We start from the raw sequence: 56,314 nt of genomic DNA on the forward strand, positions 1-56,314 counted from the left end.
ACAGTTACCGGAAGATTAATTATAAATATCAGATTTCATTGAATTTTTATGATCGTATCTCTTGAACCGGGCCGCCGGTGGCGGTATCCCTGTGTTTACCGGCCAGGATGGCCAGGTCCTCAGAACAGGTTCATGTGTGGTGCGTAGGGGTGCACATGGGGTGAAGGAGGGTCCTGGCGGGGGTGCCGGGGCCCTCCTGATTATGGGTCAGGGTTCGATGCCGCCCAGTTCGCAGATCATGCGCCATTCTTCTTCAGTCACCGGCTGCACCGACAGACGCATCGATTTGACCAGGGCCATCTCTTGCAACCGGGGATCGTCCTTCACTTCGGCCAGGGTTACTGGGCGCTTCAGCGGACGGACCGCGCGAATATCGACGCAATCCCAGCGCGGATCATCGGTGGTGCTGTCGGGATGGCTTTCCGCGCAGACCTCGACGATGCCGACGATCTCTTTTCCGATGTTGGAATGGTAAAAGAACCCCTGATCGCCGATCTTCATCGCACGCATGTTGTTGCGCGCCTGATAGTTGCGCACGCCATGCCATTCCTCGCCCACGTCGCCCTTGGCGACCTGCATGTCCCAGGACCAGACGTCCGGTTCAGATTTGAACAGCCACTTCGCCATCAGCCAATCACCTTTTTCCATTCGGTGACGGTCACGGTTTCAAACAACCCCGCTGCGGCATAGGGGTCATTGGCGGCCCAGTCCCGCGCAGCCTGCAGGCTATCGGCCTCAACGATGACCAGTGAACCGCACATCTGGCCCTCTTCCAGGAAGGGGCCGGCCATGCGGACAATGCCGGTCTGTTCGATATGGGCCAGATGCGCGGCGCGGGTATCCAGGCGGGTCTGCAGGTGACCCGGCTTATCGCGGCAAATGATGGCGTAAAGCATGTTCATTCCTCTTTCAGGGGACGGGACAGCAAGGCCTGCGTGGCCTTTTCAACGGTGATACGGTGATCGACCAACGCCGCGACCATGGCGGCGATGGGCATGTCCACGCCCAGATCGGCGGCAAGCGCGGTCACCGCCTTTGATGTCGCGGCACCTTCAACGGTGGTTGCGGTGTCAAACGCCTCGCCCGCGCCCAGCGCATGGCCATAGCGGAAGTTGCGCGACTGCATCGATGTGCAGGTCAGCACCAGATCGCCCAAGCCGGAAAGACCGGCCAGCGTTTCGGCGCGCGCGCCCAGCGCGGTGGCCAGGCGGTTCATTTCGGCAAAGCCGCGGGTCATCAGCGCGGCGCGCGCGGAATCGCCCAGACCGGCGCCGATCACGACGCCCGCGGCAATCGCCACGACATTCTTCAGCGCCCCGCCCAGTTCCGCCCCAATGGTATCGGCGCTGCGATACAGCCGCAGCGACGGTGTGGCTAGTTGCGCCTGCAGATCGGCAGCATCGTCGCGGCAGGCCAGCGTCAGCGCCGTTGGCAGGCCGCGCGCGATATCGGCGGCAAAGCTTGGCCCGGTCAGGATGGCTGCGCGCGCATCGGGACAGGCGTGGCGGATCAGCGCGGTGGGACCCTGGCCGGTCACCAGGTCGATGCCCTTGGAACAGGCCACGATCGTCTTGCCTTGCAACAGGGGCGCATGGCTGCCCAGAAAGCCCGCCATCCGCTGCATCGGCATTGCCAGCAAGATCACCTCGGCCGTGCTGGCCTGCGTGATTTCCGCTGTGACAGAGACGTTTTCGGGCAGATGCACACCGGGCAGACGCGCGGTGTTTTCCCGGCGTCGCGCAATGGCGGCGGCCTGTGCCGCATCGCGCGCCCAAAGCGTAACCGGCCCGTTCTGCGCCAGCGCCACCGCCAGCGCCGTGCCGAAGGCGCCCGATCCCAGGATTGCGATGGTCATGCCTTTGCCCCCTTCTTGCCTGACCCCAACAGCGCCGGCGCGCTTTGGTCCAGTGGCCAGCGCGGTCGGGCGGACAGGTCCATCCCGTCGCTATGGCCCAGACGGAACCGCTCGATCCCCGCCCAGGCGATCATGGCTGCATTGTCGGTGCACAGGGCCAGCGGCGGCGCGATGAACCGTGCCCCGGCCCGCGCCGCGACCGTTTCCAGCGCGGCCCGGATCGCCTGGTTGGCCGCAACCCCCCCGGCCACGGCAAAGGCCGGATGGGCGGGGGCCAGCGCCAGATACTCGGCCAGCGCGCGGCGCGATTTCTCGGCCAGCACATCGCGCACGGCGGCCTGAAAGCCTGCGCAAAGGTCGGATCGGGTGGTGCGGGGAAGGCCGCCATGATCGGCAATCGCGGCATCGCGGGCCCGCAGCAGCGCGGTTTTCAGCCCCGAAAACGACATGTCGCATCCCGCCCGGTCCAGCAGGGGGCGCGGAAAGGCAAAACGCGCGGCATCGCCCAGGGCGGCCTCGGCCTCGACAGCCGGGCCGCCGGGTTGTGACAGGCCCAGCAGCTTGGCGGTCTTGTCAAAGGCTTCGCCGGGGGCATCGTCGATGGTGCCGCCAAGCCGGGTGAATTCCTCGGGGCCGTGGGCGATCAGGAACTGGCAATGCCCGCCCGACACCAGCAGCATCAGATAGGGAAATGCCAGATCATCGGTCAGGCGCGGCGTCAGCGCATGGCCCGCCAGATGGTTCACCCCCACCAGCGGCAATCCGGCCCCGGCGGCGATGCCCTTGGCGCACATCACGCCCGCCATCACCCCGCCGATCAGCCCCGGCCCCGCGGTCACCGCGATGCCATCCAGATCGGCAAATCCGACGCCTGCACGGTTCATCGCCTCTTCGACGCAAAGATCCAGCTTTTCGGCATGGGCGCGCGCGGCGATTTCGGGGACGACGCCGCCAAAGGCGGCATGCAGCGCCGTTTGCCCGGCGACGACCGAGGCAAGGATAGACGTTCCCGCCGGGCCCGCGCGAACGACCGCGGCGGCGGTATCGTCGCAACTTGATTCGATGCCAAGAAAGGTCAGGGTTTTGGTCATGCCGGTCCGGTTGCGTAGGGTGCCCAACGCAGGTAACACCGGGGCATGGATCGCACAATCCCGGGGGTGCCCATGCCTGATACACGCCCCAGCCTTCTTCTGACCCGGCCAGAGCCTGCGTCCAGGCGATTCGCGGCGGCCTTCCGGGCACGGTTCGGGGCGGATTGGCCGATCACGATCTCACCCCTGATCGCGATTGCGGCGCTGGCCCCGCCCGTTCCGGCGGCGGATGCGGTGATCTTCACCTCGGAAAACGCGGTTGCGCCTTTTGTCGCACTGTCACCGGTGGCGGGCCGGCTGGCCTGGTGTGTGGGCGACCGAACCGCGCAGGCCGCCCGCGCCGCCGGGTTTCGCACACGGGCGGGCCCGGGCGATGCGGCCCGGCTGGTGCCGATGATCGTTGCCGGCCATGAAGGGGGACGGCTGATCCATGCGCGCGGGCGCCACGTTGCCGCCGACATCGCTTCAGAGCTTTCCAGCGCCGGACTGAACGCCGTGGACGCCATTGTTTATGAACAACGTGATCTGGCACTTGATGCGGATGCGCGGGCGCTGCTGGCCGGGCCGTCGCCGGTTCTGGTGCCCCTTTTCTCGCCCCGCAGTGCGGCGCTGTTTGCGCAGCAGGCGCAGGATACACGCGCGCCCCTGTTGTTGGCCCCGATCAGCGCGGCAGCTGCACGGTCCTGTTCGGGGCTGAACGCCCGGGTTGAAATTGCGCGGGAACCCGCCGCCGGGGCGGTGCTGGATGCGCTTGGGCGGCTGATTGCCTCGGTCGATGCGGGTTGAGCGTATCGGCCGCGCTCATTAGACTGAAGCGCGGGTCCTGACCCGCACCTGGAAGGAGGAACATCGTGGCCACGCAGAAAACCCCGACGCCGGAAGCGGAGGAGGCCCCTTCCAAGACCGAAACCCTTTCCGCGCCATCCCCGGTACCCGCCGACGCGCCAGAGCCCGTACCAGAGACAGGGGCCGTCGCCGCCGATGCGGGGGCGGGCGTTGCGCAACAGGTACCAACCGCCCCGGCGCCGCGGCGGCGCGGTGGCTTCCTGCCGCTGGTGCTTGGCGGTGTGGTGGCTGCGGGGATCGGGGCTGCTGGCACGATCTACCTGTTGCCGCGCATCCCGCCCGAATGGCTGCCGGTCCAGCCGCAGGCGGGCGCCGATGCCGCTGCGTTGCGGGCGGCGCTGGCGGATCAGGCCACACGCCTTGACGTGCTGGGCGCGGATCTGGCGGCCTTGAAGGCCGCGGAACCGCCTGCCCCTGATTTGTCAGCGATGGAAAGCGCGCTTGCCGGGCTTGAAACGCGGCTGGCCGCGCTTGAAACGCGCCCCGTGGCCCAGGCGGATCCGGCTGCGCTGGATGATCTGCGCCGCGACCTGGATGCGGTGCGTACCCGCCTGTCCGAGATTGCGGGCGCCGGAACGCTGGCACAGGATCAGATCGCCGCCGCGGCCCAGGCGGCCGCCGACCGGATAACCCAGGCCGAGGCCGAGGCGCAGCGCCTGCGCGCCGAGGCTGATGCGGCGGCCCGGCGCGCAATGGCGCAGGCGGGGCTTGCCCGGCTGGTTGCGGCGCTGGACAGCGGCTTGCCGCAGGGTCCGGCGCTGGCCGATCTGCAGGCGGCGGGCGTTACCGTCCCGCCCGAGGTTCTGGCCGACGTGCCAAGCCTTCCCGCGCTGCGCGAAGCCTTTCCCGTTGCGGCGCGCGCGGCCCTGTCCGCCTCACGCCGGGCGCTTGCCGATGGCAATGCGCTGGATCGCATCGGCGCCTTCCTGATGGCGCAGACCGGCGCCCGGTCCCTGGCGCCGAAAGAGGGGAACGATCCCGATGCCGTGCTGTCGCGTGCCGAGGCGGCCGTGGCGGCCGGCGATCTTGCGGCTGCGCTGGGTGAACTTTCGGCCCTGCCCGCCGAAGGTCAGGCCGAAATGGCCGTCTGGATCGAAATGGCACAACGCAGCATGGCCGCCAAGGACGCGCTGGGCGCCCTGTCGCAGACCCTGAACTGAGGAGACAGAGATGATCTGGTCTTTCATCAAGATCGCCCTGTTCCTGACGCTGGTTGCGGGGATCACGCTGGGCGCGGCCCATCTGGCCGAAACCGGCGAAGGCATCCGCCTGGCGGTCGCGGGGATGGAATTCACCCTGGGCCCGCTGCAGTCGATCGTCGCGGCCGTGGTGGCTTTTGTCGCGGTCTGGCTGGTGATCCGGCTGGTGGGGTTTCTGGTGGCGCTGCTGCGCTTCGTCACGGGGGATGAAACCGCGATCAGTCGTTATTTCGACCGCAACCGCGAGCGTAAGGGCTATGAGGCGCTGGCCGAAGGGATGTTGGCCGTCGCTTCGGGCGAAGGGCGGCTGGCGCTGTCCAAGGCGGCGCGGGCGGAACGGTTCCTGGCACGGCCGGAACTGACCAACCTGCTGACGGCGCAGGCCGCCGAGGCCGCGGGCGATCACAAGAAGGCGATAGATGTCTACAAACGCCTTCTGGGTGATGACCGCACCCGGTTTGTGGGGGTGCGCGGGCTTATGCGCCAGAAGCTGGCCGAGGGTGATACCGACACCGCGATGAAGCTGGCGCAAAAGGCATTCGCGCTGAAACCGCGCCATGAAGAGGTGCAGGATGTCCTGCTGAAGCTGCAGGCGCAAAAGGGCGATTGGTCCGGCGCGCGCGGTGTGCTGTCGGCCAAGCTGCGGCAGGGTCTTTTGCCGCGTGACGTGCACCGGCGCCGCGATGCCGTTCTGGCCCTGCAAGAGGCCAAAGGCGTGCTGGATCAGGGTGCCAGCGTCGAGGCGCGCGAAGCGGCGATCGCGGCCAACAAATCCTCGCCGGATCTTATTCCCGCTGCGGTGATGGCCGCCCGCGCCTATATCGACAAGGGCAATGCCAAACACGCCGCGCGCGTTTTGCAAAAGGCATGGGAGGCACAGCCCCACCCCGATCTGGCCTCGGCCTATGCCGAAATCGCGCCGCAAGAGGCCGCGGCAGATCGGCTGAAACGTTTTGCCCCCTTGCTTGCCCTGCGGCCCGATCATGAAGAAACACGCCTGCTGCGGGCTGAACTGCACATCGCCGCCGAAGATTTCCCGGCTGCCCGGCGTGCCCTTGGCGATCTGGTCGAGGTACATCCGACACAGCGCGCCCTGGCGATCATGGCGGCGGTGGAACGGGGCGAGGGCGCCGATGACGCTGTGGTGCGTGGCTGGCTTGCGCGCGCGCTGACGGCGAATCGCGGCCCGCAATGGTGCTGTGACAAGTGCCACAACATTCAGGCCCAATGGGCCCCGGTCTGCGACAATTGCGGTGGGTTTGACACGCTGTCCTGGCGTGAGCCGCCGCATGCCGCCGGCAGCACCCTGCCGCATGGCGCCGAGATGCTGCCCCTGATCGTCGGCGATCCGACCCCGCCAGCGACGGCATCCGCCCCAGCTGTGCCCGATGACCAGATCCCTGATGCCGAACTGGCCCGGGATCCAACGGCAACCCCCGATGCGGTTCTGGCCGCCCGTGGGGTCGAACGCGAAAATTAGGGCTACACATCCCCGTGCGGGCATGCTAATCGCCCGCCACCGGGCCGGTGTAGCTCAGCTGGTAGAGCACGTCATTCGTAATGATGGGGTCGGGGGTTCGAGTCCCTTCACCGGCACCACCCCCCTTTCGGGGTTGGTGGACAGGTTTGAAAGTCACTGGGATTTTCTGTTCAGTGATCGTTGAGGGTCAGGTTTTGTCCCACAGGCCGCTTCCAGGTCATTTCGATGCATAGACGGCGATGCCGGATCGCCACGCTGCTGATCGGGTGCCAGACCTAACCCTGTGGGTTGCGGGGCGCGTCTGTCTTGGGCGCAGTGGGTGGCAGGGCCAGCACATCAACCGCCGAGGCGGCCAGGACCTTTTCGGTGACACTGCCCAGGACCATTCGCGCCAGCCCGCTTTTGCCACGGTTTGCGATGACGATCAGGTCGGCGTTCAACGCCTCGGCTGCCCTGTGGATTTCGTGCACGGTTGTCGTTTCGCCGTAGCGGACCACGGGTTCCGCCTGCATGAAGGCAAGATCGGCCATGAAGCGTGACAGATTGCGCCGCGCCGCGCCCTGCTGATCCGCCAGATGGCTGTCGCGGTCATCCTTTGGCATCGCCCCCGACATCGCCAGCCGCAGGGCGGGGGCGTCAAAGACATGCAGTATGGACCGGCGCGCATCCTGCCCCAGCGCCAGTGCGGCAAAGCGATGCAGCGCGCGTTTTGCGTCATTCGAAAGATCGGTGGTCAGCAGGATGTGCCGCCAGGGGGCGACCGGCGGGCCATTGACCATCAGCACCGGGCAATCCACCGACCGGATCACCCGCTCGGCCGTCGTGCCCAGAAAGGCATCCTTCAGGATATGGCGCCGGTGTGGCCCGATCACCAGCAGATCAGGCCTGCGGTTGTCCGCCGCCTGCACAATCCCGGAAAAGGGATCGGCCAGGACGATTTCCATTTCGCAGGAAATGCCATCGGCTGAGCGCAGCGACTGCGTCAGTTCGCGCATCAGCGTGCGCGCATCCACTGCCTCATGATCCACAATCCGGCGGGGGCGATCGTCATCGACCACATGCACAAGGTCCAGAACCGCCCCATGCGCACGCGCCAGCAGCACGGCGCGGCGCAGCGCCCTGTCCGACCGTTCGGAAAAATCCGTTGCCAACATGATGCGCTGCATGGTTTTCCTCCTGCTGGCCCCGTCAATGTGATCTGATCCGGCCATGACGTCTGATGGGTTGACCGAGGTCAAACATGATGAAGAATTCATAACGATACGACATCAAAATACCATCCATGTGGGTAATCGATGGCGAACAAACAATATCAGGCCGTGACGAGTGCAGCCGTGCGCCTGAAGGGCGCCGCCGCGACATTGCATCAAGCGGGGTGATCTGCGCGCTATGGACATCGGCAAGGCCTGGCTTGGCCGGGGAAGATCGCACCGAAATCCCTGCCGAGGGTCGTGAGCCCGCCTGACCACCCCATCCGACCGATCCCGAAGGAGAGCCAGATGATAGATGCCCATGCCCGCCCCGCCGCCGAATGCCTGGCCGGCCTGGACGCCCGCCCCGATGGCCTGACCGGGGCCGAGGCGGATCGGCGTCTGTCCCGGCATGGCCCGAACCGCCTGCCCGAGGCCCATGCGCGCGGCCCTGTGCTGCGCTTTGTGGCGCAGTTCAACAACGTGCTGATCTATGTGCTGCTGGGCGCGGCGCTGGTCACGGGCGCCTTGCAGCACTGGATCGACACCGGGGTCATTCTGGCGGTGGTTCTGGCCAATGCGGTGATCGGCTTTATCCAGGAGGGCAAGGCCGAAACCGCGATGGCGGCGATCCGCAACATGCTGGCCCCACGCGCGACCGTTCTGCGCGACGGGCGGCGCCAGAGCGTCGAGGGCGCGGTGATCGTGCCTGGCGACATCGTCTTGCTGGAGGCGGGCGACAAGGTGCCCGCCGATCTGCGCGTTCTGGACGCACGCGGGCTGGCCGCACAAGAGGCGATCCTGACGGGCGAATCCGTCCCGGTGGAAAAGGGCGTGACGCCGGTCAGCCCGGATGCCCCGCTTGGCGATCGCCGGTCGATGCTTTGGTCCGGGACATTGGTTACCAAGGGAACGGCGCGGGGGCTGGTCGTTGCCACCGGCCGCGCCACCGAGATCGGGCGCATCGGCGGGCTTCTGGCAGGGGTTGAACAGCTGACCACCCCGCTGATCGCACAGATGGATCATTTCGCGCGCTGGTTGTCGTTCCTGATCCTGCTGGCCGGGGTGCTGCTGCTTGCCTGGGGCTATTTTGTCGGCCATCAGGATTTCTCGGATCTGTTCATGACGGTGGTGGCCATCGCGGTTTCGGCCATCCCCGAAGGATTGCCCGCGGTGATGACCATCACCCTGGCCATCGGCGTGCAGGCCATGGCCAGCCGCCATGCCATCGTGCGCCGCCTGCCCGCGATCGAGGCGATCGGCTCGGTCTCGGTCATCTGCACCGACAAGACCGGCACCCTGACCCGCAATGAAATGGTCGTCGTGGCCGCTGACACGCCGCAGGGCCGTTTCACCATCGCCGGCGAGGGCTATGCCCCGCAGGGCAAGGTCACGCCGGCAGGCGATCTGACGCGTCTGGCGCGCGCCGCGGCGCGGTGCAACGATGCGGCGCTGGTCGATCGCGGTGGCACCTGGACCGTCGAGGGCGATCCGATGGAAGGCGCGCTGCTGGCCTTTGCGGGCAAGATCGCGATCCCCCGCGATGGCCTGCGCCTGGATGCCATTCCCTTCGACAGTCGCCACCGTTTCATGGCCGTGCTGACCGAAACGGCGGATGGCCGCTGGACCCATGTCAAGGGCGCGCCCGAACGCGTGCTGCGCATGTGCCGCGATCTTGATCCTGACCACTGGCATGACCGGGCCGAGGCGATGGCGCGACGCGGTCTGCGGGTGCTTGCGCTGGCCGAACGGGCCGAGGCGGGCGTGGAAATCACCGAAGACACGCTTGACGGCAGCCTGACCTTTCTGGGCCTTGTCGGGCTGATCGACCCACCCCGCCCCGAGGCGATTGCCGCCGTGGCCGAATGTCGTGCGGCGGGCATCCGGGTAAAGATGATCACCGGCGATCACGCGGGCACCGCCGCCGCCATCGCCGCGCAGATCGGGCTGAAAAACACCCGCGCCGTTCTGACCGGCGCAGATCTGGACAAGCTGGATGACGCGCAACTTGCGCTTGAGGTGACCTCGGTCGACATTTTTGCCCGCACAAGCCCCGAAGACAAACTGCGTCTTGTGACCGCGATGCAGGCCAATGGCCTGTCGGTTGCGATGACCGGCGATGGCGTGAATGATGCGCCCGCGCTGAAACGCGCCGATGCGGGCATCGCCATGGGGCTGAAAGGGTCCGAAGCGGCCAAGGAGGCGGCCGATCTGGTGCTGGCGGATGACAATTTCGCCTCGATCGCGGCGGCGGTGCGCGAAGGCCGGACGGTCTATGACAACCTCAAGAAGGTGATCAGCTGGACCCTGCCCACCAATGCAGGCGAAAGCTTTGTCATCATCGTCGCACTGATGGCGGGGATGGCGCTGCCGATGTCGGCGGTGCAGATCCTGTGGGTCAATCTGATTACCGGCATCACCCTTGGCATCGCCCTGGCCTTTGAGCCGACCGAGACCGGCACCATGCGCCGCCCGCCGCGCCCGCGCGACGCACCGATTCTGTCGGGCGGTCTGGTCTGGCATGTGGTTCTGGTGGCGCTGTTGTTCCTTGCGGCGGTGTTCGCCATCTTCAGCTATGCCATCGACAGGGGGTATCCGCTTGCTCTGGCGCAGACGATGGCGATGAACACCCTGGTCGTGCTGGAAATTTTCCATCTGTTCTTCATCCGCAACATTCACGGCACCTCACTGACATGGGCGGCGGCGCGCGGGACGAAGGTGGTCTGGACGGTGGTGACCGCCGTTACGGCCGCGCAATTCGCGGTGACCTATCTGCCGCCCTTGCAGGCGATTTTGGGCACACGGCCCGTTCCATTCACCGATGGCGTGCTGATCGTTGCAATCGGGGTCGCCTTCTTTGCGATCATCGAGATAGAAAAGCAGATCCGGCTTGGCCTGAGACGGCGTTGATCGCCATTGCCGGGCCACGCGCGTGGGTCCTTCTGCCGGCCACCTGACCGCAGGATCGGGTGGGGGCCGTTTGGCCCCGGAAAATCAGTGCGCCTTGAACCAGTGGACAATCCCGGCCGGGTCGGGCGGTAAGGCCTGGGCGAGACCGCCGGAAAATTCCTGGAAGGCGGGCAGGTTCAGCGCATTCACCCCGACCAGGACCGGAATCCCGCGATCCAGCGCCTCGGCGATCAGGGCGGAAAGGCCGCGGCCTTCCGTTTCGCGTTTCCCGAACTTGTTGACGATCAGCAGATCGGCCCCGTCCAGCCGCTGTTCGACCTGTTGCACGGTCTGTTCCAGCGCACCTGAATCAAGCCGGCATCCGCGGGCAAGATCGCCCCGGTCCTCGCTGATGCGGATCACCGGACCATCGGGCAGGATACGCAGGTCCATGTCGCATTTTGCCCGCCCCGGCCGGGTGGTGTTGGTCTGAACGGTGCCGCACAGGCGCAGGCCCTCGGCGGCAAGCAATTCGGTGGCCTGGGCAATCAACGCATCCGTGCGCCCGCGGCCCTGAAGGGTGACATAGCCAAGTTTCATCGCGCGGTCCCCGACCCTGTTGCGGCATAGCGGCCCGATTTCCCGCCTTCTTTCAAGGCAAGATGAACCCCTTCGATGCGCATTCCCTTTTCCGCGGCCTTGAGCATGTCATAGATCGTCAGGGCGGCAACCGTGGCGGCGGTCAGGGCCTCCATCTCAACGCCGGTATTGCCGTGGGTGCGCACCGTCGCGCGGATACGCACGCCGGGCAAGGCGGTGTCGGGTGCGAAATCCACCGAAGCCTGTGTCAACGGCAGGGGGTGGCACAACGGGATCAGATCGGCGGTGCGCTTGGCGGCCATGATCCCCGCCAGCCGCGCGACGCCCAGCACATCGCCCTTGGCGGCGGTGCCCGCCAGCACCAGCACCAGCGTTTCCGGGGTCATGACAACGGATGCTTCGGCGATGGCAAGGCGGTCGGTGGGCGATTTGTCCGCCACATCGACCATATGCGCGTGCCCTTCGGCATTGAAATGGGTCAGGGTCATCCTAGCCCCCCGTCATCGGTGGAAAAAAGGCCACCTCGCGCACGCCGTCCAGCGGCGCCGTGGGGTCGGCCAGAACCTGATCAAGCGCCACACGGACCGCCGAGGGGTCGGCGAAGGCGGCGGCGTGGCGATCGCTGCGCTGCGCCAGTTCCGTGATCAGTTCGGCTGCGGTTGTCGCAGCTGTTTCAATCCGTTCGCGCGGTTCCGCGATGCGTTCGCGCAGCCAGGCGAAATACAGGACATCCAGGCTTTGCATCTTCAGCCTCCGGTGTGGTTCATCGTGCGGCGCATCGCGCCTGCGACGGTCTGGCGGGAATAGTCGAAATCATGGCCCGCCGGTTTCAGGCCGATGCCGGCGCGGATCGCTGTCTTCAGCACCGCCGGATCGTCGCTTTCGCGCAGAACGCCGCGCAGATCGCTGGCGCCTTCCTGGCCTAGGCAGGTGAACAGTTCGCCCGTGCAGCTAAGCCGCACCCGGTTGCAGCTTTCGCAAAAACTGTGGCTGAGCGGCGTGATGAAGCCGATCTTCTGGCCGGTTTCTTCCAGCCGGACATAGCGCGCGGGGCCGCCGGTGGTTTCGGCCAGATCGGTCAGGTGAAAGCGCGTGGCCAGCCGGGCGCGCAGGTCCGACAATGGCCAGAACTGATCCAGCCGTTCCTCGACTGCGGATTGGCCCATGGGCATCACCTCGATGAAGGTCAGATCGTGGCCTTCGGCGCCGCACCAATCCACCAACGGGAACAGCTCATTCTCGGTAAAGCCCTTCAGGGCGACGGTGTTGATCTTGACGCGCAGCCCCGCATCGCGGGCGGCCTTGATGCCATCCAGCACCGGGGCCAGCTGGCCGCGCCGGGTCAAAGAGGCGAATTTTTCAGGGTTCAGCGTATCCAGCGACACATTCACCCGCCGCACGCCGCAGGCCGCCAGTTCGGCGGCATGGCGCGCCAGCTGGCTGCCATTGGTGGTCAGCGTCAGTTCGCGCAGCGCGCCGCTGTCCAGGTGCCGCGACAGGCGACGAAAGAATTGCATGACATCGCGGCGCACCAGCGGTTCACCGCCGGTGACGCGCAACTTGGTCACGCCCAGGTCGATGAAGGCGGAACAGAGCCGGTCCATCTCTTCCAGGCTAAGCAAATCGCGCCGGGGCAGGAACTGCATCTTTTCCGACATGCAATAGGTGCAGCGGAAATCGCAGCGATCCGTGACCGAGACACGCAGATAGCCGACCTTGCGGCAAAAACGGTCCATCAGCGGGCCACAGGCGGGCCGATGGGGCCCGGTTGCAAAACTGCCTTGGTTCTGGATCATCTTGCATCTTTCTGTGCTGGCGCGCGGGCCCGAAGGGACGGGGCCCGCGCGCAAGGATGGCAGCCGGGGAAAAGGCCGGCTGCCATTCGGGGGCAGGGATCAGTTCACCGCGTCCGATGCGTTCTTCATCAGGAAGTCGGTGACCAGCGCCATTTCCGCATCATCCAGCCCCGCGCGCGGGAACATGGACGGCAGGATGCCTTTCCACTGCATCTGCGTGAAGCCGCCCGGATCGCGCGGGCCATGGCAGACGGTGCAGCGTTCGTAGAAGATCTTCTCGCCCGGCTCCATGCTGGCGTAAAGCGAGGCCACCAGGTCATAGATCCGGTCAAGTCCCAGCTTTTCGTCATCAACGGCAGCGACGGCCACATCTTCCAGGATCGGCGGCTTGTCATAGGCCATGTTCGGGCCTTCGGGGTCTTCGCATTTGCGCATGCTGACAAGGCAGGTGTTGGCCGTGGTCGCCTGGCTAAGCCCCGAGGACCGCTGCGTCGAGGTCAGGAAGTTCACCAGACCCGAGTTGCAGCGCCCCTTGCTGTCCAGTTGCGGCCAGCCCCCTTCATAGATCGAGACGACGCCGGGCATGATGTCATCGGACACCACCGCGCCTGCGATCACGGTGCCGCGATCATTGTACAACTCGACCAGATCGCCATCGGCAATCCCGCGCGCTTCGGCATCCTGACGGTTGACCCGCACCGGCTCGCGGCCCTGCACCATGTACAGATCGCGCAGCCGTTCCGAATTGCCCATCTGGCTGTGCAGGCGGAACCACGGGTGGGGGCTGACCACATGCAGCTGGCCTTCCCTGGCATTGCCCAGATATTCGTGCGGCTCAAGCCAGACCGGCATGCCGGGCATGTCCTCCAGCCCCATTTCGGCGATGGTGTCGCAGAACATCTCGATCTTGCCCGAACGGGTGTGCAGCGGCTTGGCTTCCGGGTCGGCGTAGAAATCGCCGTGGCGCACCCACTGCCGGGCCTCTTGCGGGGCTTTCTGCCAGGCGTAGCCTTTTTCCCAGAACTCCTCGAAGGGCGTATCCTGCGCCGCGGCCGTGCGGCCATAGGCGAATTTCAGGATGTCCATGTATTCGGGGAACTGGTCCCATTCGTGATAGGCCGAGGCCACGCCCAGCAGATCGGCCAGCGCGCCGAATATCTCGAAATCGTCGCGGCTTTCGCCGACCGGGTCGATCACCTTCTTCATCGCATAGATGCGGTCGTTCGAATAGGTGCCGCCAACCGAGATGTCATCGCGTTCCAGCGACGAGGTCGCGGGCAGCACGATATCGGCCCAACGCGTGGCTGCCGTCCACCAGACATCCTGGCTGACGATGGTTTCGACCCTTTGCAACGCGCGGATCAGCCGGTTCGTATCCTGCTGGTGCGACATGAAGTTGTTGCCGGAATTGTAGATCATCTTGACGTCAGGATAGACGCCCTTGTTGCCGTTATAGGTGAATTCCATGCCGGGGTTTTCCAGCATTTCGGTGATGCGCGAGGCCGGGCAGATGCCCTTGACCAGGTTCTTGCCCTGGCTAAGGCCCGCCGGTGTCGCCTTGCCCGATTGCGGCATGCCGCCGTTGCCGTAATGCCAGCTGAAGCCCACGCCTTCGCCCGGCTTGCCGATCTTGCCGGTCAGCGCGGCAAAGTTGACGATGGCCCAGTGGGTCAGTTCGCCGTGATGCGCGCGCTGCAGCGACCAGGCGCCCGCGATTTCGGTTTTCGAGGTGGCCAGCAGCTCGGCCAGTGCGCGGATCCTGTCGGCCGGGATGCCGGTGATGCCCGCTGCCCATTCCGGCGTTTTCGGCGTGCCGTCGGTGTCGCCCTTGACATAGGCGATCCACTTGTCGGACCCGACGGTGTATTTTTCCATGTAGGCGCGGTCTTCCAGACCCTTTTCCAGCACATGGAAGGCCATCGCGTTGAACAGGGCGACGTCGGTGTTGGGGATGATCTGCACCCATTCCGAACCAAAGAATTCATCCGAGGCTGTTTTCTGTGGGTTGATCGAGATGAACTTGCAGCCGTTGTCGCGGATCTGTTCCCAGGGCTGGTACATGCCGTGGTCGGCCACCGTATATTCCACGCGGTTGTTCTTGATCGGGTCGCAGCCGACCAGAACGAAGACCTCGGTGTTGTCACGGATGACTTCCCAGGCGGTCTGGGCGGAATAGACCTCCATATCGCCGATGACATGGGGCAGGCTGATCTGGCTGGCGCCGGCGGACCAGTCGCCCTGGGTGTTGGTGCAGCCGCCGATCAGGTTGAACAGGCGGCCCTGCAGCACGTTGGGGCGCATCAGGCCGGCGTGGCTCCAACCACCGTAGGACGACGAAAAGATCGCCGGGTTGCCATGGTCGGCCACGGTGTCCACGATCGCCTTCGCGGTCAGCTTCAGCGCGGTGTCCCAATCGACGCGGACATATTCTTCCTTGCCGCGCAGTTCGGGCCTGGTGTCGCCCGATTCCCAGCCTTCCAGATAGGATTTGCGGACCATCGGATAGTTGATCCGGGTCTTGTCATAGGTGCGGTCCAGCACGCCGAAACTAAGCATCTCGGTCGGGCGCTGATCCAGTTCCATCATCGGCGACAGGCCGACCAGCTTGCCATCGCGCACGACGGCCTCGAACGGGCCGTAGTGGGTGGCGTGGAAGATGCGGCCTGTATGCGAATTGGGGTCGATCGCGGCCAGCGCGGTGCTGCCCAGCAGGCTTCCGACGCCAAAGGCGGCGACGCCGCCCTGCAAAAAGGCGCGGCGGGTTGGGTTGGTAAACGACATCGTGGCCTCCGTAAGCTGCGCGTTCGAGGCGGTTTACCAATTTGGGCGGGGGCGCCCGTTGATGTCGCGCAATTTACATTGTGTGAAAATGTAAAGATTTGTAAACATCACCCATGCGCCATCACATTCTTATCGTCGAAGATGACAGGGTCAGCCGGATGCGGCTGGCGGCGCATCTGCGCGCGCTGGGCTATCGCGTGTCCGAGGCGGCCGATGCTGTGACGATGGAACATCTGATCGAGGCCGATCCACCCGAACTGTTGCTGGTGGACATCAATCTGGACGGCAAGGATGGTCTGACGATCACCCGTGAACAGCGCGCGCGATCCAAGGTCGGGATCATCCTGCTGACCTCGCGCAGTGACCAGGTTGACAAGATCGTGGGGCTGGAAATGGGCGCGGACGATTATGTGACCAAGCCCTATGATCCGCGTGAACTGGCAGCCCGGGTCAAGAACCTGCTGGCGCGGATCGCCGATCTGGGTGGCCCGCCCGAAGGCCCGGGCCCCACAGATGCCGTCGGTCCCTGGCGGCTGGACCGGATCCGGCGGCGGCTGGTGTCGCCCGTCGGAACCGAGCCGCTCAGCCCGCAGGAATTTCAGGTTCTGGTGGCGCTGGCCGATCATCCCGGGCTGACGCTGGGGCGCATGCGTATGGCCGAACTGATCGGGCGCGGCGATTTGCGCCCCAATGACCGGATGATCGATGTGATCGTCGGCCGGCTCCGCAAGAAGATCGAGCAGGATCCCGCCAATCCCGACTGGATTCTGACGATCCACGGCGAAGGTTATCGGCTGGTCCCTTCGGACAGCTGAAGCCCAAGCGCGCGGGCCGCAGCGCGCAACCGCGCCCCGGCGGTGTGGACGGTATCGGCGATATCCGCGGGCAGATCGTCGGGCGCGGCCTCGATCGCGGCCAGGATGGCGCACAGCGGTTCCATCCCGAAATTCGCGGCCGCCCCCTTCAGCTTGTGCGCCGCGCGCGCGCGGCCGGTGCCGGTTTCGGCCTGCAGCCGGGTCAGGGCCGCAGGCAGGTCATCAAGGAAGGTCTGAACGATCTCGGTCATCGTGGCTTCGCCCAGTGTCTCCAGATCGCTGCGCAGGGCGGCAAGGGTTGGATTATCCTGCGCATTGGGGGGGGCTTCGGGCACGGGTGGCGGGGCTGGGGTTGCCCCGACGGGCGTGATCGTGTGCAGCAGTGCCATCAAGGCGCGGGGCGATACCGGCTTGGCCAGGATCGCCTGCATCCCCAGCCGCGCGCGTTCGGCCGGGGTATCCGCGATCAGATGCGCGGTCAGTGCCGCCAGCGCGGGCGGATCGGGCAGGCGCGCCAGCCCTGCCGCAACCTTGGTGCCCGGCATGTCGGGCAGGTCCAGGTCGATCAGCGCCAGATCGAACCGCGCCGCTTTGGCCAGCCGCAGGCCGGTGCCGCCATCCTCAGCCTCGGTTACGGTGCAGCCCAGTTTTTCCAGCAAGCCGCGCGCCACCATCCGGTTGACCGGATGGTCCTCGATCACCAGCACGGAAAGGTCGAACTGGTCGCCGGGCACCCCGGTCGGTTCGGCCGCCATGATCTGGCCCGGATCGCCGATCCCAAGCGGCACCGTCAGCGTGAAACGTGACCCAAGCCCCGGCTCGCTTTCCACATGTAACCCGCCGCCCATCGCCTCGGTCAGCTGGCGCGAGATGGCAAGGCCCAGGCCCATCCCCTCGGTGCCCGCCCGCCGTGCCGCATCCGACCGGTTATAGACATCGAAGGCCCGCGCCAGGGTGTCCCGATCCAGCCCCATGCCGGTATCGCTTACGGTAAAGCCCAGTATTACGGTGTCCGGCCCGGGGCCGGGCGCGTGATCCACCACAAGCGAAACGTTGCCCCGGGCCGTGTATTTCACCGCGTTCGAAATCAGGTTGGTCAGCACCTGCCGGATCTTGACAACATCGCCCAGCAACACCGGCGGCGCGTCTTGCGGCAGATCAATCACGGTTTCCAGCCCTTTGGCCTGGCCCAGGCTTTGCAGTTGCTGGCCCAGCTGGCCGATCAGGGTGCGCAGGTTGAAATGCACCGCATTGCGGCGCGCGGCGGGGTCCTGGGCGGCGGTAAAGGTCAGGATGTCATTGGTGATTTCCAGCAGATCACGGGCCGAGGCCAGCGCGACCGCTATCCGCCGCTGCCCGCTGCCCGGGGCGGCTTCCTGGTGCAGCAGCTGCAGCATGCCGATCATCCCGTTCAGGGGGGTGCGTATTTCATGGCTCATGCGGGCCAGGAACTGGGTCTGTTTGCGGTTCGCCTCTTCCGCCTCGATGCGCGCGGCATCCGAGGCCTGCATCTCGCGCAGCACATCGGTCGTGCGGGTCAGGACCGCCTCTTCCAGATGGTCGCGCAGGCGGGCGGCCTCGGCGGCGCGGCGGCGCAGGATGTTGATCGCCTTTTCCACCCGGCCGATTTCGTCATGGCCGCTGATCGGGACGCGCGTTGCAAAATCGCCCTCGGCCACGGCGACGATCCGTTCCGCCACCGTGCCAAGCCGTTTCACCAGTCGTTTGCGGGCATAGATCCACAGCAGGCTTGCCACCACCAACGCCGCCGAGATGAAAACCACCAGCGCCGCCGTCAGACGTGCAATGAAAAGATCTGCCCGGGCAATATCGGCCAGGCTTTCGGACTGGGCCGCATCGCGCAGTGACCCGGCCGCTTTTGCAAGCGTCGCGACATGGGCGCGCAGGCGGTCTTCATCCGCGGCAAGGGCGGCGCGCAGTTGTTCAAGCCGAAGCCGCTGATCCAGCGCCCCGCCGGGCTGTGCGGTTTCGCCGAACCGGCCCAGCAGATCGATGACCTCGCGTCGCGCCGACAGGCCCGGCAGGTATTGCGCCCGGCGCAAGGCCAGATCGTGGGCATTCGCGATGAAGGTGCGGCGCTGATCGATCTCTGCGGCGGTGACGGGGTCTGCCGCCCGCAAGGCCTGTAACCGCAGGGCATCAACCATGCGCACCAGTTCGGCCAGCCGGTCGAAGGCGAAGAAATACCTGTCCGCCAGGGCATCGATGCGCGGGTCGGGCCGGGTCTGCGGCGCCTCATACAGGGCCGACAGCCCAGCCGTCATCCGCAGTCGCGCCAGATCGACCTGGGCCGAGATGATGTCTTCCAGCCGCGCGCCGGCCCCGTCGATCCGCTGTTGCCCGGCGATCAGTTCGCGGTGCAGCGCGGTGGCGTCGGCGGCGGTCGCAACCACCCGCGCCAGAATATCCGCCGGTGCCTCGTCCGCCACGGGTGCGCCCTGTGCCCCGGCCAGGCGGACAAGCCCGGCCTCGATTTCCGCGATCAGCGCGGCCAGCGTCGTGGCGATCCGGGCGGTTTCCGTATCGGTTTCGGCGCGCGCCAGCCCGTCGATCAGGGGCACCATCAATCCGGATTGCGTGCCGATCTGCGCGGCCAATTCCCTTGCCGGAAGGTTTCGGTCTATGATCTCGTCATGGGTGCGGATCAGATACCAGTTCACCGTGATCGCCACTGCGCCCACCATCACGGTCAGGGCAACCAGTATGGCGAAAACCGACAGAAGCTGGGTATCGAAACGGGCTTTGCGCATGTGCCAGTGTTACGGGCGCGCGGTTGCGCGATCAATCGCCCTTGTGGCGGGGATCGCCACACTTTGGGCCGGGGCCGCGGCCCGGGCCGAAACGCGCCTGTGTGTTCTGGTGCCGCATTTCAAGGATGAATACTGGTTGAGCGTCGGCTACGGGCTGGAAGAGGAAGCCCGGCGTCATGGCGTTGTCCTGATGTTCTATGAGGCGGGTGGCTATCGCGCGCTGCAGACCCAGATCGCGCAGCTTGATGGCTGCCTTGATCGTGGGGCCGATGCGGTGCTGATCGGGGCTGTCAGCGCGGATCACCCCGCGCTTCTGGCCGCGGTCGCACAGGCCGCGGCCCGGCGCCCGGTGTTCGGGCTGGTCAACGCCCTTGACGCCCCCGATCTGGCCGGGCGGGTCGGGGTGGATTGGGCCGACATGGGGCGCGCGGTGGGCCGCTATCTGGCCGAACGTCACCCCGTGGGCACGGTGCCCCGGAAGGCGGTTCTGATCTCGGGCCCGGCCGAGGCGGGCTGGACCGGCCCGCTTGAAAGTGGCCTGCGCGATGAACTGGCGCAAAGCTCGGTGCGGATCGTGGGGGGGCTGGGCGCGGATACCGGCCTGCGCGAACAGTTGCGGCTGGTCGAAGACGCGCTTGACCGCTGGCCAGGCGCGGATTTCCTGATCGGATCGGCCCCGGCGATCGAGGCGGCGATGGGCCATTTTGCCCAGCCGGTACAGGATGCTGTGTCGCGGCCGGGCCTTGTGGCCACCTACAGCAGCCATACCATCAAACGTGGCCTTATCGGCGGGCAGGTTCTGGCGGCGCCCTTTGACGACCCGATGGAGCAGGGCCGCCTGGCCCTGCGCCAGGCGATCGGCCTTGTCGCGGTTACCCATCCTGATCAGGCGCTTGGCCCTGAAATCCGGCTTTTGCAGCCCGGGTCGGATGGGTTGTCACAGATGACCCTGTCCCCGCCTGAATATTTCCCGACAATCGAATAGGTCCGGCCCGTGCACTGAAAAGGCCGCGACGCAAGCCGCGGCCTTTTCAGTGGCGTTGCATGCGGTTTTGTCCGGCGGGTCAGACCGGCGGCTTGCCCCGCACTGCGCGGGCGATCATCGCAACCACGAAGAGGATCAGGAAGATCACGAACAGGATCTGCGCGATCCCCGCCGACGCCCCGGCAATGCCGCCAAACCCAAGCGCCGCGGCGATCAGGGCGATTACAAGAAAGGTCAGTGCCCAACCAAGCATGGCATTCTCCTTTGTTTCGGGTGTACAACGCGCCTTGGCGCATTCTGGCAGGGTAACGCGCGCCCCGCGCTGCAGGTTCCCTTGCGGGCTTTTTTGCTGCCGCTTCCGGGCTTCATCATCTGGCTTGTGGCGGGGCCAGGGTCGGCAAAACAGGCAAAGGCCGTATACCCGCGTGAGCGGCGGGGTTCAGACCATTTCATCCGGGATCAGCGGGGCAGGCGTGCCAAAGGCTTCGGCCGCGCGCAGGTCATAGGGCAGGACGAAGCCGTGGCGCTGATCGGGGGGATGTTTCGCATTGGCCAGCGCCAGCGCGCGCCAGGCCTGCACCGCATGGTCCAGCGACAGGAATTCATCCCCCGCGCCCTGCGGCAACCAGTGGCGCATGACGCGTTCGCGCAGCGCCACGATATCGTCGTGCCGGTTCAGGAAAACCCCCGCCTCGGTGTCCCAACGCAGGGAACGCCCGTTCAGATTGGCCGAAGACACGATCGCGGCCCGGTCGTCAAAGATCGAGACCTTGGTGTGGATATAGACCAGCGGCGCACCGTGCAGGGTGGCGCGGCCATTCGGCACCTTGCCCGGATCGGCGTTGCGGGGCTGGGCCGTTGCCCCGATGAACAGACGCGACCCGAAACCTTCGCGCAGGATGCGCAGGGCCCGGGCCTGCAAGAATTCGCCAAAGCGCGCATCAAGCCCGGTGGCCCCGTCAAAGGCCACCTCGTCGGGGGCGGCGGGCAGGATCAGGATCATGCCCAGATCGGGGTTTTCCCGCGCGGTGCGGGCCAGCGTTTGGGCCAGGCCCCGATCGCGGAAATATTGCGTTTCCAGATAGATCAGCTTGCGGCTGCGCCGGGCCAGCATGGCGTGGCCATCCTGGATTTCGGCGGTGACAGGCCTGGGCCCGAAATGGAACAGGTCAAAGCGGCGTCGGCGCGACAGGGTGCGCAGGAAACGCCGGGGCGGGGCGGGCTCGGCCCGGCCGGCAACCACATCCAGAAAGGTTTCCAGATGGGTCTGCGCCTCGGCCACTACGGGGCCTTCCAGCAGCAGCTGAACGTCCTGCCAGGTTTCATCCCCGGACCGGTCATGGTCGGGGCTGTCAAAGCGCCGTTCGTTCAGGTCAAGCCCGCCGATATACAGCCGCTTTCGGTCAAAGACCGCCAGCTTCTGGTGATGCGTCGCGGGGTATAGCTGCGGCAGCCCGATCAGGCGGGGAAAGCACTGACCGCCCAGCCCCAGTTTCATCAGGCGCAGAAGGCCGGGTGCCTCGCGCAGGGTCGCGGCGCGTTCGGGCGCCGGCATGGCGTTCAGCCATCTGGCGTTGCGCAACAGCCGCCGCGCGATCAGCGGCCAGACCAGCAGCCGCGGCAAAAGGCCCGTTCGCGCCGGGTGCATCGCGGGAATGACGCGCAGCCGGGCGCGCGGCCCGGCAAGTTCGGCCGCAGCATACAGCATACGCACGCTGCGCCATGTTCCGCGATGCAGGTCCGGGCGGGCGCAGGGGTCGAAATCCGACAGGATGATGGTGACCGAAACGCCCCGTCGCAGCGTATGTTCGACAAGGTCGAACCAGGTGTCCCCGATCGCCCGACCGGCACGCGATCGCAGCCGTGTATCCAGATCGAAAATGCGGAAACTGGCCCGGATTTCGCGGCTGGCTTCCAGGAAGGCGCGTTCCAATGCTGGATAGGCCTCTGCCGCCGTCAGAAGCACCCGCATCCGGTTGTCTGCCTGAATTCCCGCTTTTCTAAGCCGTTCCATCCATCCCTACCGCAACCCCTGTTCTGCCCCGCCGGTCGAACGTTCGCACATCCGGCCCGGTTCCCGTATCATGCCGCCTCGGGGTTCGGGGGCGATGTCGTGCGGTCATGGCGGGCTTCGGCCTCGGCCAGGGGGCGCAGGGCAAAGGGCACGCTGACATGATAGGTGTCATCGCTGGCGCCGGATTCAATCGTTCCGCCCAGTTGCTGCACAAAGGCCCCCAGAAGTTGCGACCCAAGTCCCGTGCTGTCCTGGCCCAGCTGCGTGCTAACCGGCCCCGCCACACTGTTGGAAATACGCAAATGCGCCCGCATTGGTTCAGCGTGCTTCAATTCCACCCTGATCCAGGGCGCGGCAGTGTCGTTGCCGGCATATTTCAGCGCGTTCGTCATCGCCTCGGTCAGCAACAGCGCCAGCGGCACCGCCTGATCCGGGGTCAGGCGGATGTCATCGACATCGGTGGCGACCGAAAAGCGCCGCCCCGGGCCTGAGCCAAGCTTGACGATCTGGTTGACGATGTCGGGCAACAGCTCATTGGCGCTGATGTCGGTCAGGCCGCTTGTCTGATACAACCCGCGGTGAATTGTTGCCAGGCTGATCACCCGTTCCTGCAGGCCCTTCATCAGGCCCTTCGCCTCGGGTGTGCGGGCCTGGCGCATCTGCATGTTGATGATCGAGGCGATCAGTTGCAGGTTGTTCTTCACGCGGTGATGCACCTCGCGCAGCAGAACCTCCTTGTGGTGGATGGTGTCCTCCAGCTGGGCTTCATCATGCAGGATGGTTTCGGTCATGCGTTCAAAGGCATCGGCCAGTTCGCGGATTTCCAGCGATGCCCGGTCCAGGTTCAGATGTCCCACGATCCGATGGCCACCGGCAAAGCGGCGGATGGCGCGGCCAAGCTGGCGGATGTGCCGGATCACCAGTTGCTGAACCGCGACATAGGCCACGAACAGGCTGGCAAGCCACATGGCGGCGGGAAACAGCATCGGCGGCAGGTCGGCCAGCGGCCCAAGGGTCTGCATCCCATCGGCAGGCCAGCTGCCCAGCGCATAGACCTGGTTTGGTACCAGTTCGACCACCGAATAGATCCGATCATTGCCCAGCCGGGATTTCGCCGAGAAGCTGACCGAAATCGGCGCTGCCAGTGCCTTGAGCGCCCGATCCGCAGGCAGCCGGTTCTGCGCGTCCTCCAGCCCGGTGGAAGAGGTCAGGATACTGCCGGTGCGATCGAAGGTCATGATGATCAGCGGGCGGCTGACCTCGGTATCGGGGCCGTCATTCGCCTCGGCCAGGGCCTTGTGCGGGATCGACAGGGACACGACCCCGATCTTGTCACCGCTTTCATCAAAGACCGGATGTGCGATGCCCAGAACCGAGGTCCCCGAGACCGGGGCCCCGGGATTGACGATGAACGAGGGTTCATCCTTCTCGATCATCTGTTGGAACAGCGGATTATCGGCATAGTCGAACAGCCGCCCCGATGACGAACAGGTCATCAGCCCCGAAACCGGGATATAGGCAGCAAGCGACAGATAAGGCAGCTGTTCGGCCACCAGCCGCATCTTGTCGACGCAGGCGGCATCATGCCCGATCAGCGGCAGGATCGACCGCGACAGCACGGCGGCCACCCCCTGCGCCTGTTCGATCAGCCGGATCTCGCCCCCCAAGGCGTGCATCGTCGCGCCCATCAGCGCAGCTTCGGACCGGGCGCGCGCCTCTTTCATCAATGATGTTGCCTGATAGACCGACAGCACCAGAACCGGGAACAGCGCGATCGCCAGCACCACCGCAAGCCGCACCGGCAGCCGCCGGGTCCACCCCCGCGCCGGTGGCGTTTGCATCGGCATCATGCCGCGGCAACCCCTGACCGACCCATGACCGCCAGCGAATTGCCATCCGCCTCGGCCAGAATATCCTCGCCCTCGGCCAGATGCAGCATTTCGGCCAGCCGCGCGCGGGCCCGGTTGGCGCGGCTTTTCACGGTGCCGACCGCCACCCCCATCATTGCCGCCGCATCCTCATAGGAAAAGCCCGAGGCACCGACCAGCACCAGAACCTCACGGTGTTCGGGGCTAAGCTGGTCAAAGGCCTGAAGAAAATCGTTCATCGCCAGACGCCCGTCATGCGCGGGCTTGTCGAACAACGAGGCGGCGTGAATGCCATCGGGGTCTGCCACCTCGCGTTTGCGTTTGCGCCGGTCGGAATAGAATGTGTTGCGCAGGATGGTGAACAGCCAGGCGCGCAGGTTGGTGCCGGGCTGGAACCGGTCGATGTTGGACCAGGCCTTCACGATGGTATCCTGCACCAGATCATCGGCGGCCGAGGCATTTCGCGTCAGCGACAGCGCAAAGGCCCGCAGCGCGCCCAGATGTTCGGGCAATTCTTCGCGGGGATCCTGTGCCGGGGCGGACAACCCGTCGGAGGCGGCTTTGGAGGGCGCGCTCATTTGCCGCCCTCCTTCGCCTTCAACTGCGCCAGCAGCTGTTTGAACCGATCGGGGATTTCCTCATTCAGCGCCTCTTCGTAGACCCGCTTCAGGTTTTCGTCGATCTGCTCTTTCAGCCTGGCGTTTGACTTGCGCTCTGCCATGTCAATATTCATACCTGCCTTCCGATCCCGCGATTTTTGCACGGAACCAAACGCGCGGCCAGAACGTTTGGTTCCCGAAAAACATGAAAAGGGAGATTTTCATGACCAATGACCTTGCCGGCGCCATTGCTGCCAACCTTCCCTATCTGCGCCGCTATGCGCGCGCGCTGACCGGCAGCCAGGGCAGCGGCGATCGCTTTGCCGCCGCCACGCTGGAAGCGATCCTGGCCGACACGGCGCCGTTCGCCGATGGCGTCGAACCCAAGGTTGCGCTGTTTCATGCGTTCCATCTGGTCTGGGCTTCGGCCGGGGCGCCCCTGGGCGAGGCGGACAGCGCCCTGGCCAAACGTGCCCAGCGCCATATGGCGCGGCTGACGCCGAACACGCGTGAGGCGCTTTTGCTGAACTCTCTCGAAGGGTTCCGGCCCGATCAGATCGCACGGATCATGCAGGTCGACACGGATGACGCTGCCGCGCTGATCGATATCGCCCTGGCCGAGATGGAAGTTTCAATCACCGGCAAGGTGATGATCATCGAGGATGAGGCGATCATCGCGATGGACATCCGCGCGATCGTCGAGGACATGGGCAATACCGTTACAGGCGTTGCGCGCACCCGGTCCGAGGCGGTGGCGCTGGCCGCCAGCAACCGCCCCGATCTGATCCTGGCCGATATCCAGCTGGCCGACAATTCATCGGGGATCGATGCGGTCAACGACATCCTGGGCCAGTTCGATGAATTGCCGGTGATCTTCATCACGGCTTTCCCGGAACGGCTTCTGACCGGCGAACGCCCCGAACCCGCTTTCCTGATTACCAAGCCCTACAGCGAGGATCAGGTGCGTTCCGCCGTCAGCCAGGCGATGTTCTTTGCCTCGACGGAAATGCTTGCGGCCTGATCCCGCGGCATAGTCCCGACCAGCGGGCCCCGGCAGCTGCCGGGGCTTTCCTTTTCGTGATCGGCGGTGGGGGAACGCAGGCGGCCGGGGGGTGTTTCCTTTGTATGGGCAGGCAGGCCTGCCAAAATGAAGGGAGATGAAAATGTTCAGCAAGATCCTTATCCCGACCCTGTCGGCGGGGCTTATATCCGGGGCGGTCCTGGCCGAGGAGACCCCGATCAAGTCGATCGACGTTACCGCCGATATCGCCGTGATCGAGAATGCCGAAGCGGCAAAGTTCTGGGGCAATCTGGAAACCGACCTTGAGGCTGCGATCGCCGCCGAAATCGCGCCGGATCGTCTGGTCGGCGCTAAGGGTGAGGGTTCGGAAATCACGGTCGATATCGACGAAATCGCTTTGTCCGACACCTGGGCGACCGTCACCGATCTGGGGGAATCGCGCCTGGTCGGTCAGGTCAACGTGACCAGCCAGACCGATAATTCCAAATTCGACGGGTATGAGCTGAGCGTCGCCTTCAAGGATGCGCTGGTATTCCTGCCCGAAGGCGCCGATGTCACCCTGCTGACGCGCGACAGTGCCGAATATTACGCGGCCATGCTGCAGGCCTTTGCCGAACATGTCGTGGACCGGCTGAAATAAGCCTGCATTCGCACGAAACCATTGCCCCGGACCTCCAGGTCCGGGCTTTTCATGCGTGTCCGCGGTGCTGCGGCATGAAAAACCGGGTCGGGCAAAGGACCCGGCGAAAGGCGGCAGGATCAGCGGCTGTTCGAATGCGGGCCGCCCCGGCGCAGCTTGTTGCGCACGGGGCCCGGCTGCGCGAAGGTTGCGGGGAAAGGAAAGTGTCATGGTGAACCGGATCTGGCTGCTTGTCAGCGGCATCGCGCAGCGTATGGAACAGACCAACCTGTCGCTGGTGGCGGCGGGTGTGGCGTTTTATGCCATGTTCGCCATCTTTCCCGGCCTGACCGCGACGATCGCGATCTGGAGCATCGTGGCCGATCCGGGTGTGATCCGAAGCTATCTGACCGTTGCCGAGGATTTCATCCCTGCCGATGCCTATGCCATTGTGCTGGATCAGATCCTGGCCCTGCTGGCCGCACCCCGGGCGGCGCTGGGCTGGGGTACGGCGCTGTCCGTGCTGATCGCGCTGTTTTCGGCGCGGGCGGGCGTGGGGGCGCTGGTGCGCGCGCTGAACGTGATCCACGGCACCCGGCAGCGCAACACGCTTTGGGCGCTGGTGACCGGCTATGCCATGACCCTGGCGCTGGTAGGTGTGATGCTGGCGGCGCTGGCGACCGTGGTGGTCGTGCCCATTGCGCTGCGGTTTTTGCCGCTTGGTCTTTTGAACGGCTGGTTTCTGTCGGCACTGCCCTGGGGGGCGATGCTGTTTCTGATGCTGACCGCGCTGGGCATCCTGTATCGCTATGGTCCCAATACAGAAGGCCACCGCGACCCGATCCTGACCTGGGGCGCGGTGGTGGCAACGCTTAGCTGGGCGGCGGCGTCATTGGCGTTCAGCTTTTACCTGACGAATTTCGGGGCCTATAACCGGGTCTACGGCTCGATCGGGGCGGTGATCGCGCTGTTGATGTGGCTGTATCTTTCCGCCTTTTCGGTTCTGCTGGGGGCGGCGCTGAACGCCGAACTGATGGCCCGGCGCCGTCGCGGTCAGAAATCGAAGGTTACCCCCTGTGCCAGCGGCAGTGCGGCGGAATAGTTGATCGTGTTGGTCTGGCGCCGCATATAGCCTTTCCACGCGTCCGACCCGCTTTCGCGCCCGCCGCCGGTTTCCTTTTCGCCGCCGAACGCCCCGCCGATTTCCGCACCCGACGGGCCGATGTTGACATTGGCGATCCCGCAATCCGACCCGGATGAGGACAGGAAGGCCCCCGCCTCGCGCATGTTCAGGGTAAAGATGCACGATGACAGGCCCTGCGGCACATCATTTTGCAGCGCGATGGCGTCTTCCAGCCGGTCATAGCCCAGAACGTACAGGATCGGGGCAAAGGTTTCCTCGCGCACGCAGGCGGTCTGGCCCGGCATCTCGACCACGGCGGGTTCGACATAGGCACCGCCTTGCGGCCCCTTGGCGACGGCGCGGCCGCCATGAACCTTGCCGCCCTCGGCCCGGGCCTGTTCCAGCGTGGCCAGCATCCGGTCGCGTGCGGCATGGTCGATCAGCGGCCCCACCAGGGTCGTGGCCTTGCGCGGATCACCGATCGGCAGGCTGGCATAGACCTTGGTCAGCCGGGCGACCAGTGTTTCGCGGATATCGTTGTGCACGATCAGCCGCCGCAGGCTGGTGCAGCGCTGGCCTGCCGTGCCCACGGCGGAAAACACGATGGCGCGTACCGCCATGTCCAGATCGGCCGATGGCGCCACGATCATCGCATTGTTCCCGCCCAGTTCCAGGATCGAACGGCCAAAGCGTTCCGCCACCTTCGGTCCCACGATCCGTCCCATCCGGGTCGATCCCGTGGCCGAGATGATCGGAACGTCAGGCGCGCTGACCAGCGCCTCGCCCAGCGCCGGGCCGCCGATGACCAGTTGCGCCAGCCCCGGGGGTGCGTCACCGAACCGGGCCATCGCGCGATCCAGGGCCTTCATCGCGGCGATTGCCGTCAATGGGGTCTTTTCCGAGGGTTTCCAGATGATCGGATCGCCGCAGACCAGCGCCAGCGCCGCGTTCCACGACCAGACCGCGACAGGAAAGTTGAACGCCGAGATGATCCCGACCGGCCCCATCGGATGCCAGCTTTCCATCATCCGGTGGCCGGGCCGTTCCGACGCGATCGTCAACCCGTAAAGCTGGCGCGACAGGCCCACGGCAAAGTCGCAGATGTCGATCATCTCCTGCACCTCGCCCAGGCCTTCCGAGGTGATCTTGCCGGCCTCCAGCGTGACCAGGGCGCCAAGCGCCTCTTTGGCGGTGCGCAATTCCTCGCCCAGCAGGCGGACCAGTTCGCCGCGGCGGGGGGCGGGCACGTCGCGCCAGCTGCGGAAGGCGGCCTGCGCGCGGGCGATCACGGCGGGCATATCGCTGGCCGGGGTTTCGCGCACACGGGCGATTTCGGCGCCATCAATGGGCGAATGCACGGCAAGGCTGCCGCCGGTGATATCGGCGGATGTGATCCCGAGGGCGTTGAAAATGTCTTCGGTGGTCATGTCAGTCTCCCTGTGATGTGACTGTGGCGCGTTGCGCTTCAATCCCCATTGAGATGAGGAAGGGACGCGTGTTCTGGCGCTGTTGGAAATCGGTTTTCGACCCTGTTCCGGCCCAATTGGCCAGAATCAGCGACTGCGCCACCGCGCCGCCCAATGTCGTGCCGGGGCCGGTGATGATGAACAGATCGGGGGCGAATTCACGCGCGGCTGTGGCGATGGCACGGGTGAAATCGTAGGGCCGGACCACCTGATGGCCCAGCGTGTAATTCCACAGGGCATCCGTATCGGTCGCCCCGGGCCACCAGATCGCGCCGCGCCCGTCGATCAGCGGGATCTTTGGCTGGCCGAACAGATCCGGGGCCAGGCGTGCGCGCCCCGCTTTGGCGATCGGGGCCTGAAGCGCGGTGTGAAACGCCGCATGGTTGGCAAGCCGCATCGGAAACCGACCCTGTTCCGGCGGAACAGCGGCTTCAAAGGCGGTAAGCCCGGCGTCATTCCCGGCCAGAACCAGCATCCCGCCAAGGTCGATCGACAGACCCAGAACATGGCCCGGTCGCGCGTCGATGTCCGCCACCAGCGACAGAAGTTCCGCCTTGCGGGTCAGGTTCGGGACCCAGTCTTCGGCCATGAAGGGATGGATGATCTGGCCGCCGATCAGGGCGTCCTGCATCAACGTGCCCATGGTGTTGACGACGTGAAACCCCGCCTCGGGGCTTAGCGTGCCACCGCAGGCCAGCGCGGAATACCAGCCCATGGAATTGCCGGTGACGGCCACCACCTCGACCCCGTGCAGGGCACGGAAATCGGCCAGCGTTGCCGCATAGATCAGCGCCGAGGCATTGTCGCCCCGTGTGTGCCGCGCGACCGAATAGGCCGCGGCGCCGTCCAGCGCGGCAAGCGTTTCCTGCCCCAGGGCCGTGCGTTCCGCATCAAACCGCGCCAGCAGTGCGCGATCATGAAAATGTCGGCCCAGAACACCAAGTTCGGTCTTGGTATAAGTGCCCCGGCCGGGGCAGATGACCACCGCCTTCATCGGCCGGTCAGCCGCAGCGCGGCCTCTTCGATGGCTTTGGCCGATGGCAGCGTCGCCGCATAGGCGGGGCCGGTGGCGATAAAGCAATCCTCGGCCACGACGCGCGCAAGGGATTTGCGCCCGGCCTCGACCATCAGGGTCATCAATGCCTCGGACTGGCTGCCGGTGCGACGGCATTCATCCACGATGAGAATATGGTCACAGCCCTCTGTCGCGCCAAGCAGGGCGGCTTCGGGCAGGGGGGCCAGCCAGCGGATGTCGATCACACGGGCGTTCACGCCCTGCGCGGCCAGCGCCGCCTGGGCCTGGTGCGACAGGTAGCAGCCGTTGCCGTAGGACAGGATGGCAAGGTCCGTGCCCTGCCCGCTCTGGCCGATCTCACCCAAGGGAATGCGCTGATCCGGGCTGGGATAGAGCCGCATCCAGCCCCCGTCCTTGTCGGCATGAAGATCGCGCATCGGATACAGCGCGATGGGTTCCACAAAGACGCAGACGCGCTGTTCCTGCCGCGCAAGGCGGACACATTCGCGCAGCATCATCGCCGCATCGGCCCCGTTGGACGGTACGGCAAGGATCAGCCCCGGGATGTCGCGCAGAACGGCCAATGAATTATCATTATGAAAATGACCGCCAAACCCCTTCTGATAGCCCAGTCCCGCGATGCGCAGCACCATCGGGTTGGCGAACTGTCCGTTGGAAAAGAAAGGCAGGGTCGCCGCCTCGCCGCGGATCTGGTCTTCGGCATTGTGCAGATAGGCCAGGAACTGGATCTCGGGGATCGGCAGAAACCCGTTGTGCGCCAGCCCGATGCCAAGGCCAAGGATCGACTGTTCATCCAGCAGCGTGTCGATGACCCGGTCGGGGCCAAAGCGCGATTGCAGCTTTTGCGTCACGCCATAGACCCCGCCCTTGCGGCCCACATCCTCGCCCATCAGCGCGATTTCGCGGTGTTCCAGCATCAGATCGGTCAGCGCCCAGTTCAGCAGTTTCGACATTGGCTGCGGTTCGGCCATTGCGGCCAGATCCGGGCCGAAGGCGGCGGCGCGGGCCTGCGCGTCGGGGCCGTTGCCGGGCTTGCAGGGCCGCGGCGGCGGGATCAGGCTGGCCATGACCTGCGCCGCGGTCTGCAGGCGGGGTCGGGTGACCGCCTGTTCCGCCACGCGTGTCACGCGGTCCAGCGTCTCGGTATAGATTTCCAGCGCCTGTGCCGGGGCCAGGGCGCCCGCCTGCTGCAACAGGCGTACGGAATGCAGCAGCGGGTCATTGGCCTCTTCGGCCTCGACCTCTTCGCGGGGCATGTAGGTGGTGGGCAGGTCGGCACCGGCATGTCCATAAAGCCGCACGGTGCGCAGATGCAGAAACGCCGGTTTGCGGCGGCTTCGGACGTAATCGGCGGCCTCGGCCGCGATCTTGAACGTCTCATACAGGTCCAGCCCGTCGGCGGCGAAATACCGGATCCCCGGGCGCGCCTGCATCGATGCGGCGATCCAGCCCTTGGGCGTTTTCGTGGAAATGCCGATGCCGTTGTCTTCGCAGACGAACAGAATCGGCATGGGCAGGGCCTGATACGCGGTCCAGCCGGCCGTGTTGAATGCCCCCTGCGCGGTGGAATGGTTGGCCGAAGCATCACCGAACGAACACATCACGATCGCATCTTCGGGCAGGGCGCGGTGTTCGGGCGGGTGGCGGCGGGCAAGGCCCAGCGAATGGGCCACACCCACGGCCTTTGGCAGATGGCTGGCGATGGTTGAGGTCTGCGGCGGGATCGCCAGCGCCTTTGACCCCAGAACCTTGTGCCGTCCGCCTGAAACCGGATCTTCGGATGACGAGGCAAAGGACAGAAGCATGTCCCAGGTCATGGTCTGGCCGGGCACCTGATCAGCGCGGGCAATCTGAAAGGCCGCGTCGCGATAATGCAGAAAGGCCATGTCGGTGGGCCGCAGCGCATGGGCGACGGCGGCCATCCCCTCATGTCCCGATGACCCGATCGTATAGAACCCCTGGCCTGCCTTCTGCATCGCCCGGCTGGTGCGGTCCAGCGCGCGGCTTAGACACTGGGCGCGGAACAGGCGCACCGCATCGGGTACCAAAAGCCCTGGAACAGGGTCTTTTCCAACGGGAAAATCCTGCGCCGCAACGCGACGCAGGAAGTTTTCATGAACGATCTGGGAACGTGGCATAAGTCCCTTTCTGTGATCCTCAGTAGAAGGCTTGCAGCCCCGTGATGGCCCGACCCAGGATCAGGGCATGCACGTCATGCGTGCCTTCGTAGGTGTTGACGGTTTCCAGGTTGACCATGTGGCGGATAACCTGGAAATCCTCGGAGATGCCGTTGCCGCCGTGCATGTCGCGGGCCCAGCGGGCGATATCCAGCGCCTTGCCGCAGTTGTTGCGCTTGACGATGGAAATCATCTCGGGCGCGGCATTGGCTTCGTCCAGCAGGCGGCCGACGCGCAGGCTGGCCTGCAGGCCAAGGCTGATTTCGGTCATCATGTTGGCCAGTTTCAGCTGATACAGTTGCGTGTTGGCCAGCGGGCGGTTGAACTGCTTGCGGTCCAGGCCATACTGGCGTGCGGCATGCATGCAGAATTCCGCCGAGCCCATCACACCCCAGCTGATGCCATAGCGCGCACGGTTCAGACAGCCGAACGGCCCCTTCAGCCCCTCGACGTTCGGCAGCAGCGCATCTTCGCCGACCTCAACGTTGTTCATCACGATCTCGCCGGTCACCGAAGCCCGGAGTGAGAGCTTGCCTCCGACCTTCGGTGCCGAGAGCCCGGCCATGCCCTTTTCAAGGACAAAGCCGCGGATCTTGCCGCCATGCGCTTCGGACTTCGCCCAGACGACGAAGACATCCGCGATCGGCGAATTGGAAATCCACATTTTCGACCCGTTCAGCACATAGCCGTTCGCGGTCTTCCTGGCGGTGGTCTTCATCCCCGCCGGGTCCGAGCCCGCATCGGGTTCGGTCAGCCCGAAGCAGCCGATGTATTCGCCCGAGGCGAGTTTGGGCAGGTATTTCTTGCGCTGTTCTTCCGAACCATAGGCATAGATCGGATACATAACCAGGCTGGACTGCACCGACATCATCGAACGATAGCCCGAATCGACGCGCTCAACCTCACGGGCGACCAGGCCATAGGCCACATAGGACGCGCCCAGCCCGCCGTATTCTTCCGGCACGGTCACACCCAGCAGGCCCATTTCGCCCATTTCACGGAAAATTGCCGGATCGGTCGTTTCTTCGCGGTAGGCGGCGGTCACGCGGGGCTGCAGCTTTTCCTGGGCATAGGTGCGCGCGGCATCACGCAGCATCCGCTCTTCCTCGGTCAGCTGCTGATCCAGGCGGAAGGGATCTTCCCAGTCAAAGCGCGACAGGTCTGGGGCGTCTTTCGGTTTCAGGGCCATGGTGTTGATCCTTGCAGTCATGATGTTTGACCCTTTATGCGCCTGTTCCTTTGCGTAATCCAACGCTATTGTCGCGATAGAATATGCATGGAGCGCATATATGGCCCTGCCACGCCGCTATATCCCGTCGATCAGTCTGCTGGCGGCCTTTGAGGCGGTCTGCCGTACCGGGTCCACCGCAGCGGCCGCGCGGGAACTGGATCTGACGCAGGGGGCGGTCAGCCGTCTGATCCAGAACCTGGAAGGCCAACTGGGTGTGACCCTGTTCAAACGCGAACGCCGCCGTCTGCGCCCGACGGAACCCGCGCTGGCCTATGCCCGCGACGTGCGCAAGGCGCTGGAACTGATTGCGCGGGCCTCGCTGGGGCTGCGCGCCAATCCCGGCGGCGGGGTGCTTGGCCTGGCGATTTTGCCCACCTTCGGCACGCGCTGGCTTGCGCCGCGGCTGGGGGCGTTCCTGGCGGCGCATCCGGGCATCACGCTGAATCTGGGCACCCGGCTGCGGCCTTTCGATTTCGACAGCGAAACCTTTGACGCGGCCATCCATTTCGGCATCCGCATGTGGCCCGGCGCGGAACACATGCCGCTGTTCGAAGAACGCATCATCGCCTGCTGTTCGGCGGCCTTCGCTGCGGAACATCCGATGCGTGAACCGGCCGACCTGCGTGATCTGCCGCTGTTGCAGCTGGAATCGCGGCCCAATGCCTGGGGCGCCTGGTTCGCCCATCACGGGCTTGAGGCGCCGCATACCCAGGGTATGCTGTTCGATCAGTTCGCGCCGATGATGCAGGCTGCTGCGCATGGGGTCGGGGTTGCCTTGTTGCCGGAATTTCTGGCCGATGCGGAAATCCGCGAAGGCCGGCTGATCCGCACGCCCGGCGATATCGTTGCGGGCGTGGGCACCTATTACCTTGTCTGGCCCGAAGGGGCCGAGGTCACTCTGCCGCTTGCAGCCTTCCGGGATTGGATCGCGGCCGAGGCGAAGGCGTCGGCAGGGGCGTGATCTGGCCGGGCAGGTAATAGCGCCCGAATTCGGTATCCAGAAAATCGGCCAGTCCCACTTGTTCCTGCCCGATGAAGCCCCGCCCGGGCAGCTTGCCGGTGCGCACCATGTCCACCACGCCGGTGACGCCCGCCGCGGTGGTTATCTGGATCGCGCTCCAGCGTTTGCCGTCGATGACGGTGGACAGGGATTTGTTCAGGAAGGAAATCTCGCGCAGCGCGCCATCGACCATGCCGGTCGCGGTGCAGAACACCACCACCACATCCTGATCGGTGCGCGGCAGGGCATGTTCGAAAATGTCCTTCATCAGGTCGCGGCGGCGTTCCAGCCCCAGCCCCGTCAGCAAAAGCCGCAGGATATCGCGGTGGCCCGGGTAGCGGATCGTGCGATAGCTGACCCGGCGGGCCTTGCCTTCCAGCGTCTCGCCCAGCGTCCCAAGCCCGCCCGAGGTGTTGAAACATTCATAATTCACCCCGTCGAGCGCGAAATCTTCCAGATCTTCCAGAGGTGCCAGGCTGACCTTGCGGCCATCCACCAGCGCCTCGCAGGGGTTCAGATATTCGTTGATCAGCCCGTCGGTGGACCAGGTCAGATTGTATTTCAACGCATTGGTCGGATATAGCGGCAGCGCGCCGACGCGCAGTGACAGGGTTTCCAGTTCGTCGAACTGCGCGGCCAGATGCGCGCCCACCATGCCCACGAAACCCGGTGCCAGCCCGCATTGCGGCATCAGCACCGTTTCGGCATCGCGGGCCAGGTCGCGCACGCGGGCCGTGCCGGCGACATCTTCGGTCAGGTCGAAATAATGCGCCCCGGCATTGCGTGCGGCTTCGGCAATGGTGGGCGTCAGAAAGAAGGGCGCGGCCGAAATCACCGCGTCAAACCCCTTCAGCCGTGCGGTCAGCGCTCCAAGATCATCTGCCGCAACCTGCAGCGTGGCGGTTCCTGCGGCCGCAGCGGTCCGCAGCGCCCCGGCATTTTGGTCGGCCAGCGTGACACGGTAATTGCCCGAGGCCCCCAGAAGTGCGGCGATGGTCGTGCCGATCTTGCCGGCGCCGATGATACAGATGTTCCACATGGCTTTCTCCCTGTTCGTTAGCGTCAGAGTGACGCACAGGGCCGCCGTATTGAACAATCAATCAAACAGAAATGTATCGTGTTACGATATATTTCACCGATAATTCCGACTAAGTGATAGGTCAGCCGTTCAGCATCCGGTCGGCGCTGGCCTCGAACAGGGTGCGGGCGTAATCGGTCTTCATGCCGGCACGGGCCAGATCCTCATGCAGCAGTTCTTCGACCGCGCGGCCATGCTGCATCACCAGAACGCGGTCGCACATGTGGTCAATCACCGCCAGATCATGGCTGACCATCATGAAGGTCAGCCCCCGTTCCGCGCGCAAACGGTTGAGAAGGTTCAGCGTTTCGGCCTGAACGCTGGCATCCAGCGCGCTGGTGGGTTCATCCAGAAGCAGGATTTCGGGTTCCAGCATCAGTGCGCGGGCAATGGCGACGCGCTGGCGCTGTCCGCCCGAAAGTTGATGCGGATAGCGGAACCGAAAGCTGGGCGGCAGGCCGACATCGCCCAGCGCCTTTACCACGCGTGCATCGGTATCGCCGATGCCGTGGATCGCCAGCGGCTCGGCCAGGGTGCGGTCGATCGTGTGGCGGGGGTGCAACGAACCATAGGGGTCCTGAAAGACCATCTGAACACGCTTGGCAAAGGCCTTGCCGCGCGGGGTTTGCACCGGCGCGCCGCCGATGCGGATGCTGCCCGCCGAAATCGGAGCCAGCCCACAGATCGCCCGCAGGATCGTCGATTTGCCCGATCCGCTTTCGCCCACCAGGCCATAGCTTTCGCGTGCCGCAACCGTCAGCGACACATCTTCGACCGCGCGGACGTCGCGTCCGCCGACATGATAGGTGACGGAAAGGTTCTCGATTTCGATCAGCATCCGCCCGCCCCTATTCCGCCCAGGCCGCATTACGATCCAGCCCCGGCAGGGGCGAACGGTCGCCACCGATCCGGGGCAGGCAGTTCAAAAGCCCCTGGGTATAGGGGTGCTGCGCCTGCATCAGGTTCCTGGCCTCCAGTTCCTCGACCACGCGGCCCTTGTACATCACCAGAACCCGGTCGCAGAACCGCGCCACCAGCCGCAGGTCATGGCTGATGAAGATCAGTCCCATGCCCCGGTCGCGCACCAGGGCATCCAGGATCGACAGCACCTCGGCCTGGACGGTCACGTCCAGCGCGCTGGTGGGTTCATCCGCGATCAGCAGGTCGGGGTTCGGGATCAGCATCATCGCGATCATCACGCGCTGGCCCATGCCGCCCGACAATTCGTGCGGATAGCTTTCAAGTACGCGGTCCGGGTCGCGGATCTGCACGGCCTCCAGCGCGGCGATGGCCTTGGCGCGGGCCTCGGTGCGGCCAACGCGGTGGCGCAGGCGCAGGCCTTCGGTCAGCTGGGCGCCGACCTTCATCACGGGGTTCAGCGAATATTTCGGGTCCTGCATGACCATCGCCATGCGCTGGCCGCGCAACGCGCGCATCTGCCGTTCGCTGGCGCGGGTCAGGTCAATGCCGTCAAAGACCATCTCTTCGGCGTCAATCCGCCCCGGCGGCCGGATCAGGCGCAGGACGGACCGGCCTGTCATCGTCTTGCCCGATCCGCTTTCGCCGACGATGCCCAGCCGTTCCCGGCCCAGGCTGAAGGATACGCCGCGCACCGCCTGAACAGGGCCGGATTCGGTGTCGAAGGTGACGCGCAGGTTCTTCACCGACAGCAGGGTCATTTTCCCGCACTCCTTGGGTCAAGCACGTCGCGCAGGCCATCGCCCAGCAGGTTGAATCCAAGCGAGACGATGAAGATCGCCAGCCCCGGCATGGTCGCGACCCACCATTGTTCGAACAGGAACTTGCGCCCCGATGAAATCATCAGCCCCCATTCCGCCATCGGTGGCTGCACCCCAAGGCCCAGAAAACCCAGACCCGCCGCCGTCAGGATCACCCCGGCCATGTCCAGCGTGACCCGGATGATGACCGAGGGCAGGCACATCGGCATCACATAGCCCCAGATGATCCGCCCCGCCCCCGCGCCCTGCAGCCGGACGGCCGCGATGTAATCGGCATTGCGCACGGTCAGCGTTTCGGCCCGCGCGACGCGGGCATAGGGCGGCCAGGATGTCAGCGCGATGGCCAGCACCGCGTTCTCGATGCCCGGGCCCAGCACGGCGACCAGCGCCAGCGCCAGGATCAGCTTGGGAAACGCCAGGAAGATGTCGGTGATGCGCATCAGGACCTGATCGACCCAGCCGCCGAAATAGCCCGCGACCGTGCCAATCAGCAGGCCAAAGACCGGCGCGGTGATCGCCACAAGTCCCACGATATACAGCGTTACCCGCGCGCCAAAGACGATACGTGAAAAGATGTCGCGGCCGAATTCATCCGTGCCCAGCAGGTGCCCCGCCGTCAGGGGGGGTAAAAGCCGTTGTCCCAGGTTCTGGGTGATCGGATCATGGGTCGCCACAAGCGGCGCAAAGGCGGCCATCAGCAACAGCAGCGCCACGATCAGAAAGCCGATCATCGCCAGCGGATTGCGCCGGAATCGCAGCCAGCCAAGATAGCCCTGCCCCAGCCGGGCCTGCAGCCGGGATGCGGGGTTGGGGTCGCGCAGCCATGTGGTCAGCGTGGTCATCAGCGGGCCCTCGGGTCGACAAGGCGATACAGGATGTCGGAAAACATGTTCAGCGCCACAAAGACGATGCCCACCACCACCGTGCCGCCCAGAACCGCGGGCATGTCGGCGGAAAACAGCGCCGTGGTGATGTAAAGCCCAAGGCCGGGCCAGGCAAAGACGGTCTCGGTCAGCACCGATCCTTCCAGCAGGTTCGCATAGCTTAGCGCGATCACGGTGATCAGCGGGACCATCACGTTCTTCAGCGCATGAACCCAGATCACCCGCCATTCCGGCATGCCCTTCACCCGCGCGGTGGTGATGTATTCCTGGCTCAGCTCATTCATCATGAAGCTGCGGGTCATCCGGCTGATATAGGCCATGGAATAATAGCCAAGCACGCCCGCGGGCAGGATGATGTGCGACAGCGCGTTGCGGAAAATATCCCATTTTCCGGCCAGGGCTGTGTCGATCAGGATCATGCCGGTCACCCGCGGCACGTCGAATTCGAACATCATCTCGAACCCGGCATCCAGACGGCCCGGGCCGCCGACCCAGCCAAGAATGCCGTAGAACAGCAGCAACCCCATCAGCCCCAGCCAGAACACCGGCATGGAATAGCCCATCAGCCCGATCAGCCGTACCAGCTGGTCGATCCAGGTGCCCGGGCGCGTGGCCGCCAGCACCCCCGCCGGAATGCCCAGCACGACGCCAAAGATCGTGGCGATCGTGGCAAGTTCCAGCGTGGCGGGGAAATAGCGTGCGATATCTTCGGCCACCGGGGTGCGCGTTCGGATCGAGGTTCCAAGATCCCCGGTCAGCGCATCGCGGACATAGATGGCGAATTGTTCCCACATCGGCCGGTCCAGGCCCAGTGCCTCGCGCGCGGCTTCATACTGTGCGGTGGTGGCGCGTTCGCCGACCACGGCCAGAACCGGGTCGATCGGCACGACGCGACCGATCACGAAGGTGATCAGCATCAGGCCAAGGAAGGTTGCCGCCAGGGCCAGAACCGTCGCGCCAAGGCGTTTGACGTTGTGGACAAGGCGTGAACGGCGGCGGGGCGGGGCGGTATCGGTGCTGGCCATCGGGTCTGTGCGGCGCCCCCGGTCCCCCGGGGGCACCTGATCTTACTTGGTTGCCAGCCAGTAGGTCGCCTGATCGGTGGCGCCGCCGGTGTAGAACCCTTCGACATTCGACCGCAGGGCCGTCTGGCTGATCTGCTGGAACATCGCGATGAAGGCCGAGGTGTCGCGGTGCTTGCGCTGGATTTCCTCATACATCGCGCGGCGCTTGTCGGTGTCGCGCTCGATCACGGCCGCTTCGGTCATGTCGTGAAGCTCGCCCGGATCATAGGCGGTGCGCCAGGCCAGGATGCCGGTCAGCTGACCTTCATCCGCGTTGTTCGGGTTATAGGCGAAGGTCGAGGCATTGGTATGCGGGTCCGGGTAGTCCGGGCCCCAGGCCTGCAGGGTGATGTCGTGGTTGCGGGCGCGATAATCGCCCAGCACCTCGGCCCCCGCGCCGGGTTTCAGTTCAACCTTGATGCCGGCCTGGCCAAGGGTGTTCTGGATCGACTGCGCCATTTCCACCCGCTGCTGGTCGTTGCGCACCGAAATCGTGGTGGTAAAGCCATCGGGGAAGCCGGCCTCGGCCAGCAGGGCCTTGGCCTTTTCCACGTTCAGCTCATACGGGGTTTCTTCCAGCGCGCCCAGATAGCCGCGCGGCAGGAAGTGCTGATGCACCATCATCTGCCCCTTGAACACGGTTGCGGCCATGCCGTCATAATCGACCAGCCAGCGCAGGGCCTCCATGACCTTGGGGTTGTTCAGCGGTTCGCGCTTCTGGTTCAGCGCGAGGTAGTAGATATAGCCCGCTACGTCATCAACGACCTTGATGTCGGAATTGCCTGCGATCCCTTCGATATCGGTGGTGTTCAGCTTGCGCGCGATGTCGATATCGCCCTTTTCCAGCTGCAGGCGCTGGGTTGCCGGTTCGGGCACATGGCGCACGAAGACGCGCTTGAGCCTGGGCGCCCCGCGCCAGTGGTCTTCGCGCGCTTCCAGCACATAGCCTTCCTGCGCCTTGTAGGACCGCAGCACATAGGCGCCGGTGCCCGCCGAATTGGCCTTGAGCCATTCGTTGCCCATGTCGCCATCGACCTCATTGGCCATGACGGTTTCCTTGTCCAGGATTGAGCCGACAACCGCCGTCAGGCAGTTGTAGACCATCGAGGGCGCATAGGGCTTGTCCAGTTCCAGCACGACGGTGTCACCCTCGGCACGGATCTTCTGGTCGACATTTTCCGGGGTAAAGCCGAACTGCGCCAGGATGAAGGCCGGGGTCTTGTTGATCTTGACCACGCGCTGCAGCGACCAGGCGGCATCCTCGGCGCGGACCGGGTTGCCCGACGAAAAGCTGATCCCCTGCTTCATCTTGAAGGTAAAGGTCAGGCCATCTTCCGACACGTCCCAGCTTTCGGCCAGCCCTGGCACCAGTTCGCCGGGTTTCGTTGGGTCCAGCTCGACCAGGGTGTCATAGACATTGTTCAGCATGTCGGTGCCCGAGAATTCGAACGCCTCATGCGGGTCGATCGAGACGATGTCATCGATTGCATCGGCAATCACCAGCGTATCGGCCGGTGTTTCGGCCATCAACGCCAAGGGCGCAGTGCCAAGCATCAGGGCGGAAAGGGCGGCAAGGCCCACCCGGCGAAGGGTCGGTTCGGTAAACATCGTAAGCTCCCTGTTTTATCGTTCGTTTTTGGTTCGGTCGCGCATGCGGCCGGGTATTTCTTGACCGATTGGGCAGTTTTAGCCATGGCTTGTCAAGCGACCATTCCGCAAGGTGCGGGCGGGGAAAGGGCGGCAAAACGCCGAAGGAGCAGGCAATATGACGCCAGTGGCGATATTCGACGGGCACAACGATCTGCTGCATGATCTTTGGGCCGCAGGCGACAGGGTGGGCGCGGGCTTTTTCGCAGGGCGCGCGGGTGATATCGACCTGGCGAAATGTCGGGCCGGCGGTTTTGCGGGCGGATTCTTCGCGATCTGGGCGCCGGGCCGCCCCGAAGATGCGCCCGACCCGATGGCGCTGGAGCGGGTCTTTCCGGCCATCGCCCCTGAACGCGCCCGTGCCGCCACGCTGGAAATGGCGGCGATTCTGCTGCGGATGGCGCGCGCGCGTCCCGATGCGATCCGCATCTGCACCACCGCAGACGCGATCGGGACGGCCCGCGCGCAAGGCGCGATCGCGGCGGTGATGCATATCGAAGGCTGCGAGGGGATCGGGCCGGATCTGGACGAACTGCACCTGTATCATGCGGCGGGGCTGCGCAGCCTTGGCCCGGTCTGGTCGCGCGACAATATCTTTGGGCACGGCGTGCCGTTCCGCTTTCCGGCAAGCCCGGACACCGGCCCCGGTCTGACCCAGGCGGGGCAGCGTCTGGTGCGTGAATGCGATGCGCTGGGCATTCTTGTGGACCTGAGCCACCTGAATGAGGCGGGGTTCTGGGATGTCGAGCGGATTTCGCAAAAGCCGCTGGTGGTGACGCATTCCGCCGCCCATGCGCTGACGCCGGCCACCCGCAACCTGACGGATCGGCAACTGGACGCGATCGCCGAACGCGATGGCATCGTGGGGCTGAACTTCGGGGTGCAGTTCCTGCGCGCCGATGGCATCAAGAACCCCGATACCGGGCCCGGGGATCTGATCCGGCATCTGGATTACCTGCTGGCGCGCCTGGGCGAGCGGGGCGTGGCGCTGGGTTCGGATTTCGACGGGGCGATGATGCCGGGGTTCATGGGTGCGGCGTCGGGTTTGCCGAAGCTGGTCGAAGCGATGCGCGCAAAGGGATATGGCGAGGATCTGATCCGGCGGATCTGCTGGGACAACTGGATTGACCTGCTGCGCCGCGTGATCGGCTAGGCGGAAGCGGGGGGCTGTCTGCCCCCCGCACCCCCCGAGGATATTTGGTCAAAGCCGAAGGGATCAGTAATCGCGTTCGAAGAACAGGCCGATCCCGCTGTCGCCATCCGAGCCGAGACCGCCGCGTGCGGTCAGGTTGGGGGTAACATCAAGATTAAGGTTGATTTGCGACTTGCCTGCGCTGTCGATCACGACATCGCTGTAAAGGTTCTCGGACAGGTATTTCCCGGCGCGCAGCTGGGTTTCGCCCTCGTCGCTTGTGCCAATGTCCAGATCGTCCAGCCCAAAGCCCTGGCGCAGGCGGCCCACGATGCCCTCGCCGCCCTTGCCGGCAAGGGTCGCGACCGCCGAGGCAAGCTGTGCGGCCTGCAGCGGCGACAACTGGGTGAGGCCCCGGTTGAACAAAAGGCGCGCCAGCACCTCTTCTTCGGGCAGTTCGGGCGTAGAGGTGAAGCGGAGCGCCGGGCTGCTGGCCTCGCCTTCGATGGTGACGGTCGTGGTAAAGTCGTCCTGTTGGGTGGTGGCGGCAAATCTGATCCAGGGGATCAGCGCGCCCTGAACGGCGACCTGACCTTCGTTCAGGGTGAAGCGTTGGCCAAGGATGTCGAGACGGCCCCGGATCAGGCTGAATTCCCCGATCGGGATGATGTCGGCGGTGGTGCCGCCAAGGCGCAGCGCGCCGCCCAGTTCGGCATCAAGGCCGCGGCCACGCACGAAGATCTGCCGGGGGGCCGTGATGGTGACATCCAGCGGGTAAGCGGGGCCGGCACGGCGGCGGGCGTCGTCTTGCCGGTCCAGCAGCCCGGCGCGGGCGCGGGTTTCGCGCACGGCCGCGGGTTCGCCGATATGGGTGATGTCGGGGATGGCGGCGACCCCGCCCAGCCCGGTCGAGGGGATGCGCAGTTCCGTTTCCGCCAGGTTCAGCGCGCCGGCGATCCGGGCGCCGCCTGCAAGCGGGCCAGCTACCGACAGGTTACCTGAAACCCGCGTATCGTAAAGGTCCGGGTCGCGCAGGCGCAGCCGGTCAAGCGTGACGGACAGGTCGCCGTTGAAGGGGGCCGTCAGGGCGACCGGCCCCTGCAGGCCAAGCGTTCCGCCCGAAGACAGCCGCCCGCCGCCGTCGATCTGGGCCTGCCCCCCCGACAGCGTCGCCGCCAGATCGACATCGTCCAGCGTCAGCCCCAGTGTCGGCGCCACCAGCCGCGCATCCGAGGCGATTATGCGCCCCGACAGCGCCTGCAGCCCCGGCGCCCCGGCAAGGCGCAGGTCGAACCCCAGTGGTCCCTGTAGCGAACGTGGGGCGATGAAGGCATTGGCAAGCGCGGTTTCGGCCACGCCCTCTATCGCAAGATCAACCCGGCTGAAATCCTGGGCGAGGCTGCCCGCGATCGTGGCGCGGCTTGCGCCGGGGCCACTGCCGGCCAGGTCCAGCGCATAGGCGGTGGCTTGTTCGGTGACCGTGCCCGACAGGGTCAGGGGGCCGGGAAAGCCGGGTGCGATCAGGGCGGTATTGGCAAGGCGGGCATCCAGATTGATCCGGCGCGTCTGCTGGTCGATCACGCCATCGGCGGTGGCGCTGAGTTGCGGGTTTTCAAGTTGCAGCCGTTCGAGCCGGATCCGGCCATCGCGGTCCAGTGCCAGCAGCGACAGGCGTGTTTCCCCGGCCAGAACCCGGTCAATTTCGGGCTGGCCGATGCCAAGCCCGTGCCCGGTGCCATCCAGCGTCATGCGGCGGGTGCCCTCGGCCTCGGCAAAGGTGGCCTCGGCGCGCAGCGTGCCGCGCAGGCCGGGCCGCAGGATCGACAGATCGGTCATTTCCGCGCTGGCGGTCAGGTCGCTGGCGCCGCTGCGGATCACGCCCCGGGCGGTGCCGGCAAGCGCGCGGGCGCTGACCTCGGCCCGGCGCAGGGTGATGCCGGTTTCGTCGCGCCGCGCCGACAGCGTGAGGGTGGATCGCCCCGCCAGAACCCGGTCAAGTTCAGGCTGGTTCAGGCGCAGGTCGGTGCCCGCCACGGCCAGTTCGGCATCGAACGCGCCGTTCAGAACGGTATAGCTGCCTTCTGCCCGGCCCTCGATCCGGCCGCCCAGGTCGCGCCCTGCCAGACCCGACAGATTGCCAAGCGCGCTGTGACGCAGATCGACCCCGCCGGAAACCGTGACGCCGGTATCAAGGCCATCCACCCGCAGCGTGCCGTTCAGCGCATAGCCGCGGCCGATGGCGCGCAGCCGGGGCAGGCGCAGCGGTTCGCCCTGTTGCCAGGAAAACACCGTGCGCCCGGACAGGAAGGGGCCAACCGCCTGATCCAGGGCCGGATCGGACATGCGAAGCCCGCTTGCTGCGAAATCGACCGTGCCACCAAACAGGGCCCTGCCCGCGCGTTGCGCGATCCGCCCCGAGCCGGTCAGCCGCAGGCCGCGGATGTCCATCGCCTGCTGGCGCAGCCCGGCGATGCGCCCGTCCAGCGACCAGCCATCGCCCTGCGCCCGGTCATAGCCAATCTGCAGGTTGGCGCCGCGCAGCCAGGTCTGTTCGCCGGCCAAAGGCAGCAGGACATCCTGCCCCGTGCCAAGGCCGATCCGCACCCGCAGCGCCGCGTGTTCGGGCATGCCGTCGGGCCGCAGTTCGACCGCGCCTTCCAGATCAAGCGCCTGGCTGTCGATGGACAGCACCGGCAGGCTAAGGCTGCCGGAAGGGCGGCGCGCGCCCTCGGCCCGCAAGGTGACCTGATCGCCGAAAAAGCCACGGTATTCGGGTGGCAGCAGCGGGGAAATGTCGCCACCCAGATCGGCGCTGAACCGCCGTTCGGGCGTGGCGCCTTCGGCTGCAAGGGCGCTTAGCGTCACCGCCCCCGTCAGCCGCTGCGCGCCATCTGTCGCAAGGCGGATATCGGCGGTGAAATCGTCGATCGGTGCCGAACCGGCAACGGCCAGGCTGATCGCGGGCGTGCCGGGCAGCCCGATCAGATTGGCGGCGATGCCATCGCGCGCCTCTTCGACCAGCAGATCCAGCGCCAGATGGCGGGTTGCATTCGCGTAAGCCCCGGTCAACGACAGGCGGCCCTGGTGCCCGTCGATCCGGCTGATCGACAGGTCTGCCGATCCTTCCCCGCCTTCAAGCTGCATAGACCCGGTCAGCGACACTTCGGCGGCCGCGCCGAACAGCGCCCGGCCCAGCACCACGCGCCCGGCTGCGATCTTGCCGATCTTCACCGAAACGGGCAGTTCGGGAAGGGCAAAGGGCTTGACCTCGGGCGACGGGGTGCCGCCCCCGGCTGATTGCGGCGCGCGGGGCAGTTCGATCACCGCGGCGGAAAGTTCATCAATCTCGACCCGCCCCGACAGCAGCGCCGAACGGGTCCAGCTGATCGCGCCGTCGCGGATGGTCAGCCAGACGCCGGCGTCATCGGCGATGGTCATCTGATCAAAGGTGGCGCGTGACGACAGGGCGCCCGCGAACCCCTCGATGCGGATGGTGCGGCCCGCGCCGGACAGGTTGTCCTCCAGCAGGCCGGTCAGATAGCTGCGGTCGCGCGCGGTCTGTTCGGCGGGCACGGGGGCGGGGGCGCCATCCTGCGCCGCCACCGCCACGGGCAGCGCAAGCAGCAGAAGGGAAAGCACAAATCCGCGCATCAGAAAGCCTGCCCGATCCCGAGGTAGATCTGCACCCCGTCCTCTGTCCCGCCCGAAACCGGCGCGGCCACATCCAGCCGGATCGGCCCGATCCCGGTGTTGTAGCGCAGCCCCAGACCCGCGCCTGAATGCCAGTCGCCCGCGTCGTCAAAGAAATCGACCGCGCCGACATAGCCCGCATCATAAAAGGCAACCACGCCGATATTCCGGGTCACGTCAGCGCGCAATTCGCCCGAAAGGGCCAGGAATTTCGTGCCCCCCGTACGCTGATCGCCGCCACGCAGCACATTCACCCCCAGTGATTCATAGGGCTGGCCGCGCACCGTGCCGCCGCCGCCGGAATAGAACAGATAGTCGCGCGGCGTTTCCAGCAGGGTCGATCCATAGACCGCGCCGATCTGTGCGCGCCCGGCGATGACAAAGCGGTCATCGGCGCCAAACCCGCGATAGCCGCGCAGATCCGCCTTGATCTGCGCACCTGATCCGGTGGTGCCCAGGCCCAGAAACGGCGTCAGGTCGGCGGCGGCATAATAGCCGCGCGTGGCATCCAGCGCATTGTCGCGGTTGTCGAAGGTCAGGTTCAGCGGCAGGGCAAGCTGTTCAAAGGTGCGCCGGCTGCCATTTTCACGCACCTTGGCGATGCTGTAGCGCAGCCCGGCCGAAGCGGTCAGCCGGTCGTTGAAGATATGGTCGAAGCCCAGGCCAAAGCTGAATTCATCGGACAGGTAATCATCTGTCTCAACCCTGGCAATTTCCGTTTCAAGATAGGCCGAAGTGTCAGGCGACAGTGTCGCGGGCCGGTCGATGCGCAGGCCCAGGGTGTAATCCTCGCCGCCGGTGGTGCCGCCGATGCCGGCGACTTCGCCCTCGATCCGGAATCGTTCGCCCCCGCCCAGAAGGTTGCGGTGCAGCCAGTAGCCTGACACCGTCAGACCGTCGAGCGTGGACAATTCGCCGCCAAAGCCGATGCGCCGGGGCTTTTGTTCGACCACGGCCAGATCCGCATCCAGAACCGGGCCGGGGGAAAGTGCCTCGGCCTCGGTCAGGGTGACCGAACTGAAGATGCCGGTGCGGCGCAGGCGCGCGCGGACCTGATCCAGTTTTGCGGGGTCAAAGACCTCGCCGGTGGGAAAGCCCGCGATCTTGGCCAGACGGCGGGGGTCAAGCCGGTCATATCCGCTGGTGCGCAGCGTGCCAAAGCGGACGCGGGGGCCGGGGTCCAGTGCGATCGCGGGATCCAGCGTCTGTGCGCGATGGTCGGCGGTGATGGTCTGGCCCGCGACCCTTGCCTTGGCATGGCCCTGCCTGCGCCAGCCATCGATCCCGGCGGTCGCGGCGGCGACGATCTGGCCGGATCGGGCCGGTTTGCCGGGGGCAAAGCCATCGGGCAGGTCGGTCCCGGGCGCGATCGGCGCAATCGCGGCGCGGGCAAAGTCAAAGCGGGGGCCGGGGGTGATGACGATATCCACCGCGCGGATGGATGCGGGCGCATCCAGCGGGGGGATTGCGGCGGTCTCGCGCCCGTCGATGCGGATCGAGATCACGGCGGAATAATAGCCTTCGGCATAAAGCGCGCCCAGAATGCGCCCGTAATCGGCGCGGGCGGCGGCGAAAAGGCCCTGGGGGTCGGTGACATCGGCGGTCGCGGCTTCACGCGTCAGGGATGCGGCGGCCAGCAGGTCATGCAGATCCGCATCCGCGCCGGGGGTGTCAAAGGCAAATCGGTCAAGCGCCTGCGCGGGCGCCGTTCCCGCCGCAAGCAACGCCAGTGCCGCAAGCCATGTCCGGCCCCCTGACATGTGCATGCTGCCCCCCTGCTGAACCACCCGTTTCCCGACGTATCCAAAATTGCAGCAAATGTCCCGGAAGGCCAGAGCTGCCTGCGCTTTCGCAGTGGACCGGGCAGATTCCCGGCCATGCCCCGCGCGGCGCAAGGGCCTAGCGCAGCAGGTGTCGGGAAAAGATGCGGTCCATCGGGCCGGACATATAGATCGCCAGCCATTTCGAGAATCTTTCGGGGTGGCGTTGTACCTCGGCTGCCAGATCGTGCAAGCCGACCCAGCGCACCCCGGACACCTCGGCGGGGTCGGGGGTGACGGTCATGCCGGGGCGGGCATAGGCGATATAGATATCGACCACCTCATGTTCGATCATGCCGTTGCCGACATCGGCGCGGTATTCCAGCCGGTCGGCATGGGCGGGGAAGATGCCGGTGATCCCAAGCTCTTCGCGCAGGCGGCGCAGGGCACAGTGTTCAGGCGGCTCATCCCAGTGGGGATGGGTGCAGCAGCTGTTCGCCCACAGCCCGGCCGAATGATACTTGCCCGCCGCGCGCCGCTGGATCAGCACGCGGTCGCCATCCAGCACAAAGACCGAAACGGCCTTGTGCCGCAGCCCCTTGCGGTGAACGTCCAGTTTGTCGGCCGGGGTCAGGGTTTCACCCACCCAGGCGGGAATCATCTCGGTCATGGTATCGCCAAATCGATGCGCCGCCGGATCATCGGTCCGGCGGCGCGGTGTGTCATGTGGTCAGCTTGCCCCAGAGGCAGCGTGTCGCGCCCCTCAGGACAGCTGGGCGCCGGCGGCGGGGTTCTGTGCCTCGGCCCGGCGGGCCAGTTCGGCGCGATAAAGCGCAAGGAAGTCGACCGTATCCAGGTTGAACGGCGGGAAGCCGCCATCCCGCGTTACATCCGACACGATGCGCCGCACGAACGGGAACAGAAGGCGCGGGCATTCGATCAGCAGGAAGGGGTGCATCTGTTCTTCGGGCACGCCTTCGATGTGGAAGATCCCGCCGTAATCCAGTTCCAGCAGGTAAAGCGGGCTGTTGTTGGCCTTGTTGGTCGAGGTCACCTTGAACTTGGTGATCACCTCATACTGGTGTTCCACCTGGCGCTTGCGCGCATCCAGGCTGACCTGAACCTGCATTTCGGGCTGCACATCGGCCGATTGCAGGCCCTTTTGCGCGACGACATTTTCAAAGGACATGTCGCGCACGAACTGGGCCAGAACGCTCATCTTGACCTGGGGCGCGGCCTGCGGCTGCGCCGGGGCGGCGCCGTTGGTTTCTTCTGACATCTGGATCTCCACTGTTCCGTTTGGCCAAGGGTGTAGCACCCCGGCCCCGCCGTCTCAATGCCCCGATCCGTCGCGCGTCCAGCCCGAGGGGCCACGCCCCGGCATGGGGCGTGGGGGTCCGTCGGGATCAAGTTCCTGAAAATCGGCATCGATCACCTCGGGGGAATGTGCGGGGCGATTGGGGTCGCGCCGGGCCGGGCCGGGCCCGCCCATCTGGAAGCTGGCTACCGTGATGCGGCTTGCCAGATAGCGCATCACCGCAACACGCACCCGCGGGATCAGCAGCGCGATGCCCACAGTGTCCGTGAAGAAACCCGGCGTCAGCAACATGGCGCCTGCGAACAGGATCATCGCGCCATGGGCCAGGGGTGCGGTGGGATCGCCCAGTTCCACCATCGCGCGGCGCAGATCGGCCAGGGCCTGTGTGCCCTGGCTGCGCACCAGCGTGGTGCCGACAATGGCGGTCAGCACCACAAGCCCCAGCGTCGGCCAAAGCCCGATCAGCCCCCCGACCTGAATGAACAGCGCGATCTCGATCAGCGGAACTGCGAGAAAGGCCAGAAAAATCCACATCCTGCGCTTCCTTTGGCTGTTTGGGGCGCTGGTGGACTTGATCGCGCCCCTGCCCTACATAAGTGTGGATGCGTCAATTACAAACGCCCCGCTTGCCCGAGGACCGCCGATGGAGAATGCCGTGATTCAGCTGATCGTTCTTGCAGGGATCGCGATTTTCCTGATCCTGAAGCTGAAAAGCGTGCTGGGAACGCGCGAAGGCTTTGAAAAGCCGCCGCAGCCGGCCGAACGCCCCGAGCCCGGCGTTGCCCGCCGCGGGTTTGAGGTGATCGATGGCGGCGTCGATCACGACATTGTCGATCATGTCCCCGACAACAGCGATGCGGCCCGGGCCCTGGCCGCGATGAAACGGGTTGAGCCTGCCTTTGCGGTGGGCGAATTCCTGCAAGGTGCCCGTGGCGCCTATGAAATGATCCTGATGGCGTTTGAAAAAGGGGATCTGGAACGTGTGCGCCCCTTCCTGGCGCCCGAGGTGTTCGATGCCTTTGACGGTGTGGTCAGGGCGCGCGAAGAACGCGGGTTGACGGTGCAGGCGGAATTCCTGGGCCTGCGCGAACTGACCATCGCGGGGGCGGATTTCGATCCCGCCAGCCGCGAGGCAGAGGTGACGGTGCGTTTCGGCGGCGAGCTGATTTCGGTGGCCCGCGATGCGACCGGCAATGTTGTCGAGGGTGACCCCAAGACGCCGCGCAAACAGCGCGATGCCTGGACCTTCGCGCGCAAGATGGGCAGCGCCGATCCGAACTGGCAGCTTGTCGCCACGGGCGGCTAGCCGATGCGGGCCTTGCGCGGGGCAAACCTTCCCGGCCTTGGGCAGGGGGATCACGCCGCCAGCGGGGCGGCGTTTTCCGTTTGTCATCCGGCGCGCAGCGGTGCCCTTTGTCCGCGCGGGCCGGGCCAATGACCCGCCGCCCGCGCAAGCTGACCCCGGAAGAGCGTGATCTGTGGTCGCGCGTGGCGGCTACGACCACGGCCTTTCATCCGCCGCGTCCGGTGCACGAACCGCCCGCGTCACCGGCACAGCCCGCGCCCAGGAAGGTGCACCCCGAGGTCAAGGATTTCCGCATCGGCCAGTCCGCGCCGGGCTATGCCTTCCGCCACGATCTGGCGCCCGCGATCGCGGACCAGCTGGCGCGCCAGCCGGTGGTGATGGATCGCAAGACGCATCGCCACATGACGCGCGGCAAACTGGAGCCTGAGGCAAAGATCGATCTGCACGGGATGACGCTTGCCCAGGCCCACCCCGCGCTGATCCGCTTTATCCTGAACGCGCAGGATCGTGGTTGCCGGCTGGTGCTGGTGATCACCGGCAAGGGCAAGCGCGGCCCCGATGACGGGCCGATCCCGCAACGGCAGGGCGTGTTGCGCCACCAGGTGCCGCACTGGCTGCGCCTGCCGCCGCTGGGTGCCGCCGTCATGCAGGTGTCCGAGGCGCATCTGAAGCACGGCGGATCGGGCGCCTATTATGTCTATCTGCGGCGCGGGCGCTAGCGGTCAGTTCGTCAGGCCAATGGCCAGTTCGTCGACCGGGGTCAGTACGATCCGTGTGGCCTCGCGCACCGTCAGAACCACACCGGGGATCAGCCCCGTGCGCCCGGCCTGATCGCCTTCCAGCACGGCGGCCACCTCGCCGGTCGATCCCAGCAGCGCGATCAGGGCGGGTGATTTCGCCACGTCGAAATGGCCCTCGCCGGTGGCAAAGGCGCCGACCTCGACCATGGTCACCTTCAGATCGGAAATCGGGGTCACGTCCTGCAGGTTGCCAAGGCGCGCCGAGTCCCCCGTCAGGCGCGCGGCAAGCTGCAAGGCCCGGTCGCGGCGCGAGGTGAAGATGATGAAAGGGTCCGGCAGCCGCCCGATCCGCCGGGCCTGGGCGCGAAACACATCCACGTCCAGATCGGGCGAGATCAGGACCATGCCGCCAAGCCGGGAAAGCGTCTCTGCATCGCCTGAAATCGCCATCTGGCGCAGCGTCTCCATGCTGAGCGCGCCGCCCATCGAATGGGCGATGATCACGATCCGGCGCGCCCCGGCGGCACGGACTTCACGCAACAGATGTTCAAACCCGTCACGGGCGAACAGGGCGGAGTCGCGATCATAGGCATAGCCCATGACATTGGCCCGCGAGGGCCAGGAATAATGCACCAGAACGCCGGGAACCTTCAGGTCGTGGCCGACCTGGGCAAAGCGATACAGGCCCTCGGCGAAGGTGTTGTTGTATCCATGCACGAACACCACCGCTTCGCCGCCGTTCCGGGCCAGCGCGCGGCGCAGATCGGCGCGGAAGGCTGGTGCCTGGGGATAGAACTCGGCCCCTGTGGTCAGGAAGTCGCGGGCAGGGTCGGGCGCGCGGCGGGCGTCGGGGTAGTTGATGTCACCCGGCACGCGATCCGGCGGAACCGAGACATCATAGCGCGCAAAGCGCAGCGATTCGAGCCGCCCCCGGGTCAGATCCTGCCCGGTTTCCGGGTCTGGCCCGCGCGTTGTGCCCACAAAGATCGACCGTGCGGGCAGGGTCGCGTCCTCAACCAGCAGGATTTCGCCACGCGGGGCGCAGGCGGCAACAAGACACACACAAAGAACGCTGACGATGCGGCGCACCTGATCCCCCTTGGACAGATGCGGGCAGGATAGCGGCGCAGACCCGCCGCCGCCAGTGCCCCGGCTGTCACCGTGCCGGGCTACAGCACATAACGGCTAAGATCGCTGGACCGTGCCAGATCGCCCAGATAGCGTTCCACAAAGGCGGCATCCACCGTGACCTGTTCGCCGCCCCGGTCGGGCGCGGTGAAGGACAGTTCCTCGAACACCCGTTCCATTACCGTATAAAGCCGGCGCGCGCCGATGTTTTCCACGCTGCGGTTCACATCCGCCGCGATCCGGGCCAGTGCCGCGATAGCTTCCGGGGTGAAGGTCACGGTGACCTCTTCGGTGGCCATCAACGCGGTATACTGACGCGTCAAGGCATTGTCGGTTTCCGACAGGATACGGACGAAATCCTCCTCGGTCAGGGGCTTCAGTTCCACCCGGATCGGCAGGCGTCCCTGCAGTTCGGGCAACAGGTCCGAGGGCTTGGCAATGTGGAACGCGCCGCTGGCGATGAACAGGATATGATCGGTTTTCACAGGCCCGTATTTGGTGGACACGGTCGTGCCCTCGATCAGCGGCAGCAGGTCGCGCTGCACGCCCTCGCGGCTGACATCGGCACCGCGGGTTTCGGCGCGGGCGGCGACCTTGTCGATTTCGTCAATGAAGACGATGCCGGATTCCTGCACCGCCTCCAACGCGGCGGCCTTCACCGCCTCGTCGTCCAGAAGCTTGTCGGCCTCTTCCGAGATCAGCAGGTCATAGCTTTCGGCGACGGTCATCCGCTTGCGGGTGCGCCGGGCGCCGCCGATGGCCTTGAACAGGTCTTGCAGGCCCTGGATCTGCATTTCCATTCCCGGGCCGCCCATGCCCATCATCGGCATCGGGCCGGACTGATCGGCGACCTCCAGCTCAATCATGGTGCTGTCCAGCTCACCCCGTTTCAGCTTGCCGCGGAACATCTCGCGCGTGGTCTCGCGCGCGTCGGTGCCGGCCAGCGCGGTGATCACGCGATCTTCGGCGGCCTTGTGGGCGCGGGCCTTGACCTCTTCGCGCATCCGGTCGCGGGTTTCGATCATCGCCGCATCGGTCAGGTCGCGGATGATCTGTTCGACATCGCGTCCGACATAACCCACCTCGGTGAATTTCGTCGCCTCGACCTTCAGAAAGGGCGCCTTGGCCAGCTTCGCCAGACGGCGGCTGATTTCCGTCTTGCCGACGCCGGTGGGGCCGATCATCAGGATGTTCTTGGGGTAAACCTCTTCGCGCAGGTCATCGGCCAGTTGCTTGCGCCGCCAGCGGTTGCGCAGCGCCACGGCAACGGCGCGCTTGGCATCCTTTTGGCCGATGATGAAGCGGTCAAGTTCCGATACGATTTCGCGGGGGGTCAGGGTGGTCATGGCTCACTCCGAATAGGGGGGCAGGCGGTGCTTGCCGGGAAAGGGGGGCAGCGCGCGCATCAGCCGGGCGCGCAGATCGGTCCAGAAGGTGCCAAGGCTGGTCAGCACAAGGCCCAGGATCACCATGATCCAGGCCCAGTCCAAGCCCCCGCCATTGCGCGCGACATAGCCGATGAGAAAGGCCAGATAACCGATCCCCGCGGTCAGAAAGCTGCGCCGGTCAATCACCAGCGCCAGCGCGGTGACAAGGGCCAGCGCCAGCGCCAGCAGCGCATAGCCCGCACCCGGGCCCATGTTGTAAAACGTCAGCGCCACGGTGTTGACCAGCGCGGGCGCCGCCAGGATATGCAGCCAGAAGCCGCTGGCCGAATGGCGGCCCAGCCGGTGCGGATCGCGCATGTCGAACCACAGCCCGGCGGCAAGCGCGCCCAGCCCAAAGACCAGCGTGCCCACGGCAAGCCCGGACCCGCCGCGCAGGTCGAACAGATCCTGCCAATGGCCCGCAAAGGCCTGTGGGGCGACTGAATGGGTCAGCACCAGCACCGCGCCCAGGCCGCAAAGCCCCAGCAGGAACATGGTGAAGGGCAGCCGGAACCGGCGATACCAGGCCAACAGCCCCGCCGCGACACCGCCCAGCAGCATCAGCGCGCTGCCGGTGAATGTGCTGTCAAGGTCCAGATTGCGCCCGACAAGCCAGCCCATCACCCCGGTCATCGCCAGCGCAAATCCCGTGACCAGCACGATCGAGGGCAGCACCATCCGCCGTCTCAGCGTGAAATAGCGTGCAAAGATCCAGCACAGCGCGGCCGAAAACGCCGCGATCAGCCCCGGATGGCCCAGCAGCGCCGACAGGCCAATGATCCCGGTGATCAGGATGATCAGCCCGACCGACAGGAAAATTTCGGCAAACCCCCTGAACAGCTCAAAGGGTTCATCCTCGGGGTCCTGCGCCTGACGGTGGCCGGCGCGGGCCTGCGCCAGCGTCATAAGCCGCGCGGCCTGCGCCTCGGTGACAAAGCCCGCGGCTACGGCGGCGCGCAGATCCTCGCGGGTGATGTCAGCCACCGATCGACTCCACCGTCAGGTTGCCGTTGGTGTAGACGCAGATATCGGCGGCAATCGCCATGGCCTTGCGGGCAATGGCCTCGGCATCCAGATCGGTTTCCATCAGCCCGCGCGCGGCGGCCAGCGCATAGTTGCCGCCCGATCCGATGGCCGCCACGTCATGTTCGGGTTCCAGCACGTCGCCCGCGCCGGTCAGGACGAACATCGCCTTGCCATCGGTGACGATCAGCATCGCTTCCAGATTGCGCAGGTATTTGTCCATGCGCCAGTCCTTGGCCAGTTCCACGCAGGCGCGGGCCAGCTGGCCGGGCGCGGTCTCCAGTTTCTTTTCCAGCCGTTCCAGCAGGGTGAAGGCATCGGCGGTCGACCCGGCGAAACCCGCCACCACATCATGCCCGCCTGGGGACAGGCGGCGGACCTTGCGCGCGGTGCCCTTGATCACGGTCTGGCCCAGACTGACCTGTCCGTCGCCCGCCACGACCACGCGCCCGCCCCTGCGCACCCCGATGATCGTGGTGCCGTGCCAGCCGGGAAACTTGTCTTCCGCCATGATACCCTCCGTTTGACGCAGATATGAGGCTCCGGGCAGATGCATGCAACCCTTGCCCCCCGCAAGCCTGCGCGGCTAGATGTGGCCATGTCGCGTAACGAGATCCTGCGTATCTACCTTGATGCCCCCACCCTGGCGCGTGCCCGCGCCGGAGAGCACAATTTTTTCCACCGCCTGACCGGCGCGGTGCGCAGCCGGGGCTGGCGCGTCGAATTGCGCGAAAGCACGCTGGCAGAACGGCTCGCGGCGCCGGCGCGGGGCGGTTACGCGTTGTTTCACATGGAACAGCCGACACATGGGCGCGCGCTGACCTGTCGGCGCACCTATGTCGGGGCGTTCTGGCATATCGAGGCACAGGCCGAACGCTGGGAATGGCCCGTGGCGCAGGCCACCTTTGACCCCGCTCAGATCGACCCGGCCGCGGCGGCAGCCTTTGGTGGGCTTTGGCGGAAAAGGCTCTATTCCGGCGGAAAGGACGTGTCAGATGGGGGGTTCGTTTTCGTGCCGCTGCAGGGGCGGCTGACCAGCCACCGGTCGTTTCAAGCCATGAGCCCGATCGACATGCTGCATCAGGTTCTGGTGCGGACCGATCTGCCCGTTCGTGCGTTCCTGCATCCGCGTGAAACCTATGGCACGGCGGAACGGGCCGCGCTGGCGGCGCTGACGGTGTGCCATCCGCGGCTGACGGTGGAAACCGGCAATCCCCGCCACGCGCTGCAGCACTGCAGCTTTGTGGCGTCGCAAAACAGTGGCCTGGTGCTGGAGGGGTTCGTTCTGCACAAGCCCGCCGTGCTGTTCGGGCGGATCGACTTTCACCATATTGCCGGTTGCGTGCCGCGCGATGGGCTGGACCCCGCTTTCGCGGCGCTGGACCGGCTGCCCGAATTCGACAAATACCTGTATTGGTTTCTGCATCAGCAGGCCATCAACGCGGGCCGGCCCGAATGCGAAGACCAGATCCTGGCGGTGTTGCGCGGTCACGGCTGGCCGATATGAAAAGGCGCCCCGCAGGGCGCCTGACCGGATCTGTTCACGCGGCTCAGATCGCCGATTCGATCCAGCTTTGCAGCGCGGCCTTGGGCGCGGCGCCGACCTTGTTGGACACGACCTGACCGTCCTTGAACAGGAACAGTGCAGGAATGCCGCGCACGCCCAGAACGGCGGGGCTGTCGGGATTTTCGTCCACGTTGACCTTGACGATTTTCACCTTGCCGGCCAGTTCGTTGGCCAGTTCTTCCAGCGCGGGGCCGATCTGGCGGCAGGGGCCGCACCATTCAGCCCAGAAATCGACGACGACGGGGATGTCGGAATTGCGCACCTCGGCGTCGAAGGTGGCATCGGTGACTGCGACGGTAGCCATGGCTCTCTCCTGCAAATTCGGTTGGGCGCGAAGGTAGGCCCCACCCCCCGGCGCG

General features: G+C 65.6%; 50 protein-coding genes and 1 tRNA gene. 15 read left to right on the top strand and 36 right to left on the bottom strand.

Features of this window, described 5'->3' with window-relative positions:
- Positions 1-207: 207 nt before the first annotated feature.
- From ACK8OU_RS12400 to tsaD, 4 genes are read right to left on the bottom strand one after another with little or no spacing between them, the layout of a single operon-like run.
- Entirely contained in the window at positions 208-627 is a 420-nt protein-coding gene (locus tag ACK8OU_RS12400; protein WP_410303815.1) for an EVE domain-containing protein, read from the bottom strand.
- On the bottom strand, positions 627-896 hold the full coding sequence (locus ACK8OU_RS12405) for a YciI family protein (RefSeq protein WP_410303732.1): 270 nt from the start codon (positions 894-896) through the stop codon (positions 627-629). Before ACK8OU_RS12405 ends, ACK8OU_RS12400 begins: the two co-directional genes overlap by 1 nt.
- 2 nt (positions 897-898) lie before the next feature.
- The gene (locus tag ACK8OU_RS12410) at positions 899-1,855 is read right to left on the bottom strand and encodes an NAD(P)H-dependent glycerol-3-phosphate dehydrogenase (protein ID WP_410303733.1); all 957 of its coding nucleotides are present in this window, start codon (positions 1,853-1,855) and stop codon (positions 899-901) included.
- Positions 1,852-2,946, bottom strand: coding sequence for a tRNA (adenosine(37)-N6)-threonylcarbamoyltransferase complex transferase subunit TsaD (gene tsaD / locus ACK8OU_RS12415; RefSeq protein ID WP_410303734.1), 1,095 nt, complete (start codon positions 2,944-2,946; stop codon positions 1,852-1,854). The genes ACK8OU_RS12410 and tsaD overlap by 4 nt, the downstream gene beginning before the upstream one ends.
- 72 nt (positions 2,947-3,018) lie before the next feature.
- Between tsaD and ACK8OU_RS12420 the strand changes: the two genes are divergently transcribed.
- The 4 genes from ACK8OU_RS12420 to ACK8OU_RS12435 all read left to right on the top strand — a co-directional run bounded on the left by ACK8OU_RS12420 (position 3,019) and on the right by ACK8OU_RS12435 (position 6,590).
- On the top strand, positions 3,019-3,732 hold the full coding sequence (locus ACK8OU_RS12420) for a uroporphyrinogen-III synthase (RefSeq protein WP_410303735.1): 714 nt from the start codon (positions 3,019-3,021) through the stop codon (positions 3,730-3,732).
- Between the two features lie 65 nt (positions 3,733-3,797).
- Positions 3,798-4,952 (top strand): COG4223 family protein, encoded by a 1,155-nt coding sequence (locus ACK8OU_RS12425; protein ID WP_410303736.1) that lies wholly within the window; start codon positions 3,798-3,800, stop codon positions 4,950-4,952.
- Positions 4,953-4,962: 10 nt separating this feature from the next.
- Entirely contained in the window at positions 4,963-6,471 is a 1,509-nt protein-coding gene (locus ACK8OU_RS12430; protein ID WP_410303737.1) for a heme biosynthesis protein HemY, read from the top strand.
- 43 nt (positions 6,472-6,514) lie between these two features.
- Positions 6,515-6,590: transfer RNA gene (locus ACK8OU_RS12435), tRNA-Thr, on the top strand.
- 156 nt (positions 6,591-6,746) lie between these two features.
- Here the strand turns inward: ACK8OU_RS12435 and ACK8OU_RS12440 are convergent.
- Positions 6,747-7,637 (bottom strand): universal stress protein, encoded by an 891-nt coding sequence (locus tag ACK8OU_RS12440; RefSeq protein WP_410303738.1) that lies wholly within the window; start codon positions 7,635-7,637, stop codon positions 6,747-6,749.
- A 333-nt stretch (positions 7,638-7,970) separates the two neighbouring features.
- Here ACK8OU_RS12440 and ACK8OU_RS12445 point away from each other — a divergent pair, with 333 nt between their 5' ends.
- A complete protein-coding gene (locus tag ACK8OU_RS12445) occupies positions 7,971-10,571 on the top strand; it encodes an HAD-IC family P-type ATPase (RefSeq protein WP_410303739.1) in 2,601 nt (866 codons plus the stop codon).
- An 84-nt stretch (positions 10,572-10,655) separates the two neighbouring features.
- Here the strand turns inward: ACK8OU_RS12445 and ACK8OU_RS12450 are convergent, their stop codons facing one another.
- From ACK8OU_RS12450 to ACK8OU_RS12470, 5 genes are all read right to left on the bottom strand, one after another.
- On the bottom strand, positions 10,656-11,150 hold the full coding sequence (locus tag ACK8OU_RS12450; protein WP_410303740.1) for a DUF2478 domain-containing protein: 495 nt from the start codon (positions 11,148-11,150) through the stop codon (positions 10,656-10,658).
- Complete coding sequence (gene moaC / locus ACK8OU_RS12455; RefSeq protein WP_410303741.1) at positions 11,147-11,638, bottom strand: cyclic pyranopterin monophosphate synthase MoaC; 492 nt, start codon at positions 11,636-11,638, stop codon at positions 11,147-11,149. The genes ACK8OU_RS12450 and moaC overlap by 4 nt, the downstream gene beginning before the upstream one ends.
- Before the next feature lies 1 nt (position 11,639).
- Positions 11,640-11,885, bottom strand: coding sequence for a molybdopterin converting factor subunit 1 (moaD, locus tag ACK8OU_RS12460; protein ID WP_410303816.1), 246 nt, complete (start codon positions 11,883-11,885; stop codon positions 11,640-11,642).
- 11 nt (positions 11,886-11,896) lie between these two features.
- Entirely contained in the window at positions 11,897-12,946 is a 1,050-nt protein-coding gene (moaA, locus tag ACK8OU_RS12465) for a GTP 3',8-cyclase MoaA (RefSeq protein ID WP_410303742.1), read from the bottom strand.
- Between the two features lie 99 nt (positions 12,947-13,045).
- Positions 13,046-15,727, bottom strand: a complete 2,682-nt coding sequence (locus ACK8OU_RS12470; protein WP_410303743.1) for a molybdopterin-dependent oxidoreductase — start codon at positions 15,725-15,727, stop codon at positions 13,046-13,048.
- A gap of 113 nt (positions 15,728-15,840) precedes the next feature.
- Between ACK8OU_RS12470 and ACK8OU_RS12475 the strand changes: the two genes are divergently transcribed.
- A complete protein-coding gene (locus ACK8OU_RS12475) occupies positions 15,841-16,542 on the top strand; it encodes a response regulator (RefSeq protein ID WP_410303744.1) in 702 nt (233 codons plus the stop codon).
- On the opposite strand, the gene ACK8OU_RS12480 is transcribed toward ACK8OU_RS12475, so the two are convergent.
- A complete protein-coding gene (locus ACK8OU_RS12480) occupies positions 16,515-19,313 on the bottom strand; it encodes an ATP-binding protein (RefSeq protein WP_410303745.1) in 2,799 nt (932 codons plus the stop codon). The two genes, ACK8OU_RS12475 and ACK8OU_RS12480, sit on opposite strands and share 28 nt — an antisense overlap.
- On the opposite strand from ACK8OU_RS12480, the gene torT reads away from it, so the two are divergent.
- Positions 19,312-20,298, top strand: a complete 987-nt coding sequence (gene torT / locus ACK8OU_RS12485) for a TMAO reductase system periplasmic protein TorT (RefSeq protein ID WP_410303746.1) — start codon at positions 19,312-19,314, stop codon at positions 20,296-20,298. The two genes, ACK8OU_RS12480 and torT, sit on opposite strands and share 2 nt — an antisense overlap.
- Positions 20,299-20,377: 79 nt before the next feature.
- Here the strand turns inward: torT and ACK8OU_RS12490 are convergent, their stop codons facing one another.
- From ACK8OU_RS12490 to ACK8OU_RS12510, 5 genes are all read right to left on the bottom strand, one after another.
- Complete coding sequence (locus tag ACK8OU_RS12490; RefSeq protein WP_250043918.1) at positions 20,378-20,551, bottom strand: DUF1328 domain-containing protein; 174 nt, start codon at positions 20,549-20,551, stop codon at positions 20,378-20,380.
- 186 nt (positions 20,552-20,737) lie between these two features.
- Positions 20,738-22,270, bottom strand: a complete 1,533-nt coding sequence (locus tag ACK8OU_RS12495; RefSeq protein ID WP_410303747.1) for a phospholipase D family protein — start codon at positions 22,268-22,270, stop codon at positions 20,738-20,740.
- Positions 22,271-22,380: 110 nt separating this feature from the next.
- Positions 22,381-24,162, bottom strand: coding sequence for a sensor histidine kinase (locus tag ACK8OU_RS12500; RefSeq protein ID WP_410303748.1), 1,782 nt, complete (start codon positions 24,160-24,162; stop codon positions 22,381-22,383).
- Positions 24,159-24,758 carry an RNA polymerase sigma factor gene (locus tag ACK8OU_RS12505; RefSeq protein WP_410303749.1) on the bottom strand — a complete coding sequence of 200 codons (600 nt, stop codon included), beginning with the start codon at positions 24,756-24,758 and terminating at the stop codon, positions 24,159-24,161. Before ACK8OU_RS12505 ends, ACK8OU_RS12500 begins: the two co-directional genes overlap by 4 nt.
- Complete coding sequence (locus tag ACK8OU_RS12510) at positions 24,755-24,913, bottom strand: NepR family anti-sigma factor (RefSeq protein ID WP_410303750.1); 159 nt, start codon at positions 24,911-24,913, stop codon at positions 24,755-24,757. The genes ACK8OU_RS12505 and ACK8OU_RS12510 overlap by 4 nt, the downstream gene beginning before the upstream one ends.
- Before the next feature lie 89 nt (positions 24,914-25,002).
- On the opposite strand from ACK8OU_RS12510, the gene ACK8OU_RS12515 reads away from it, so the two are divergent.
- From ACK8OU_RS12515 to ACK8OU_RS12525, 3 genes are all read left to right on the top strand, one after another.
- Complete coding sequence (locus tag ACK8OU_RS12515) at positions 25,003-25,800, top strand: response regulator (protein ID WP_410303751.1); 798 nt, start codon at positions 25,003-25,005, stop codon at positions 25,798-25,800.
- Positions 25,801-25,942: 142 nt separating this feature from the next.
- A complete protein-coding gene (locus ACK8OU_RS12520) occupies positions 25,943-26,440 on the top strand; it encodes a hypothetical protein (protein ID WP_410303752.1) in 498 nt (165 codons plus the stop codon).
- Positions 26,441-26,648: 208 nt separating this feature from the next.
- Complete coding sequence (locus ACK8OU_RS12525; protein ID WP_410303753.1) at positions 26,649-27,521, top strand: YihY/virulence factor BrkB family protein; 873 nt, start codon at positions 26,649-26,651, stop codon at positions 27,519-27,521.
- Here the strand turns inward: ACK8OU_RS12525 and amaB are convergent.
- From amaB to ACK8OU_RS12545, 4 genes are read right to left on the bottom strand one after another with little or no spacing between them, the layout of a single operon-like run.
- Positions 27,473-28,969 carry an L-piperidine-6-carboxylate dehydrogenase gene (gene amaB / locus ACK8OU_RS12530; protein WP_410303754.1) on the bottom strand — a complete coding sequence of 499 codons (1,497 nt, stop codon included), beginning with the start codon at positions 28,967-28,969 and terminating at the stop codon, positions 27,473-27,475. The genes ACK8OU_RS12525 and amaB overlap by 49 nt on opposite strands.
- A gap of 1 nt (position 28,970) precedes the next feature.
- Positions 28,971-30,002 carry an ACP S-malonyltransferase gene (locus tag ACK8OU_RS12535; RefSeq protein WP_410303755.1) on the bottom strand — a complete coding sequence of 344 codons (1,032 nt, stop codon included), beginning with the start codon at positions 30,000-30,002 and terminating at the stop codon, positions 28,971-28,973.
- Positions 29,999-32,182 (bottom strand): dehydrogenase E1 component subunit alpha/beta, encoded by a 2,184-nt coding sequence (locus ACK8OU_RS12540; protein WP_410303756.1) that lies wholly within the window; start codon positions 32,180-32,182, stop codon positions 29,999-30,001. The genes ACK8OU_RS12535 and ACK8OU_RS12540 overlap by 4 nt, the downstream gene beginning before the upstream one ends.
- A 19-nt stretch (positions 32,183-32,201) precedes the next feature.
- Positions 32,202-33,410, bottom strand: coding sequence for an acyl-CoA dehydrogenase (locus ACK8OU_RS12545; protein WP_410303817.1), 1,209 nt, complete (start codon positions 33,408-33,410; stop codon positions 32,202-32,204).
- A gap of 100 nt (positions 33,411-33,510) precedes the next feature.
- Between ACK8OU_RS12545 and ACK8OU_RS12550 the strand changes: the two genes are divergently transcribed.
- A complete protein-coding gene (locus ACK8OU_RS12550; protein ID WP_410303757.1) occupies positions 33,511-34,413 on the top strand; it encodes a LysR family transcriptional regulator in 903 nt (300 codons plus the stop codon).
- Here ACK8OU_RS12550 and ACK8OU_RS12555 read toward each other — a convergent pair.
- From ACK8OU_RS12555 to ACK8OU_RS12580, 6 genes are all read right to left on the bottom strand, one after another.
- The gene (locus ACK8OU_RS12555) at positions 34,346-35,491 is read right to left on the bottom strand and encodes a saccharopine dehydrogenase family protein (protein ID WP_410303758.1); all 1,146 of its coding nucleotides are present in this window, start codon (positions 35,489-35,491) and stop codon (positions 34,346-34,348) included. The two genes, ACK8OU_RS12550 and ACK8OU_RS12555, sit on opposite strands and share 68 nt — an antisense overlap.
- A 121-nt stretch (positions 35,492-35,612) precedes the next feature.
- A complete protein-coding gene (locus tag ACK8OU_RS12560) occupies positions 35,613-36,368 on the bottom strand; it encodes an ABC transporter ATP-binding protein (protein ID WP_410303759.1) in 756 nt (251 codons plus the stop codon).
- 10 nt (positions 36,369-36,378) lie between these two features.
- Positions 36,379-37,209 (bottom strand): ABC transporter ATP-binding protein, encoded by an 831-nt coding sequence (locus ACK8OU_RS12565; protein ID WP_410303760.1) that lies wholly within the window; start codon positions 37,207-37,209, stop codon positions 36,379-36,381.
- The gene (locus ACK8OU_RS12570) at positions 37,206-38,111 is read right to left on the bottom strand and encodes an ABC transporter permease (RefSeq protein WP_410303761.1); all 906 of its coding nucleotides are present in this window, start codon (positions 38,109-38,111) and stop codon (positions 37,206-37,208) included. Before ACK8OU_RS12570 ends, ACK8OU_RS12565 begins: the two co-directional genes overlap by 4 nt.
- Positions 38,111-39,178, bottom strand: a complete 1,068-nt coding sequence (locus ACK8OU_RS12575) for an ABC transporter permease (RefSeq protein ID WP_410303762.1) — start codon at positions 39,176-39,178, stop codon at positions 38,111-38,113. The genes ACK8OU_RS12570 and ACK8OU_RS12575 overlap by 1 nt, the downstream gene beginning before the upstream one ends.
- Before the next feature lie 42 nt (positions 39,179-39,220).
- Positions 39,221-40,825 (bottom strand): ABC transporter substrate-binding protein, encoded by a 1,605-nt coding sequence (locus ACK8OU_RS12580; protein ID WP_410303763.1) that lies wholly within the window; start codon positions 40,823-40,825, stop codon positions 39,221-39,223.
- A 157-nt stretch (positions 40,826-40,982) separates the two neighbouring features.
- Between ACK8OU_RS12580 and ACK8OU_RS12585 the strand changes: the two genes are divergently transcribed.
- Positions 40,983-42,017, top strand: a complete 1,035-nt coding sequence (locus tag ACK8OU_RS12585) for a dipeptidase (RefSeq protein WP_410303764.1) — start codon at positions 40,983-40,985, stop codon at positions 42,015-42,017.
- Positions 42,018-42,080: 63 nt separating this feature from the next.
- Here the strand turns inward: ACK8OU_RS12585 and ACK8OU_RS12590 are convergent, their stop codons facing one another.
- The 5 genes from ACK8OU_RS12590 to ACK8OU_RS12610 all read right to left on the bottom strand — a co-directional run bounded on the left by ACK8OU_RS12590 (position 42,081) and on the right by ACK8OU_RS12610 (position 49,298).
- Positions 42,081-45,647, bottom strand: coding sequence for a translocation/assembly module TamB domain-containing protein (locus tag ACK8OU_RS12590; RefSeq protein ID WP_410303765.1), 3,567 nt, complete (start codon positions 45,645-45,647; stop codon positions 42,081-42,083).
- On the bottom strand, positions 45,647-47,452 hold the full coding sequence (locus ACK8OU_RS12595) for an autotransporter assembly complex protein TamA (RefSeq protein WP_410303766.1): 1,806 nt from the start codon (positions 47,450-47,452) through the stop codon (positions 45,647-45,649). Before ACK8OU_RS12595 ends, ACK8OU_RS12590 begins: the two co-directional genes overlap by 1 nt.
- Positions 47,453-47,585: 133 nt before the next feature.
- On the bottom strand, positions 47,586-48,116 hold the full coding sequence (idi, locus tag ACK8OU_RS12600) for an isopentenyl-diphosphate Delta-isomerase (RefSeq protein ID WP_410303767.1): 531 nt from the start codon (positions 48,114-48,116) through the stop codon (positions 47,586-47,588).
- A 93-nt stretch (positions 48,117-48,209) separates the two neighbouring features.
- Entirely contained in the window at positions 48,210-48,725 is a 516-nt protein-coding gene (gene secB / locus ACK8OU_RS12605) for a protein-export chaperone SecB (protein ID WP_410303768.1), read from the bottom strand.
- Between the two features lie 54 nt (positions 48,726-48,779).
- A complete protein-coding gene (locus tag ACK8OU_RS12610) occupies positions 48,780-49,298 on the bottom strand; it encodes an FxsA family protein (protein WP_410303769.1) in 519 nt (172 codons plus the stop codon).
- A gap of 109 nt (positions 49,299-49,407) precedes the next feature.
- Between ACK8OU_RS12610 and ACK8OU_RS12615 the strand changes: the two genes are divergently transcribed.
- Together ACK8OU_RS12615 and ACK8OU_RS12620 are read left to right on the top strand one after the other, a co-directional pair.
- Positions 49,408-50,070 carry a Tim44/TimA family putative adaptor protein gene (locus ACK8OU_RS12615; RefSeq protein WP_410303770.1) on the top strand — a complete coding sequence of 221 codons (663 nt, stop codon included), beginning with the start codon at positions 49,408-49,410 and terminating at the stop codon, positions 50,068-50,070.
- Positions 50,071-50,198: 128 nt separating this feature from the next.
- On the top strand, positions 50,199-50,789 hold the full coding sequence (locus tag ACK8OU_RS12620) for a Smr/MutS family protein (protein ID WP_410303771.1): 591 nt from the start codon (positions 50,199-50,201) through the stop codon (positions 50,787-50,789).
- 3 nt (positions 50,790-50,792) lie between these two features.
- On the opposite strand, the gene ACK8OU_RS12625 is transcribed toward ACK8OU_RS12620, so the two are convergent.
- The 4 genes from ACK8OU_RS12625 to hslV form a co-directional block, all read right to left on the bottom strand.
- Positions 50,793-51,899 (bottom strand): alpha/beta hydrolase, encoded by a 1,107-nt coding sequence (locus tag ACK8OU_RS12625; RefSeq protein WP_410303772.1) that lies wholly within the window; start codon positions 51,897-51,899, stop codon positions 50,793-50,795.
- Positions 51,900-51,979: 80 nt separating this feature from the next.
- Positions 51,980-53,284, bottom strand: coding sequence for an ATP-dependent protease ATPase subunit HslU (gene hslU, locus ACK8OU_RS12630; protein ID WP_410303773.1), 1,305 nt, complete (start codon positions 53,282-53,284; stop codon positions 51,980-51,982).
- A gap of 3 nt (positions 53,285-53,287) precedes the next feature.
- Positions 53,288-54,349, bottom strand: coding sequence for a hypothetical protein (locus tag ACK8OU_RS12635; RefSeq protein WP_410303774.1), 1,062 nt, complete (start codon positions 54,347-54,349; stop codon positions 53,288-53,290).
- Positions 54,342-54,899, bottom strand: coding sequence for an ATP-dependent protease subunit HslV (hslV, locus tag ACK8OU_RS12640; RefSeq protein WP_410303775.1), 558 nt, complete (start codon positions 54,897-54,899; stop codon positions 54,342-54,344). The genes ACK8OU_RS12635 and hslV overlap by 8 nt, the downstream gene beginning before the upstream one ends.
- 87 nt (positions 54,900-54,986) lie before the next feature.
- Here hslV and ACK8OU_RS12645 point away from each other — a divergent pair, with 87 nt between their 5' ends.
- On the top strand, positions 54,987-55,895 hold the full coding sequence (locus ACK8OU_RS12645) for a hypothetical protein (RefSeq protein ID WP_410303776.1): 909 nt from the start codon (positions 54,987-54,989) through the stop codon (positions 55,893-55,895).
- A 43-nt stretch (positions 55,896-55,938) separates the two neighbouring features.
- On the opposite strand, the gene trxA is transcribed toward ACK8OU_RS12645, so the two are convergent.
- Complete coding sequence (gene trxA, locus ACK8OU_RS12650) at positions 55,939-56,259, bottom strand: thioredoxin (protein WP_410303777.1); 321 nt, start codon at positions 56,257-56,259, stop codon at positions 55,939-55,941.
- Positions 56,260-56,314 lie beyond the last annotated feature (55 nt).

Origin of the sequence: Pontitalea aquivivens, from assembly GCF_046507575.1 — a bacterium.
Classification (GTDB): Bacteria; Pseudomonadota; Alphaproteobacteria; order Rhodobacterales; family Rhodobacteraceae; genus Pontitalea; species Pontitalea aquivivens.

Coding starts and splice junctions, on each gene's coding strand:
- ACK8OU_RS12565 (WP_410303760.1), bottom strand. CDS start 37,209: ATGACCCTGCTGTCGGTGAAGAACCTGCGCGTCACCTTCGACACCGAA.
- ACK8OU_RS12490 (WP_250043918.1), bottom strand. CDS start 20,551: ATGCTTGGTTGGGCACTGACCTTTCTTGTAATCGCCCTGATCGCCGCG.
- ACK8OU_RS12505 (WP_410303749.1), bottom strand. CDS start 24,758: ATGAGCGCGCCCTCCAAAGCCGCCTCCGACGGGTTGTCCGCCCCGGCA.
- ACK8OU_RS12645 (WP_410303776.1), top strand. CDS start 54,987: ATGTCGCGTAACGAGATCCTGCGTATCTACCTTGATGCCCCCACCCTG.
- ACK8OU_RS12440 (WP_410303738.1), bottom strand. CDS start 7,637: ATGCAGCGCATCATGTTGGCAACGGATTTTTCCGAACGGTCGGACAGG.
- ACK8OU_RS12475 (WP_410303744.1), top strand. CDS start 15,841: ATGCGCCATCACATTCTTATCGTCGAAGATGACAGGGTCAGCCGGATG.
- hslV (WP_410303775.1), bottom strand. CDS start 54,899: ATGGCGGAAGACAAGTTTCCCGGCTGGCACGGCACCACGATCATCGGG.
- ACK8OU_RS12610 (WP_410303769.1), bottom strand. CDS start 49,298: ATGTGGATTTTTCTGGCCTTTCTCGCAGTTCCGCTGATCGAGATCGCG.
- ACK8OU_RS12420 (WP_410303735.1), top strand. CDS start 3,019: ATGCCTGATACACGCCCCAGCCTTCTTCTGACCCGGCCAGAGCCTGCG.
- ACK8OU_RS12570 (WP_410303761.1), bottom strand. CDS start 38,111: ATGACCACGCTGACCACATGGCTGCGCGACCCCAACCCCGCATCCCGG.
- ACK8OU_RS12515 (WP_410303751.1), top strand. CDS start 25,003: ATGACCAATGACCTTGCCGGCGCCATTGCTGCCAACCTTCCCTATCTG.
- ACK8OU_RS12500 (WP_410303748.1), bottom strand. CDS start 24,162: ATGATGCCGATGCAAACGCCACCGGCGCGGGGGTGGACCCGGCGGCTG.
- ACK8OU_RS12520 (WP_410303752.1), top strand. CDS start 25,943: ATGTTCAGCAAGATCCTTATCCCGACCCTGTCGGCGGGGCTTATATCC.
- moaC (WP_410303741.1), bottom strand. CDS start 11,638: ATGACCCTGACCCATTTCAATGCCGAAGGGCACGCGCATATGGTCGAT.
- ACK8OU_RS12525 (WP_410303753.1), top strand. CDS start 26,649: ATGGTGAACCGGATCTGGCTGCTTGTCAGCGGCATCGCGCAGCGTATG.
- ACK8OU_RS12540 (WP_410303756.1), bottom strand. CDS start 32,182: ATGCCACGTTCCCAGATCGTTCATGAAAACTTCCTGCGTCGCGTTGCG.
- ACK8OU_RS12575 (WP_410303762.1), bottom strand. CDS start 39,178: ATGGCCAGCACCGATACCGCCCCGCCCCGCCGCCGTTCACGCCTTGTC.
- ACK8OU_RS12430 (WP_410303737.1), top strand. CDS start 4,963: ATGATCTGGTCTTTCATCAAGATCGCCCTGTTCCTGACGCTGGTTGCG.
- ACK8OU_RS12445 (WP_410303739.1), top strand. CDS start 7,971: ATGATAGATGCCCATGCCCGCCCCGCCGCCGAATGCCTGGCCGGCCTG.
- ACK8OU_RS12470 (WP_410303743.1), bottom strand. CDS start 15,727: ATGTCGTTTACCAACCCAACCCGCCGCGCCTTTTTGCAGGGCGGCGTC.
- ACK8OU_RS12595 (WP_410303766.1), bottom strand. CDS start 47,452: ATGCACATGTCAGGGGGCCGGACATGGCTTGCGGCACTGGCGTTGCTT.
- ACK8OU_RS12620 (WP_410303771.1), top strand. CDS start 50,199: ATGACCCGCCGCCCGCGCAAGCTGACCCCGGAAGAGCGTGATCTGTGG.
- ACK8OU_RS12550 (WP_410303757.1), top strand. CDS start 33,511: ATGGCCCTGCCACGCCGCTATATCCCGTCGATCAGTCTGCTGGCGGCC.
- tsaD (WP_410303734.1), bottom strand. CDS start 2,946: ATGACCAAAACCCTGACCTTTCTTGGCATCGAATCAAGTTGCGACGAT.
- ACK8OU_RS12585 (WP_410303764.1), top strand. CDS start 40,983: ATGACGCCAGTGGCGATATTCGACGGGCACAACGATCTGCTGCATGAT.
- ACK8OU_RS12405 (WP_410303732.1), bottom strand. CDS start 896: ATGCTTTACGCCATCATTTGCCGCGATAAGCCGGGTCACCTGCAGACC.
- ACK8OU_RS12480 (WP_410303745.1), bottom strand. CDS start 19,313: ATGCGCAAAGCCCGTTTCGATACCCAGCTTCTGTCGGTTTTCGCCATA.
- ACK8OU_RS12560 (WP_410303759.1), bottom strand. CDS start 36,368: ATGCTGATCGAAATCGAGAACCTTTCCGTCACCTATCATGTCGGCGGA.
- ACK8OU_RS12410 (WP_410303733.1), bottom strand. CDS start 1,855: ATGACCATCGCAATCCTGGGATCGGGCGCCTTCGGCACGGCGCTGGCG.
- trxA (WP_410303777.1), bottom strand. CDS start 56,259: ATGGCTACCGTCGCAGTCACCGATGCCACCTTCGACGCCGAGGTGCGC.
- ACK8OU_RS12590 (WP_410303765.1), bottom strand. CDS start 45,647: ATGCGCGGATTTGTGCTTTCCCTTCTGCTGCTTGCGCTGCCCGTGGCG.
- idi (WP_410303767.1), bottom strand. CDS start 48,116: ATGACCGAGATGATTCCCGCCTGGGTGGGTGAAACCCTGACCCCGGCC.
- ACK8OU_RS12615 (WP_410303770.1), top strand. CDS start 49,408: ATGGAGAATGCCGTGATTCAGCTGATCGTTCTTGCAGGGATCGCGATT.
- moaA (WP_410303742.1), bottom strand. CDS start 12,946: ATGATCCAGAACCAAGGCAGTTTTGCAACCGGGCCCCATCGGCCCGCC.
- ACK8OU_RS12545 (WP_410303817.1), bottom strand. CDS start 33,410: ATGGCCCTGAAACCGAAAGACGCCCCAGACCTGTCGCGCTTTGACTGG.
- ACK8OU_RS12400 (WP_410303815.1), bottom strand. CDS start 627: ATGGCGAAGTGGCTGTTCAAATCTGAACCGGACGTCTGGTCCTGGGAC.
- torT (WP_410303746.1), top strand. CDS start 19,312: ATGTGCCAGTGTTACGGGCGCGCGGTTGCGCGATCAATCGCCCTTGTG.
- ACK8OU_RS12580 (WP_410303763.1), bottom strand. CDS start 40,825: ATGTTTACCGAACCGACCCTTCGCCGGGTGGGCCTTGCCGCCCTTTCC.
- ACK8OU_RS12495 (WP_410303747.1), bottom strand. CDS start 22,270: ATGCGGGTGCTTCTGACGGCGGCAGAGGCCTATCCAGCATTGGAACGC.
- ACK8OU_RS12450 (WP_410303740.1), bottom strand. CDS start 11,150: ATGAAACTTGGCTATGTCACCCTTCAGGGCCGCGGGCGCACGGATGCG.
- hslU (WP_410303773.1), bottom strand. CDS start 53,284: ATGACCACCCTGACCCCCCGCGAAATCGTATCGGAACTTGACCGCTTC.
- ACK8OU_RS12555 (WP_410303758.1), bottom strand. CDS start 35,491: ATGTGGAACATCTGTATCATCGGCGCCGGCAAGATCGGCACGACCATC.
- ACK8OU_RS12510 (WP_410303750.1), bottom strand. CDS start 24,913: ATGAATATTGACATGGCAGAGCGCAAGTCAAACGCCAGGCTGAAAGAG.
- ACK8OU_RS12535 (WP_410303755.1), bottom strand. CDS start 30,002: ATGAAGGCGGTGGTCATCTGCCCCGGCCGGGGCACTTATACCAAGACC.
- amaB (WP_410303754.1), bottom strand. CDS start 28,969: ATGACCACCGAAGACATTTTCAACGCCCTCGGGATCACATCCGCCGAT.
- secB (WP_410303768.1), bottom strand. CDS start 48,725: ATGTCAGAAGAAACCAACGGCGCCGCCCCGGCGCAGCCGCAGGCCGCG.